57 protein-coding genes (1 of these 57 running past the window's edge) are annotated in these 55,852 nt (G+C 67.7%); 44 read left to right on the forward strand and 13 right to left on the reverse strand.

All coding sequences use genetic code 11. The features are described 5' to 3' along the window. The first annotated feature begins 86 nt into the window (after window positions 1-86). From DKM19_RS00565 to DKM19_RS00575, 3 genes are read left to right on the forward strand one after another with little or no spacing between them, the layout of a single operon-like run. Window positions 87-185 carry a 30S ribosomal protein bS22 gene (locus DKM19_RS00565; protein ID WP_018654693.1) on the forward strand — a complete coding sequence of 33 codons (99 nt, stop codon included), beginning with the start codon at window positions 87-89 and terminating at the stop codon, window positions 183-185. Window positions 186-208: 23 nt separating this feature from the next. After that, a complete protein-coding gene (locus DKM19_RS00570) occupies window positions 209-1,237 on the forward strand; it encodes an NAD-dependent epimerase/dehydratase family protein (RefSeq protein ID WP_110694004.1) in 1,029 nt (342 codons plus the stop codon). 5 nt (window positions 1,238-1,242) lie between these two features. Further along, window positions 1,243-2,193, forward strand: coding sequence for a lysophospholipid acyltransferase family protein (locus DKM19_RS00575; protein WP_110705396.1), 951 nt, complete (start codon window positions 1,243-1,245; stop codon window positions 2,191-2,193). A gap of 45 nt (window positions 2,194-2,238) precedes the next feature. Here DKM19_RS00575 and DKM19_RS00580 read toward each other — a convergent pair whose 3' ends face one another. The 3 genes from DKM19_RS00580 to DKM19_RS00590 form a co-directional block, all read right to left on the reverse strand. Then, window positions 2,239-3,102 (reverse strand): HAD family phosphatase, encoded by an 864-nt coding sequence (locus DKM19_RS00580; protein WP_110694005.1) that lies wholly within the window; start codon window positions 3,100-3,102, stop codon window positions 2,239-2,241. 105 nt (window positions 3,103-3,207) lie between these two features. Beyond that, the gene (locus tag DKM19_RS00585; RefSeq protein WP_162641168.1) at window positions 3,208-3,789 is read right to left on the reverse strand and encodes a DUF5667 domain-containing protein; all 582 of its coding nucleotides are present in this window, start codon (window positions 3,787-3,789) and stop codon (window positions 3,208-3,210) included. Between the two features lie 208 nt (window positions 3,790-3,997). Next, window positions 3,998-4,642, reverse strand: a complete 645-nt coding sequence (locus tag DKM19_RS00590) for a sigma-70 family RNA polymerase sigma factor (RefSeq protein WP_089208923.1) — start codon at window positions 4,640-4,642, stop codon at window positions 3,998-4,000. 434 nt (window positions 4,643-5,076) lie between these two features. On the opposite strand from DKM19_RS00590, the gene DKM19_RS00595 reads away from it, so the two are divergent. Then, window positions 5,077-6,723: an antibiotic biosynthesis monooxygenase gene (locus tag DKM19_RS00595; protein ID WP_162641169.1), complete on the forward strand. Its 1,647-nt coding sequence runs from the start codon at window positions 5,077-5,079 to the stop codon at window positions 6,721-6,723. Here the strand turns inward: DKM19_RS00595 and DKM19_RS00600 are convergent. After that, window positions 6,713-6,961 (reverse strand): glutaredoxin family protein, encoded by a 249-nt coding sequence (locus tag DKM19_RS00600; RefSeq protein WP_089209008.1) that lies wholly within the window; start codon window positions 6,959-6,961, stop codon window positions 6,713-6,715. The genes DKM19_RS00595 and DKM19_RS00600 overlap by 11 nt on opposite strands. Before the next feature lie 319 nt (window positions 6,962-7,280). Here DKM19_RS00600 and DKM19_RS00605 point away from each other — a divergent pair, with 319 nt between their 5' ends. From DKM19_RS00605 to hemL, 7 genes are all read left to right on the forward strand, one after another. After that, window positions 7,281-7,988: a redox-sensing transcriptional repressor Rex gene (locus DKM19_RS00605; RefSeq protein WP_110694008.1), complete on the forward strand. Its 708-nt coding sequence runs from the start codon at window positions 7,281-7,283 to the stop codon at window positions 7,986-7,988. Between the two features lie 115 nt (window positions 7,989-8,103). After that, window positions 8,104-9,426 carry a glutamyl-tRNA reductase gene (locus DKM19_RS00610; protein WP_110694009.1) on the forward strand — a complete coding sequence of 441 codons (1,323 nt, stop codon included), beginning with the start codon at window positions 8,104-8,106 and terminating at the stop codon, window positions 9,424-9,426. 44 nt (window positions 9,427-9,470) lie between these two features. Beyond that, complete coding sequence (hemC, locus tag DKM19_RS00615; RefSeq protein WP_239514017.1) at window positions 9,471-10,343, forward strand: hydroxymethylbilane synthase; 873 nt, start codon at window positions 9,471-9,473, stop codon at window positions 10,341-10,343. Next, entirely contained in the window at window positions 10,340-11,920 is a 1,581-nt protein-coding gene (locus DKM19_RS00620) for a uroporphyrinogen-III synthase (RefSeq protein WP_110694011.1), read from the forward strand. Before hemC ends, DKM19_RS00620 begins: the two co-directional genes overlap by 4 nt. Before the next feature lie 329 nt (window positions 11,921-12,249). Continuing rightward, window positions 12,250-13,236, forward strand: coding sequence for a porphobilinogen synthase (gene hemB, locus DKM19_RS00625; RefSeq protein WP_110694012.1), 987 nt, complete (start codon window positions 12,250-12,252; stop codon window positions 13,234-13,236). Between the two features lie 191 nt (window positions 13,237-13,427). Then, window positions 13,428-14,069 (forward strand): bifunctional DNA primase/polymerase, encoded by a 642-nt coding sequence (locus DKM19_RS00630; protein ID WP_089208916.1) that lies wholly within the window; start codon window positions 13,428-13,430, stop codon window positions 14,067-14,069. Between the two features lie 292 nt (window positions 14,070-14,361). After that, entirely contained in the window at window positions 14,362-15,657 is a 1,296-nt protein-coding gene (gene hemL, locus DKM19_RS00635) for a glutamate-1-semialdehyde 2,1-aminomutase (protein WP_110694013.1), read from the forward strand. Window positions 15,658-15,705: 48 nt separating this feature from the next. Here hemL and DKM19_RS00640 read toward each other — a convergent pair whose 3' ends face one another. Together DKM19_RS00640 and DKM19_RS00645 are read right to left on the reverse strand one after the other, a co-directional pair. Next, a complete protein-coding gene (locus DKM19_RS00640) occupies window positions 15,706-16,302 on the reverse strand; it encodes a Uma2 family endonuclease (RefSeq protein ID WP_239514018.1) in 597 nt (198 codons plus the stop codon). 42 nt (window positions 16,303-16,344) lie between these two features. Continuing rightward, a complete protein-coding gene (locus tag DKM19_RS00645; RefSeq protein ID WP_110694015.1) occupies window positions 16,345-17,265 on the reverse strand; it encodes an EamA family transporter in 921 nt (306 codons plus the stop codon). Between the two features lie 73 nt (window positions 17,266-17,338). Between DKM19_RS00645 and DKM19_RS00650 the strand changes: the two genes are divergently transcribed. The 6 genes from DKM19_RS00650 (at window position 17,339) to ccsA (ending at window position 23,244) form a co-directional block, all read left to right on the forward strand. Further along, window positions 17,339-18,238, forward strand: coding sequence for a LysR family transcriptional regulator (locus tag DKM19_RS00650; protein WP_110694016.1), 900 nt, complete (start codon window positions 17,339-17,341; stop codon window positions 18,236-18,238). 261 nt (window positions 18,239-18,499) lie between these two features. Beyond that, window positions 18,500-19,138, forward strand: coding sequence for a histidine phosphatase family protein (locus DKM19_RS00655; protein ID WP_110705397.1), 639 nt, complete (start codon window positions 18,500-18,502; stop codon window positions 19,136-19,138). Between the two features lie 57 nt (window positions 19,139-19,195). After that, the gene (locus DKM19_RS00660; protein WP_110694017.1) at window positions 19,196-19,774 is read left to right on the forward strand and encodes a TlpA disulfide reductase family protein; all 579 of its coding nucleotides are present in this window, start codon (window positions 19,196-19,198) and stop codon (window positions 19,772-19,774) included. Between the two features lie 23 nt (window positions 19,775-19,797). Further along, the gene (locus tag DKM19_RS00665; protein WP_089208911.1) at window positions 19,798-20,532 is read left to right on the forward strand and encodes a cytochrome c biogenesis CcdA family protein; all 735 of its coding nucleotides are present in this window, start codon (window positions 19,798-19,800) and stop codon (window positions 20,530-20,532) included. Between the two features lie 35 nt (window positions 20,533-20,567). Continuing rightward, window positions 20,568-22,268 carry a cytochrome c biogenesis protein ResB gene (locus DKM19_RS00670; RefSeq protein ID WP_239514019.1) on the forward strand — a complete coding sequence of 567 codons (1,701 nt, stop codon included), beginning with the start codon at window positions 20,568-20,570 and terminating at the stop codon, window positions 22,266-22,268. Further along, window positions 22,258-23,244, forward strand: coding sequence for a cytochrome c biogenesis protein CcsA (ccsA, locus tag DKM19_RS00675; protein ID WP_110694019.1), 987 nt, complete (start codon window positions 22,258-22,260; stop codon window positions 23,242-23,244). Before DKM19_RS00670 ends, ccsA begins: the two co-directional genes overlap by 11 nt. A gap of 258 nt (window positions 23,245-23,502) precedes the next feature. Here the strand turns inward: ccsA and DKM19_RS00680 are convergent, their stop codons facing one another. Beyond that, entirely contained in the window at window positions 23,503-23,805 is a 303-nt protein-coding gene (locus DKM19_RS00680; protein WP_239514020.1) for a PLD nuclease N-terminal domain-containing protein, read from the reverse strand. Between the two features lie 197 nt (window positions 23,806-24,002). Between DKM19_RS00680 and DKM19_RS00685 the strand changes: the two genes are divergently transcribed. Both DKM19_RS00685 and DKM19_RS00690 read left to right on the forward strand, forming a co-directional pair. Next, on the forward strand, window positions 24,003-24,761 hold the full coding sequence (locus tag DKM19_RS00685) for a hypothetical protein (RefSeq protein ID WP_239514021.1): 759 nt from the start codon (window positions 24,003-24,005) through the stop codon (window positions 24,759-24,761). Window positions 24,762-24,771: 10 nt separating this feature from the next. After that, window positions 24,772-25,011: a hypothetical protein gene (locus DKM19_RS00690; RefSeq protein ID WP_089208906.1), complete on the forward strand. Its 240-nt coding sequence runs from the start codon at window positions 24,772-24,774 to the stop codon at window positions 25,009-25,011. 386 nt (window positions 25,012-25,397) lie between these two features. Here DKM19_RS00690 and DKM19_RS00695 read toward each other — a convergent pair whose 3' ends face one another. Beyond that, window positions 25,398-25,637 carry a BldC family transcriptional regulator gene (locus DKM19_RS00695; protein ID WP_012887349.1) on the reverse strand — a complete coding sequence of 80 codons (240 nt, stop codon included), beginning with the start codon at window positions 25,635-25,637 and terminating at the stop codon, window positions 25,398-25,400. Window positions 25,638-25,958: 321 nt separating this feature from the next. Between DKM19_RS00695 and DKM19_RS00700 the strand changes: the two genes are divergently transcribed. Then, complete coding sequence (locus DKM19_RS00700) at window positions 25,959-26,096, forward strand: DUF4229 domain-containing protein (RefSeq protein ID WP_239514562.1); 138 nt, start codon at window positions 25,959-25,961, stop codon at window positions 26,094-26,096. Here DKM19_RS00700 and DKM19_RS00705 read toward each other — a convergent pair. After that, window positions 26,080-27,345, reverse strand: a complete 1,266-nt coding sequence (locus tag DKM19_RS00705; protein WP_110694021.1) for a delta-60 repeat domain-containing protein — start codon at window positions 27,343-27,345, stop codon at window positions 26,080-26,082. The two genes, DKM19_RS00700 and DKM19_RS00705, sit on opposite strands and share 17 nt — an antisense overlap. Before the next feature lie 78 nt (window positions 27,346-27,423). On the opposite strand from DKM19_RS00705, the gene DKM19_RS00710 reads away from it, so the two are divergent. The 17 genes from DKM19_RS00710 (at window position 27,424) to DKM19_RS00790 (ending at window position 46,407) form a co-directional block, all read left to right on the forward strand. Next, on the forward strand, window positions 27,424-28,149 hold the full coding sequence (locus tag DKM19_RS00710) for a demethylmenaquinone methyltransferase (protein WP_110694022.1): 726 nt from the start codon (window positions 27,424-27,426) through the stop codon (window positions 28,147-28,149). A 148-nt stretch (window positions 28,150-28,297) separates the two neighbouring features. Beyond that, entirely contained in the window at window positions 28,298-29,572 is a 1,275-nt protein-coding gene (locus DKM19_RS00715) for a geranylgeranyl reductase family protein (protein WP_089208902.1), read from the forward strand. A gap of 121 nt (window positions 29,573-29,693) precedes the next feature. Beyond that, on the forward strand, window positions 29,694-30,053 hold the full coding sequence (locus DKM19_RS00720; protein WP_089208901.1) for an NADH-quinone oxidoreductase subunit A: 360 nt from the start codon (window positions 29,694-29,696) through the stop codon (window positions 30,051-30,053). Window positions 30,054-30,055: 2 nt separating this feature from the next. Further along, on the forward strand, window positions 30,056-30,607 hold the full coding sequence (locus tag DKM19_RS00725) for an NADH-quinone oxidoreductase subunit B family protein (protein WP_089208900.1): 552 nt from the start codon (window positions 30,056-30,058) through the stop codon (window positions 30,605-30,607). Window positions 30,608-30,708: 101 nt separating this feature from the next. Beyond that, window positions 30,709-31,386, forward strand: coding sequence for an NADH-quinone oxidoreductase subunit C (locus DKM19_RS00730; protein ID WP_110694023.1), 678 nt, complete (start codon window positions 30,709-30,711; stop codon window positions 31,384-31,386). Then, on the forward strand, window positions 31,383-32,708 hold the full coding sequence (locus tag DKM19_RS00735) for an NADH-quinone oxidoreductase subunit D (RefSeq protein WP_110694024.1): 1,326 nt from the start codon (window positions 31,383-31,385) through the stop codon (window positions 32,706-32,708). Before DKM19_RS00730 ends, DKM19_RS00735 begins: the two co-directional genes overlap by 4 nt. Before the next feature lie 98 nt (window positions 32,709-32,806). After that, the gene (nuoE, locus tag DKM19_RS00740; protein WP_110705398.1) at window positions 32,807-33,469 is read left to right on the forward strand and encodes an NADH-quinone oxidoreductase subunit NuoE; all 663 of its coding nucleotides are present in this window, start codon (window positions 32,807-32,809) and stop codon (window positions 33,467-33,469) included. A gap of 76 nt (window positions 33,470-33,545) precedes the next feature. Next, window positions 33,546-34,832: an NADH-quinone oxidoreductase subunit NuoF gene (gene nuoF / locus DKM19_RS00745; RefSeq protein ID WP_110694025.1), complete on the forward strand. Its 1,287-nt coding sequence runs from the start codon at window positions 33,546-33,548 to the stop codon at window positions 34,830-34,832. 133 nt (window positions 34,833-34,965) lie between these two features. Continuing rightward, window positions 34,966-37,473, forward strand: a complete 2,508-nt coding sequence (locus tag DKM19_RS00750) for an NADH-quinone oxidoreductase subunit G (protein ID WP_110694026.1) — start codon at window positions 34,966-34,968, stop codon at window positions 37,471-37,473. Then, the gene (gene nuoH / locus DKM19_RS00755) at window positions 37,473-38,822 is read left to right on the forward strand and encodes an NADH-quinone oxidoreductase subunit NuoH (RefSeq protein ID WP_110694027.1); all 1,350 of its coding nucleotides are present in this window, start codon (window positions 37,473-37,475) and stop codon (window positions 38,820-38,822) included. The genes DKM19_RS00750 and nuoH overlap by 1 nt, the downstream gene beginning before the upstream one ends. Further along, window positions 38,809-39,324 carry an NADH-quinone oxidoreductase subunit NuoI gene (nuoI, locus tag DKM19_RS00760; RefSeq protein WP_089208893.1) on the forward strand — a complete coding sequence of 172 codons (516 nt, stop codon included), beginning with the start codon at window positions 38,809-38,811 and terminating at the stop codon, window positions 39,322-39,324. Before nuoH ends, nuoI begins: the two co-directional genes overlap by 14 nt. Beyond that, window positions 39,317-40,111: an NADH-quinone oxidoreductase subunit J gene (locus tag DKM19_RS00765; protein WP_110694028.1), complete on the forward strand. Its 795-nt coding sequence runs from the start codon at window positions 39,317-39,319 to the stop codon at window positions 40,109-40,111. The genes nuoI and DKM19_RS00765 overlap by 8 nt, the downstream gene beginning before the upstream one ends. Next, complete coding sequence (gene nuoK, locus DKM19_RS00770; protein WP_089208891.1) at window positions 40,108-40,404, forward strand: NADH-quinone oxidoreductase subunit NuoK; 297 nt, start codon at window positions 40,108-40,110, stop codon at window positions 40,402-40,404. The genes DKM19_RS00765 and nuoK overlap by 4 nt, the downstream gene beginning before the upstream one ends. Before the next feature lie 70 nt (window positions 40,405-40,474). After that, window positions 40,475-42,316, forward strand: coding sequence for an NADH-quinone oxidoreductase subunit L (nuoL, locus tag DKM19_RS00775; RefSeq protein WP_204359008.1), 1,842 nt, complete (start codon window positions 40,475-40,477; stop codon window positions 42,314-42,316). After that, complete coding sequence (locus DKM19_RS00780) at window positions 42,316-43,845, forward strand: NADH-quinone oxidoreductase subunit M (RefSeq protein WP_110694030.1); 1,530 nt, start codon at window positions 42,316-42,318, stop codon at window positions 43,843-43,845. The genes nuoL and DKM19_RS00780 overlap by 1 nt, the downstream gene beginning before the upstream one ends. Beyond that, window positions 43,842-45,395, forward strand: a complete 1,554-nt coding sequence (gene nuoN / locus DKM19_RS00785; protein ID WP_089208888.1) for an NADH-quinone oxidoreductase subunit NuoN — start codon at window positions 43,842-43,844, stop codon at window positions 45,393-45,395. Before DKM19_RS00780 ends, nuoN begins: the two co-directional genes overlap by 4 nt. A 16-nt stretch (window positions 45,396-45,411) precedes the next feature. After that, a complete protein-coding gene (locus DKM19_RS00790; protein ID WP_110694031.1) occupies window positions 45,412-46,407 on the forward strand; it encodes a polyprenyl synthetase family protein in 996 nt (331 codons plus the stop codon). Here DKM19_RS00790 and DKM19_RS00795 read toward each other — a convergent pair. Next, window positions 46,383-46,886, reverse strand: coding sequence for a RidA family protein (locus DKM19_RS00795; RefSeq protein WP_239514022.1), 504 nt, complete (start codon window positions 46,884-46,886; stop codon window positions 46,383-46,385). The two genes, DKM19_RS00790 and DKM19_RS00795, sit on opposite strands and share 25 nt — an antisense overlap. A gap of 91 nt (window positions 46,887-46,977) precedes the next feature. Between DKM19_RS00795 and DKM19_RS00800 the strand changes: the two genes are divergently transcribed. Continuing rightward, window positions 46,978-47,376, forward strand: a complete 399-nt coding sequence (locus DKM19_RS00800; RefSeq protein WP_110694032.1) for a MarR family winged helix-turn-helix transcriptional regulator — start codon at window positions 46,978-46,980, stop codon at window positions 47,374-47,376. 35 nt (window positions 47,377-47,411) lie between these two features. Next, window positions 47,412-47,780, forward strand: coding sequence for a nuclear transport factor 2 family protein (locus DKM19_RS00805; RefSeq protein ID WP_110694033.1), 369 nt, complete (start codon window positions 47,412-47,414; stop codon window positions 47,778-47,780). 152 nt (window positions 47,781-47,932) lie between these two features. Here the strand turns inward: DKM19_RS00805 and rarD are convergent, their stop codons facing one another. Then, complete coding sequence (gene rarD, locus DKM19_RS00810) at window positions 47,933-48,841, reverse strand: EamA family transporter RarD (RefSeq protein WP_110694034.1); 909 nt, start codon at window positions 48,839-48,841, stop codon at window positions 47,933-47,935. A gap of 134 nt (window positions 48,842-48,975) precedes the next feature. Between rarD and msrA the strand changes: the two genes are divergently transcribed. Beyond that, window positions 48,976-49,638 (forward strand): peptide-methionine (S)-S-oxide reductase MsrA, encoded by a 663-nt coding sequence (msrA, locus tag DKM19_RS00815; protein WP_110694035.1) that lies wholly within the window; start codon window positions 48,976-48,978, stop codon window positions 49,636-49,638. 353 nt (window positions 49,639-49,991) lie between these two features. After that, entirely contained in the window at window positions 49,992-50,399 is a 408-nt protein-coding gene (locus DKM19_RS00820; RefSeq protein WP_110705400.1) for a DUF3224 domain-containing protein, read from the forward strand. A 160-nt stretch (window positions 50,400-50,559) separates the two neighbouring features. Here DKM19_RS00820 and DKM19_RS00825 read toward each other — a convergent pair whose 3' ends face one another. Then, window positions 50,560-51,978 (reverse strand): WD40 repeat domain-containing protein, encoded by a 1,419-nt coding sequence (locus tag DKM19_RS00825; protein WP_162641170.1) that lies wholly within the window; start codon window positions 51,976-51,978, stop codon window positions 50,560-50,562. Between the two features lie 28 nt (window positions 51,979-52,006). Between DKM19_RS00825 and DKM19_RS00830 the strand changes: the two genes are divergently transcribed. Beyond that, entirely contained in the window at window positions 52,007-52,588 is a 582-nt protein-coding gene (locus DKM19_RS00830) for a hypothetical protein (RefSeq protein ID WP_162641172.1), read from the forward strand. A 47-nt stretch (window positions 52,589-52,635) separates the two neighbouring features. After that, the gene (locus tag DKM19_RS00835) at window positions 52,636-53,190 is read left to right on the forward strand and encodes a hypothetical protein (RefSeq protein WP_110694038.1); all 555 of its coding nucleotides are present in this window, start codon (window positions 52,636-52,638) and stop codon (window positions 53,188-53,190) included. A 186-nt stretch (window positions 53,191-53,376) separates the two neighbouring features. Here DKM19_RS00835 and DKM19_RS00840 read toward each other — a convergent pair whose 3' ends face one another. Next, on the reverse strand, window positions 53,377-55,278 hold the full coding sequence (locus DKM19_RS00840; protein ID WP_162641173.1) for a S8 family serine peptidase: 1,902 nt from the start codon (window positions 55,276-55,278) through the stop codon (window positions 53,377-53,379). A 479-nt stretch (window positions 55,279-55,757) separates the two neighbouring features. Here DKM19_RS00840 and DKM19_RS50470 point away from each other — a divergent pair, with 479 nt between their 5' ends. Next, window positions 55,758-55,852, forward strand: partial view of a hypothetical protein gene (locus DKM19_RS50470; protein ID WP_204358602.1) — the start only. The gene runs 313 nt beyond the window's last position; the window shows 95 of its 408 coding nt (coding positions 1-95); the start codon lies at window positions 55,758-55,760; its stop codon lies off the right edge, out of view.

Raw genomic sequence — 55,852 nt, forward strand, 5'->3', positions numbered from 1 at the left:
TACCGTGGATCGCCGGTAGGCTGTTGACCCGGTGTGTGTTCGCGCACCGGTTTAACAATCTCGGCTACCAGCTACCTGGGGGTCCCGTGGGCTCTGTGATCAAGAAGCGCCGTAAGCGCATGGCGAAGAAGAAGCACCGCAAGCTTCTGAAGAAGACCCGTATTCAGCGGCGTAACAAGAAGTAGTAACGCGGACTTGCGAGGCGCCGATGACCCACACCGTGCTTGTCACCGGGGTCTCGCGCCACATCGGCGCCCGAGTGGCGAGCGTTCTCGCGGCTGACCCGGACATCGACCGGGTCATCGGAGTAGATACGGTGCCGCCGCCCTCGCTCTCACGTGATGGCGGCGTACCTCTCGGCCGGACGGAGTTCGTCCGCGTCGATCTACGCAGCCCCGACATCGCTCAGGTGATCGCGGCCGCCGACATCGACACCGTCGTTCACATGAGTCTGGTGAGCGCTCCTCCCCGGAGCGGCGGCCGGGCGCTCATGAAAGAGCACAACGTCATAGGCACCATGCAGTTGCTCGGTGCCTGTCAGCGGTCCGCGACGGTCCGCCGTGTCGTCGTGCGTTCGACCACCGCGGTGTACGGCTCGTCCTCGCACGACCCGGCTGTCTTCACCGAGGACGCCGAGCCGGGCGAGCCGCCGACTCACGGCTATGCCAAGGACGCCTCCGAGGTGGAGGGCTACGTCCGCGGCTTCGCCAGGCGTCGGCGTGACGTGGCAGTGTCGACGCTCAGGTTCGCCAACTTCATGGGACCCGGCGTCGACTCCCCACTGACCCGTTACTTCACCCAGCCCCTCCTGCCGACCGTCTTCGGCTTCGACCCCCGGCTGCAGTTCGTCCACGAGGACGACGCGGTCGAGGTGCTCCGGCGGATGGCGACGGAGGATCATCCCGGCACGTTCAACGTGTCCGGGGACGGCGTGCTGCTCCTGTCGCAGTGCGCCCGCAGGGCCGGTCTGCTCTCGCTGCCCGTGCCCTCTTCGGCGTTCCGTCTCATGGGCGAGCTCGCCCGCAGCGCCGGACTCGTCGACTTCTCTCCCGAGCAGCTCCGCCTGATGTGTCACGGCCGCGTGGTGGACACCACCCTGCTGGCCACGGCACTCGGCTGGAAGCCCAAGTTCTCCACCGCCGCCGCCTTCGAGGATTTCGTCCGCGCGCGCGACCTGGCCGGCGGGCTCCCCGCGGCCGTGACGGATCTGTTGTTCCAGGCGGTGGCGACGAGGTGACCGAGATGGCAGGCGAACCCGAGCATCTGGAGGACGCCGAGGTGATTCCCATCACCCGGGCCCGTTCCTCCCGGGAGCCTTCCCACGAGCCCTTCCCCGAGCCCCTGCCGGACGATGACGACCGTCTCGCCGAGTTTCTGGCCTTCCTGCGGCGTCGCCTCTCGGGCGAGTACGAGGTCGACGAGTTCGGATTCGACCGGGAGCTCACCGACAAGGTGCTGCTGGAGCTGATCCGCCCGCTGTACCGGCGCTGGTTCCGCGTCGAGACCGTCGGCATGCGGAACGTGCCGGACGACTCGGGCGCCCTCATCGTGGCCAACCACTCGGGCACCGTCCCGCTCGACGGGCTCATGCTCCAGGTCGCCCTGCACGACGACCACCCCGAGCGCCGCGCGATCCGTCTCCTCGGCGCCGACCTGGTCTACAAGCTTCCGGTGCTCGGTCACCTGTCACGCAAGACCGGGCACACCCTGGCCTGTCGCGAGGACGCCGACCGCCTGCTCCGCAAGGGCGAGCTCGTCGGGGTCTTCCCCGAGGGCTTCAAGGGTGTCGGCAAGCCGTTCACCGAGCGCTACAAGCTGCAGCGTTTCGGCCGCGGCGGCTTTGTCGCCTCGGCCATCCGGGCCGGGGTCCCGATCGTCCCCTGCTCCATCGTGGGAGCCGAGGAGATCTACCCCAAGATCGGCGAACTGCGCTTCCTGGCCAGAACCCTCGGCCTGCCGTACCTGCCGATCACTCCGCTGTTCCCCTGGTTCGGGCTTCTGGGGTTGGTCCCGCTCCCGTCGAAATGGATGATCGGCTTCGGTGAGCCCATCCGCACCGACCAGTTCGACCCCTCAGAGGCGGACGATCCCATGCTGGTCTTCAACCTCACCGACCAGGTCCGCGAGGTCATCCAGCAACAGCTGGACGAGCTCCGTCTCCAGCGTGGTCACGCCTTCCCACCCTTCTTCTGAGCGCCGTACGGGAGGCTCAGCCTTTCGAGCGCGCCGTACGGGGGCTCAGCCGCGGTAGTGGCGGCGCAGGGCGATGGCGGCGGCGACGCCACCGGCGATGGCCCCGGCGCTCGCGGCGATGGGCAGAGCGATCATCGTGGCCCTACGGCCGGTACGGAAGTCCCTGATATCCCAATTGCGCTCTTTCGCGTAGTAGCGCAGCTCGGCATCGGGGTTGATCGCGGTGGCGTGGCCGACCAGCGAGAGCAGCGGCAGGTCGTTGGCCGAGTCGCTGTAGGCGTGGCAGCGGGACAGGTCGAGGCCCTCCATGCGGGCCAGGGCCCGGACCGCCTCCGCCTTGGCGGGGCCGTGGAGCAGGTCGCCCACCAGGCGGCCGGTGTAGACGCCGTCCTTGGTCTCGGACACGGTGCCGAGGGCGCCGGTCAGGCCGAGGCGCTGGGCGATCACACGGGCGAGTTCCACGGGGGTCGCGGTGACCAGCCAGACGCGCTGCCCGGCGTCCAGGTGGCTCTGGGCGAGGGCGCGGGTGCCGGGCCAGATCCGGTCGGCCATGGCCTCGTCGAAGATCTCCTCGCCGAGCCGGACGATCTCCTCCACCCTGCTGCCCGCCACGAACGCCAGGGCGGTCTCCCTGGCCTGGGCGATGTGATCGGGATTCTCGTTGCCCCGGACCCGGAAAACAGCCTGGCCGAGCGCGAACTTGAGCAGGTCCCTGCTGGTGAACAGTCCGCGTGAGGCGAGGCCCCGGGCGAAATGGTAGATGGAGGCGCCGCGCATCATGGTGTTGTCGACGTCGAAAAAGGCGGCGGTCGTCGGGTCGGGCTCGGCCATCGGCATCGCGACAGCTGCCGCGGCCGCCACCTCTCCAGCTATTTCCGCTTCGCCACGCCGTCGTAGTAGCCGCCTCATAGCACCTCAGCTTAACTGGCATGTGCGGGTGAAATCGGTATACGTCGTGTTAGCGGAGCGTGACGTCTTGGCGGAGCGAGAGATCACCGGAGCCATCGGAACAGGTTAATTGGGCGCGGCCAGGCCGTCGATGTAGGTGAGGTAGCCGTTGGCCTTTTTTTGATCCTCCGCGTCCATTCTGGGAAGCATTCCCTCGATCTGGTGGCGCTGCTTCTGGACGAAACGCTTGAGCTCTCCGGCGCTCTTCGCATCGCGGCGCCGTACCTGCGTGAGGGAGGTGACCGCGGAGCGGGTGGTCTCCTCCATCGCCTGGAGGGTCTCCCCGATCAGATCGTTCTTGCCCTGGTTGGAGCCCAGGAGCTCCTCGACCTCCTGGGCGCGGGTCTCCGCGTAGTCGAAGGAGCGGTCGGCCCGCTCGGCGTCGTCGCTGCTCAGGTGGAACAGGGTGTTCTCGGCGGCGCGTTTGAGCGGATAGAAGGTGTCTCCGGGCATCGACTCGTAGGTCAGGATCCCCGCCATGACCATCGAAACCGCCAACGTCGCGCACAGCAGCCGGGAGAACAGGCCCACACGAGGCCTCGGCCGCGAGGGGAAGACCTGCCGCTCCTGGAGGTCCTCCTCCATGGGCATCTCCATGAGCTGCTCCCGGAGCCGGGCGCGAAACTCCAGGCGGGGACCGCCTGCCATGCGGGCACCAAGCCGCGACACGCGATTTTGGATGCGTGTCTGCGACCTCCGTGAGATTCCGGGCAGCCACTTACCCATGAACTCTCCCTGCCGCCCCCAGCGCATGATCTATCGATACCACTTGCCTAACGACGACTTGGCACGCCAGGTTACGCGATACCTCACCATCGGCATGGTGATCCGCCTCGGGCACGGTCCAAGGGAGTCATCAGCTGAGATCGGGGGGAAGCGCACGAGCGAGCGCCCGGATCGCACGGAACTGCAGCGCCTTGATCGCTCCACTCTTCTTGCCCATGATGAGCGCGGTCTCCGCCAGGGACATGCCGTGAAGGAAACGCAGGACGACACACTCCTGCTGCTCGGGACCGAGGTCCCGGACGGCACTGAGCACCCGGTCGCTGACCATCGCGGTGACGACGGCGTTCTCCGGGATGTGGGGGCCGTCGAGCGGGGTGTCGATCACCTCGGCCGTCGAAACCTCAAGGCGGTACCTGCCGGACTTGAAGTGATCGGTGATCAAGTTCCTGGCGATGGTCACGAGCCATGCCCCGAAATCACGTCCTTGCCAGGTGAAGTCGGCGATTCGGCGAAGCGCGCGGAGGAAGGTCTCGCTCGTGAGATCCTCGGCCAGCGGGTGTGAGCCGACCCGGAAGTAGACGTAGCGGTAGACCAGGTTCAGATATCGGTCATAGAGCGTGCCAAATGCCTCCGTGTCTCCGGTTTTGGCACGCAGAACAAGCCTCCGGAGGTCATCCGAGGCATCCTCGCGTACGGCGAGCTCATTACTGCGGACGGGCTGGGCCACCCCGGCAGTCGCGGGGAGGGGTCCGGCAAGCGGCCACGTGTCTGGCATCCGGTATCCCTGAGGGGAAGGGGGTACGGCGTGCTCGATCACTCTAGAAATGAACCGGTAATTCCACAATCCACTTGGGTCCGTCGTGACTGGGGGTAATCGACGGATACGGTGTGGGGCCGGTTGTTTCGGGCCGGTCCGGGGAGCCGACTATGAGTTCGGCTACCGGTTAGGGGGTAATGTCCGGCAGCATTGGAGACACCATGGAAGTCCTCGTCGCTGTCATCGCCCTCGCCGGTGCACTGCTCGCAGCCATCGCCACCGTCGCTCTCATCGCCCGGCTCCGTAGCGAGCCCAAGGGTTGGCTGATCGCCTGGAGTGTCACAACGGCGTCGCTCTCCGTGTCACTCGGGGTAATCGCCGCTGGTTATCTGCTTACATTCGGACCGGCAACATTCCGCATTTACCAGCTGACCGGATCTCTGCTGGCCCCCATGTGGCTGGCCGTCGGGGTCGTTCAGCTGCTGGCACGGAAGTCCGCGGCCAGGTTCGCCTCCTGGCTTCTGGGGGTCGCCTTCACCCTCATCGCCGCAGTGATCATGATGGTCGATCCGCTGCTGGCGGAGAAATCCTTCACCAAGGAGCTCCCGGCCGGAAGCGTTCACTGGGGCCTGCCGCCGTCCTACCTGCTCTTCGCGGTCCATGCGGTGGTCGCGATCGGCCTGCTGGCCGGCCTCGTGCTCGCGGTCGTGCGCTGGCGCGGTGGTGACGACTACGACGCCGACAACATGCACGCCCTGCTGGTGCTCGCTCCCACGGGCCTCGCCCTCGTCGGATCCGTAAGTTTTAAGGTGCCCGGAATGTTCGGCGCGCTTTTACTCTGCGTGACCGCCGCCGCCGTCTGGTACGCCGTTCTCCGCCCCCTCGCGCCCTACGAGGACGAAGACGAGGATGAGGACGAGGACGACTGGGAGAGCCGGCCGCCGGTCTCCCGCCGCCAGACCCCCGATCAGCCGGCCCGGGATGTGCAGGTCGCGGGCCGCCGTCTCCTGCCCGAGGAGTCCTCCAGCCGCTCGGGTCTCGGCGATCTGGTCGCCGAGTATCGCGCGGGCGAGCAGGACGTCGACTACGCGGCGCGGATGCAGCAGCAGCCCCCGCCCGGCGACAGGTTCGGCGGGCCCGCCACCGGGATGTTCATGGCGGGCGAGTACGGCATGCCGCTCGCCGACCCGCCCACCGGTCCCTCCGCCGGCAACGACTTCACCCAGCGTCCCCCCACGACCGGCCAGTTCGGCATGCCGTCCGCCGATCCCGCGACCGGTGAGTACAACGTCCCGCTCAACGAGTTCGGCATGCCGGCGAACCCCTCCGCGGGCAGGCCCGCCGGACCGGGCACCGGCGAGTACGGCAGGCCCGTGGGGCCGGGCACCGGCGAGTACGGCAGACCGGTCGGGCCGGGCACCGGCGAGTTCGGCAGGCCCGTGGGGCCCGCCACCGGCGAGTTCGCCATGCCCGACCCGTCCGGCGGGCGATCCGGCAGTCTCCAGCCCATGCCCGCCGACCAGGCCTTCGGCGGCGCACCCGTCTACGATCCCGCCGCGGAGCAGGGGCTCGGCGGCCCGCCCGGTTACGGCCAGGGCCTCGCCGGCTCCCGAGGATACGGCCAGGGCGCCGAGCAGGGACAGGGACGCGGCTCTCGCGGTTACGGCCAGGTCGCCGAGCAGGGGTACGGCGGCGTGCCCTCCACCGGTGCGATGTATCCGGGCCCGGGAGGAATGATCGAGCAGCCGGGTGGATCCGGCCGGATCTCACCCAGTATCTTCGGCATGCTGACGGTGTTCACCCTGATCGACGGCACCGGCGAGATGTTCAACCGGCTGGCCGAGGAGACGGTCGAGGCCGTCCGGGGCGCCGAGCCCGACACGCTGATCTACGCCTGCCACTCGGTGAAGTCGGCGCCGCTCCAGCGCATCGTCTACGAGCTCTATCGCGACGAGGTCGCCTACACCGAGCACCAGCGCCAGCCCCACGTGGAGCGTTTTGTCAGGGAGCGGCAGGCCATGGTGCTCGCCACCAACGTGATCGAGCTCGATGTGAACGCCGCCAAGGTGGTGCCGCTCCCGACGGTCTTCAGGCGTTGAGCGCGGCGCGCAGGCGATTTTCGTCCACGCGCCAGAAGTCGTGCTGGACGCCGTCGATCAGGGTGACCGGGATCATCTCCCCGTAGGCGGCCTGGTCGTCCTCGGAGGCGGTGATGTCGCGTTCGTCCCAGGGGACGCCAAGCTCCATGGCGACCCGCTCGACCACCGCCCGGGCGTCGTCGCACAGGTGGCAGCCGGGTTTGCCGAGCAATGTGATGCGATGGTCTCGCGGTGACATGACCGCCACGGTAGCCGAATCCCGGGACCGGACCGGCGATCCGGGGCCGTGACCCGAACCGGGGAGGACGGGGAGGCCACCGGTGGCCGGTGGCGCGCCGGCCCATCGGCCGACGTCCTGACCAGCGAAGGGATGGAGACTCTGACCGGCATCTCCATCAAGATCCGGTCTGCGTCTCGACGGGCGTCGCCCTCGATGTTGTGCACACTCACTTTGTGCATCGGTTCACAAAGGGACTAACCTGGATGTCAGTGGCCTCACCTCGTCATCCGTCGCGTCCGGGTCGCGCCGGACGCCTGTCCCCCTGGAGCTTCGGCACGTGATTCGCCGTCTGTCCCAAGCTCGCGAACGTGGCATACCCGAGGCGACCGTCGCCCGGCTGCCGCTCTATCTGCGAGCCCTGAACGGCATGGCTGAACGGGGGCTGGCGACAGTGAGCTCCGAAGACCTCGCCACCGCCGCGGGCGTCAACTCGGCGAAACTCCGCAAAGACCTCTCCCACCTGGGTTCCTACGGCACCCGCGGGGTCGGCTACGACGTCGAATACCTCGTCTACCAGATCTCCCGCGAGCTGGGCCTGACCCAGGACTGGGCCGTGGCCATCGTCGGAGTGGGTAACCTCGGGCGTGCGCTCGCCAACTACGGCGGGTTCGTCTCCCGCGGATTCCGGGTCGCGGCGCTTCTCGACGCCGACCCCGAAGTGGTGGGCGACCACATAGCGGGATTGAATGTGGAGCACATCGACGAGCTGGAAGCCGTGATCAGGCGGCGGGGAGTGTCGATCGTGGTGCTCGCGACACCGGCGGCGGCGGCACAGCAGGTGGCCGAGCGGGTCATCGCCGTAGGGGTCACCAGCATCCTGAACTTCGCTCCTGTCGTACTTGCCGTGCCTGAAGGCGTCGATATCCGTAAAGTCGACCTATCAATTGAATTGCAGATCCTTGCGTTCCATGAGCAGCGCAAAACGGATCGAATGACTGGGGGGCCCGCGATGGCCGAGGAGTGGCCCGAGGCGGTGGACTTGTGAACGAGTACGGCGAGCGAGCCGGTGGACGTGAACACAGCATCTCCCACATCGTCAGAGTCTCCGGCACGGCAGGCATGAGAGACCACATTCGTTCACGGAGAGCGGGGGAGGGCCGATGAGCGTTCTCGTCGTCGGTCTGAGCCACCGGACGGCTCCGGTGGCCCTGCTGGAGCGGGTGTCCGTCTCCGGTGACGCGCTGGTGAAGTTGCTCCACGACGTTCAGCAGGACGACCACGTCGCCGAGGCCATGATCGTCTCGTCCTGCAACAGGGTCGAGATCTACGCCGAGGTGGATCGGTTCCACGCCGCGGTGACCGGCGTGTCACAGCTGCTCAGCACCCATTCGGGTGTCCCCATGGAGCAGCTCGCGAATCATCTCTACGTGCACTACGAGGACCGGGCCGTCGAGCACCTGTTCTCGGTCGGTTCCGGCCTGGACTCGATGGTCGTGGGCGAGGGGCAGATCCTCGGCCAGGTGCGTTCGGCGCTCAGGCTCGCCCAGGAAGAGGGCACGGTCGGCTCGACGCTCAACGAGCTCGTCCAGCAGTCACTGCGGGTGGGCAAGCGCTCCCACACCGAGACCGGCATCGACCGGGCGGGCGCCTCGCTGGTCGGCGTGGGGCTCACCCTCGCCGAGCGCGCCCTCGGCCCGATCCAGGGCAAGCGGGCCCTGGTGGTCGGCGCGGGCTCGATGAGCGCCCTGACGGCCGCGACCCTGCAGCGGACCGGCGTCACCGACATCGTGGTGGTCAACCGGACCCACGACCGCGCCGTACGGCTGGCGCAGACGGTCGGCGGCCGGGCCGCCGAGTTCGGCGATCTGACGGCGGAGCTGGCCGAGGCCGACCTGGTCATCTCCTGCACCGGCGCCACCGACGTGGTCATCACCCCCGACATGCTGACGCCCAGGGCGATATTCCTGCTGGACCTCGCCCTGCCGCATGACGTGGATCCCGCCGTACGGCGGCTCCCAGGCGTGACCCTCGTCAACCTGGAGTCGATGCAGGACGGCGCGATCATCGCCGCCACCGACGACGGCGGGCTCGCCGAGGCGGTCACCGCAGTGCGCGGGATCGTCGCCGACGAGGTCTCCGCCTACCTGTCGGCCGAGCGCGCGGCCCGCGTGACCCCGACCGTGGTCGCGCTGCGGAGCAAGGCGGCGCAGGTGGTCGAGGCGGAGCTGGGGCGGCTCGTCTCACGCGTTCCCGAGATCGACGGGCGCGTCCGGGACGAGGTCACCCAGACCGTCAGGCGCGTGGTGGACAAACTGCTCCATGAGCCCACTGTGCGTGTCAAGCAGCTCGCGGAGTCCCCAGCAGGCGATCATTATGCGGAAGCACTGCGTGAGCTGTTCAACCTGGATCCGAAGGTGCCAGACGCGGTGAGACGCGTCGAGACGGTCGACACCAAGCCGAGGAAGAGAGAGGCGGGCCTGTGAACAGCGTTTCTCCTCCGCTCAGGCTGGGCACGAGGCGGAGCCTGATGGCGAGGACCCAGTCGGGTCTGGTCGCCGCCCGCCTCACCGAGCTGACCGGCCGGGCCGTCGAGCTCGTCGGCGTCACCACCTTCGGCGATGTGACCAAGGCGGACCTCACGCAACTCGGCGGGACGGGCGTCTTCGTCAGCGCGCTGCGCGACAAGCTGATCGAGGGCGAGATCGACTTCGCGGTCCACTCGCTGAAGGACCTGCCCACCACGCAGGACCCGCGCGTGGTCATCGCGGCGATCCCGCCGCGCGACGACCCCAGGGACGCCCTGATCAGTACGGCGAAGCTGGCCGATCTGCCGTCCGGCGCGAAGGTCGGCACGGGCTCCCCGCGCAGGGTCGCCCAGCTCCGCGTGCTCCGCCCCGACCTGGAATACGTCCCCATCCGCGGTAACGCCGACACCCGGATCGGCAAGGTCACCTCCGGTGAGCTGCAGGGTGTCGTGCTGGCGGCCGCCGGGCTCGGACGGCTGGGCCGCGAGGCCGAGATCTCCCAGATTTTCGAGGTGGAGGAGATGCTCCCCGCCCCCGGGCAGGGCGCGCTGGCCGTGGAGTGCAGGTCCGACAGGGCCGACCTCATCGACATTCTGAGCGTGCTCGACGACGCCAGGACCCGCGCCGCGGTGACCGCCGAGCGCGCGGTGCTCAACGCCCTGGAAGCGGGGTGCGCGGCTCCGGTGGGTGCGTACTCGGCCGATCACGGGCAAGAATTGATTCTGACCGCCGCTGTCGTCGCCGTCGACGGCAAGCGTGCGGTGCGCAAGTCCACCGCCGGGACCTGTTCGGCGCCCATGGATCTGGGCCGCGACCTCGCGGCCGAGATGATCGCCGAAGGGGCTGGCACGTTGATAGGGGAGCGAGCACATTGAGCTCCGGAAGTACCACTTTCGAGCGCCCGGCCGGGTTTGTCGCCTTCGTGGGCGCGGGTCCCGGTGACGAGGGTCTGCTCACTTTACGTGGCGCAGACCTGCTCTCCAGGGCGGACGTCGTCATCCTCGACCAGGAGGCGTACGGCTCGCTGCTGCGTCACTGCCGTGAGAACGTCGAGATCATCGATGCCGCGGAGGAGGGTACGGTCTCGCCGAAGATCGTCGCGGCGGCCAAGGCCGGCAGCGGCGTCGTACGGCTGTGCCCGGGTGACCCGATGTTCTTCTCCTCGATCACCGAGGAGGTCGCGGCCTGCGCCAAGGCGGAGGTGGACTTCGAGGTCGTGCCCGGAGTGACCCCGGCGACGGCGGTGCTCACCTACGCCGGTATTCCCGCGGCGGTGTCGGTGCCGGAGTTCCGGGTCGTGGACGCGACCCAGATCGACGACTGGTCCGCCTACGCCGCCGGTGAGGGCACCCTGGTCATCTACAACGGCATCTCCGAGGCCGTCGTGATCGGCAAGGCGCTGATCGCCGCGGGCCGTCCCGACTCGACGCCCGTCGCGATCAGCAGCGCGGGCACCACCACCGAGCAGTACACCGTGGTGACGACCCTCGGCAGGGTGGGGCCCGACCTCAAACACGCAGGGATGACGGAGCCGGCACTGATCGTCGTCGGCGAGGCCGTCGCCATGCGCGACAGGCTCTCGTGGTTCGAGACCAAGCCGCTGTTCGGCTGGCGGGTGCTCGTGCCCAGGACCAAGGAGCAGTCGGCCAGCCTGGTCGAGCAGTTGCGGTCCTACGGCGCGGTGCCCGAGGAGGTCCCCACGATCTCCGTCGAGCCGCCGCGCACCCCGCAGCAGATGGACAGGGCGATCAAAGGCCTGGTCACGGGACGCTACGAGTGGGTGGCGTTCACCAGCGCGAACGCGGTGAAGGCCGTGCGCGAGAAGTTCGAGGAGTACGGCCTGGACGCCCGCGCGTTCGCCGGGCTCAAGGTCGCCGCCGTGGGCGAGAGCACCGCGCAGGCGCTGGTGCAGTTCGGTGTGAAGCCCGACCTGACGCCGTCGGGCGAGCAGTCGTCGGAGGGCCTGCTGGCCGAGTGGCCCCCGTACGACTCGATGCTCGACCCGATCAACCGGGTGCTGCTGCCGCGCGCAGACATCGCGACCGAGACGCTGGTCGCCGGGCTGACCGAGCTCGGCTGGGAGTGCGACGACGTGACCGCCTACCGGACCGTCCGCGCCGCGCCGCCGCCCGCCCCGACCCGTGAGGCCATCAAGGGCGGCGGATTCGACGCGGTGCTGTTCACCTCGTCGAGCACCGTCCGCAACCTGGTGGGCATCGCGGGCAAGCCGCACAACGTCACGGTCATCGCCGTGATCGGCCCGCAGACCGCCAAGACGGCCGAGGAGTTCGGGCTCCGCGTCGACGTGATGTCCGACAAACCATCGGCTTCCGCTCTCGCCGCCGCGCTGGCCGAGTATGGTGCGAAGCAGCGCCAGGCCGCGGTCACGGCCGGGGATCTTCCCCGCAGGCCCTCGCAGACCCGGCGGGGAGCCCGGCGCCGCGCCAAGTAACCTTGGTGTGATGGTCGGCCGAGAGCGGTGACGGCGGACGAGGCGTCCACGACGTCGCGAGCCGCCGTGGGCGGCGAGTCACGTTCGACGGCTCGTCGCGCCGGACGGTGCACCACGATGGACGGTTCGAACTGAACGGTTAGGCACATTGGAGGGCTCGCCGCGTCGAGCGGTGGAGCACGTTGGACGGCTCGCCGCGTCGAGCGGTGGAGCAACGTTGGACGACGCGTCGCGTCGAACGGTGGCCGCCTCGGAAGCGGCGCACCGGAACAGACACCGAGGTCCTCCGGCCCGCAGTCCCCTACCGGCCGGGGGAAGGGGGAGACACCATGACCGCACAGTTCCCTGTCGTAAGGCCCCGCAGGCTTCGCCGTACGGCATCGATGCGCCGGATGGTCGCCGGCACCCGGCTGCACCCGGCGGATCTGGTGCTGCCCATGTTCGTGAAGGAGGGCATCAGCGAGCCGAACCCGATCGGCTCGATGCCCGGGGTGTTCCAGCACACCCGCGACTCGCTGCGCAAGGCCGCCCACGAGGCGGCCGAGGCGGGGGTCGGCGGGCTGATCCTGTTCGGCATCCCCGCGGTGAAGGACGGTCGCGGGTCGGCGGCCGACGATCCGAACGGGATCGTCCAGCAGGCCGTCGCCGACCTCGTCGCCGACGTGGGTGACACGCTGGTCGTGATGACCGACACCTGCCTGGACGAGTTCACCGACCACGGGCACTGCGGCATCCTGACGCCCGGCGGCGAGGTCGACAACGACGCCACCCTGGAGCGCTACGCGGCCGCCGCGGTGGCTCAGGCCCGAGCGGGATCGCAGGTCATCGCGCCCAGCGGCATGATGGACGGCCAGGTCGCCGCGATCCGTGCGGCCTTGGACGGCGACGGCTTCGAGCAGATCCCGATCCTCGCCTACTCCGTCAAATACGCCTCGGCGTTCTACGGCCCCTTCCGCGAGGCCGCCGAGTGCGCGCCCCAGTTCGGCGACCGCAACGCCTACCAGCAGGACGGGGCGGGGCCGGTCGGAGAGGCGCTGCGCGAGGTCCGGCTGGACCTCGACGAGGGCGCCGACGCCGTGATGGTCAAGCCCGCGCTGGCCTATCTCGACATCCTGCGCCAGGTGCGCGACCTCGTGGACGTGCCGGTGGCCGCCTACCAGGTCAGCGGGGAGTACGCGATGGTCGAGGCCGCGGCGGCGAACGGCTGGGTCGACCGGGATCGAGTGATCATGGAGTCACTGATTGCCATCCGACGTGCCGGGGCGGACATGATCCTCACCTACTGGGCGACGGAGGTGGCGCGAAAACTGAGGTGAGATGTGCGGCACATGCTGAGAACAGGGGGTTTACCGTCTGCTTATGTGGTCCGTGCGTTAGAGTGCGAGAACCGGTGCGGATGTGTCCCAGGTGACGTGAACCCTGGGCGTTTGACGTCCCTTATTAACCAGCATGTGGATATGTCTTCGCACCCGGGTGCACGCGGGATGCGCGGATGACGGAGGACACAATGGTGGGGGTACCGCTGGTTCGTCGAAGTAGACGGCATGCTCATCCAAAGCAGATGATCAATTCTGTTCTGGAGTATGCCGCGCTGGGCTGGGCGAGCTGTCCCGGCGCACGGCCGCTGCGGGGCGGTTCCCGCTCCTGCTCGTGCGACCGCATCGGCTGTCCCGACCCGGGCGCGCACCCGCTCTCGCGGGCCTGGCAGATGCAGGCCACCACCGACCCCACCCAGCTCACCCACTGGTGGCAGCGCGAGCCCGAGGCGAATGTGATTCTCCCCACGGGCCGGGTCTTCGATGTCTTCGACGTACCGCTCGCCGCGGGACGCACCGCCCTCGCGAACATGGACTCCGCCGGAGCCGTATCAGGTCCGGTCGCCGACGGCGGCGACCGGATCCTTTTCTACGTGGCCACCCGCAACGCCTCCGAGGACGAGGACGAGTGGTGGTCCTGCGCCCTCGACTTCGGCCCCTCGACCATCGAGGAGATGCCCGGCCTGCGCTGGCACTGCCGCGACAGTTACGTCCTCGCGCCGCCCTCGATCCTGCCGACCGGCCGGCCCGGCTCATGGCTGCGCCCCCCGGACGGCCGCCCGCTGCCGGATCCGCTCCGCGTCCTCGACTGGCTCGCCGACACCTGCGAGTAGGCGCCGTCCGATCGCGTGGCATTGAGCTTCCCCGTAGAGCGGGCCTGCCATGTGGCGGTGAGCGTTCCGTAGAGCGGGCCTGTTACGTGGCGGTGAGCGTCCTCGCGGTGGTGAGCGTCCCGGCCTGTACGAAGGTGAACATACGTGGCGGTGAGCGCTCTTGCGGCGGTGAGCGTCCCGGCCGGTACGAAGGTGAACGGACGAAGGACTGGGTCTTTCCTCCGGGTGACGGCTGCCTTGCCGCACTCGCCCGTGGAATGGGTGGGCCGCCCTCGTGACTACGCTGGGGGGCGTGAGCCGTACTAAGAACTCCGAGGACCTGTTCGCCCGCGCGCGTGAGATCGTTCCGGGAGGTGTCAACTCTCCGGTCCGGGCCTTCGGCGCCGTCGGCGGCACGCCTCGCTTCATGGTCTCGGGACAGGGGCCCTACATCACCGATGTGGACGGCAACCGTTACGTGGACCTGGTCTGCTCCTGGGGCCCCATGATCCTCGGGCACCGGCACCCTGCCGTGATCGAGGCGCTGGAGGAGGCGTTGAGAGACGGCACCTCGTTCGGTACGGCGACGCCCGGCGAGGTCGAGCTCGCGGAGGAGATCGTCGCCCTGGTGGACCCGGTGGAGAAGGTGCGCCTGGTCAGCTCGGGCACCGAGGCCACCATGTCCGCGGTACGGCTGGCACGCGGCTTCACCGGCCGATCCAAGATCGTTAAGTTCGCGGGCTGCTACCACGGCCACGTGGACGCCCTGCTCGCCGCGGCCGGATCCGGGGTGGTCACCTTCGGCCTGCCCGACACCCCCGGTGTGACCGGCGCCTCCGCCGCCGACACCCTGGTGCTGCCCTACAACTCGATCGAGGCGGTGACCGAGGCGTTCCAGACCTTCGGTTCCGAGATCGCATGCGTGATCACCGAGGCGTGCCCCGCCAACATGGGCGTCGTCCCGCCGCTGGACGGTTTCAACGCCAAGCTGCGCGAGCTCTGCACCGCGCACGGAGCCCTGCTGATCGTCGACGAGGTGCTCACCGGTTTCCGGGTGTCGGAGTCCGGCTGGTACGGGCTGGACCCGGTCGACGCCGACCTGATGACCTTCGGCAAGGTCATGGGCGGTGGCCTGCCCGCCGCCGCGTTCGGCGGGCGCGCCGACGTCATGGCCCATCTCGCCCCCGAGGGGCCGGTCTACCAGGCGGGAACCCTCTCCGGTAACCCGCTGGCCTGCGCCGCCGGCCTCGCCACCCTGCGCGCCTGCGACGAGGGGGTCTACGACCGGGTCGACGCCGCCGCCCTGATCATCGGCCGCGCCGTCGCCGACTCCCTGGCCGCCGCGGGTGTGCCGCACCGCCTGCAGCGCGCGGGCAGCCTGTTCTCCATCTTCTTCACCGAGGACCAGGTCACCGACTTCGCCGGAGCCCAGAGGCAGAACGTCTCCGCCCACAGGGCGTTCTTCCACTCGATGCTCGACCAGGGCGTCTACCTGCCGCCGTCGGCCTACGAGGCCTGGTTCCTGTCCGCCGCCCACGACGACGACGCCCTGTCCCGCATCGCCGACGCCCTCCCCCTCGCCGCCAAGGCCGCCGCCCAGGCCTCCTGACGGGGCAGCCGGTCCCACGACGCCGACGATCTCGGTGATCTGTCCTCGCTAATGGGGCAGGTTGCCGAGCTCGATGTCGATGGGAAAGGGGACCGGGACGGTCAGCCGCTCGTGGTGGATGCCGGTGAGGCCGTACACGTGGGTGGCGGGGTCGAGTTCGTAGACGTAGACGACGGGAGAGCCGTCGTTGTTCTCCACCCGCCAGAAGTGGGTGATGCCGGCCTCGGCGTAGCGCGACGGCTTGGTCTTGCGATCGCGGTCCTCGGACCCGGGTGAGACCACTTCCACGACGAGGTGCACTTCGTCCGGAGCGTAGAAGGTGCGGTCGTCGTCATCGGCGGCCACCCTGTCGACGACGAGCACGTCGGGGCAGGGGCGCATCCTGTGTCCGAGCTTGACGTCCATCCGGTTCACGGCGGCGACGTGCTCGGGAGCACAGGTTTTCAGGCCGACCGCGAGACCGGCGAGAACCCGCTGGTGGAAACGGGTCTGGGAAGCGGCGAAGACAAGTGCCCCGTCGATCAGTTCGACGTGTTTGAAGAAGTCGGGCTCGCCGTTCGGTCCCTCTGCCGGAAGGTGGTCGAGGTCATCGGCGGTCCATCCCCCCGGGGGTGGAGCGGGCCGGTGGTCGAGTGCGTCACTCACAGCGATCACCGTAGCGACACCCCTGTCACTCGGCGTCTTCATTCAGATCATCTCTGTCGCCCTTGATTCGTTCTTCCCTGCTTGGTCGCTGGTGTGCAGAGGAGAAGCCTGGACGGCGAGAATCGCGCGACGGGGGCGGGTGCCGGCGTACAGGACGCCGGAGAGGATCAACGCCCCGGCGGCGAGCTGGGCGGGGGAGATCGGCTCGCCGAGGACGAGGGCGGCCGAGGACATGCCGAAGATGGGGACGAGCAGGGCGTAGGGGGCGACGATCGAGGCGTCGTAGCGCTGGAGGAGGAAGCCCCAGATACCGAAGCCGCCGAGGGTGGAGATCAGTGCGACATAGAGGACCGACAGGGTGCCCTCCACCGAGAACTCCAGCCGGGGGACCCCCTCGACCAGCAGGGACAGGCCCATCATGGGTACGGCGGCCACCGCGCTCATCCAGACCATGAAGCGGAGCGAGCTTGGAGGCGCGGCCTTCCTGACCGCGATGTTGCCCGCGCCCCAGCAGAGCGCCGAGCCGACGACCAGCAGGAAGGCTCCGATCGGGCCGCCGCCCAGCTCCGCGGCGATCAGTGCCAGCCCGGCGAACGCCACCCCCATGCCGGTGATCCGCCGGACGGTGATCCGCTCCTTGAGCAGGGCGACCGCGAGGATCACGGTGAAGACCGCCTGGACCTGGACGACGAGCGAGCTCAGTCCGGCGGGCATGCCCGCCCGCATGCCCAGGAGCAGCAGGCTGTACTGCCCGACGCCGAGGGTGGCCCCGGCGACGAACACCCGCTTCCAGGGCACGCCCGGACCTCCGACGAACAGCAGCGCGGGGAACGCGGCCAAGGCGAACCGGAGCGCCACGTAGAACAGGGGCGGGAAGTGCCGGAGCCCCACTTCCATGACCACGAAGTTGAAACCCCAGATGGCGGCGAGGCCGATGGCGAGGAAAAGATGCCGGATTCGCATCCTTCATCATCATTTGTGCCGATAATTCAGCACAAGCAAGACTTTCTTGCTCTCTCCGTTTAGAATCGCTTACATGTTGGATCTCAACCGCCTCAAGGCGCTTCACGCGGTGTCCGTCTACGGATCGGTGGGCGCGGCGGCCGACGCGCTCATGGTGACGCCGTCCGCGGTCTCACAGCAGCTCGCCAAGCTGGAGCGGGAGATCGGCGCGACGCTGCTGGAACGCAACGGGCGCGGCGTGCGGCTGACCGACGCGGCCGGGTTGCTCGCCGACCACGCCGAGCGCATCCTCGCGCTGGTGGAGACCGCGGAGGCCGACTTCGAGGCGTTGCGCGGGGAGGTCGTCGGGCGGCTGAGCATCGGAGCATTCCCCACCGCGGCCAGGGGGCTGATGCCCGGCGCACTGGTGCACCTCGGCGAGCGCCACCCCGACCTCCACCTCCAGCTCTACGAACGGGAGCCCGAGCGGCTGATCCGCGAGGTGGCCAGGGGCGAGCTCGACCTCGCGGTGATCCAGGACTGGATGAACCGTCCGATGGCGATTCCCGAGGGATTGTCCCGGGCGACGCTTTTCGACGACATCGCCGACGTGGTCCTGCCCGCCTCCCATCCGCTGGCGGGCCGGTCCGAGATCGGGCTGGCCGAGCTGTCCACGGAGCGGTGGGTCAGCTCCACACCTGGCACGGTCTGCAGGGACTGGCTGGTCCACACGCTGCGCTCGGTCGAGCTGGAACCGGTCATCACCTGCATGGCGGACGAATACGCGACCCAGATGGCCCTCGTCGCGGCCGGGCAGGGATGCGCGATCATCCCCCGGCTGGGCCGTGACTTCGTCCCCGCGGGAGCGAGGGTCGTCCCGATCCTGCCGCGCCCGAGTCGTAGGATCTACGCGCTCTGGCGGAGTGACGCGGCCCGACGCCCGGCGATCCGCGCGGCCGTCGACGCGCTGAGGATCGCCTCCGTCGACCGCTGAGATCGACCGCCGGCATCAACCACTGAGGCCGACTGCCGAGACGGACCGCCGAGGTCGACCGCTGAGATCGTCACCCGGCGGCTCCAGATGTCGTCGGTGATCTTCCCTGGTGACCCCGCGTGCCGCCGGTGGCCAAAGGGGGTGGAGCGGCGGGAGCGATCGCCCGCGAGCCCGGTCCGTCCGCGCGAAGTGGCTGGAGGGGCCGGAGTGGCACACCTGCACGAGCCATCGCTTCTACCTGTGGGTAGGCTGACGGACACCATGGCTGAGACCACCGTCGTCCACCTCCTGCGTCACGGTGAGGTGCACAACCCCGCTAACGTCCTGTACGGCAGACTGCCCGGATACCACCTGTCAGAGAACGGCAGACAGATGGCCGAAACGGTGGCCAAGTCGGTCGCCGGACACGACGTCACCGCCCTGTTCTGCTCCCCGCTTGAGCGGGCGCAGGAGACAGCGGCCCCGTTCGCCTCGACCTTCCAGCTGGACGTCACGATCGACGACAGGCTCATCGAGGCGTTGAACATCTTCGAGGGCGTCCCGGTCGGCAAGGGTGAGGCGCTCTTTCGCAGCCCGCGCCACTACCGCCACATGTGGAACCCGCTCCGCCCCTCCTGGGGAGAGCCGTACGCGGACATCGTCAAGCGGATGAGGGGTGCGATCGACACCGCGCGTGAAGCGGCGCGCGGGCACGAGGCGATCCTGGTCAGCCACCAGCTCCCGATCTGGGTCATCCGGCTCGCGGCCGAGGGCAGGCGGCTCCCTCACGACCCCCGCCGGAGGCAGTGCGGCCTCGCCAGCCTCACCAGTTTCTCCTTCGAAGGAGACCGGCTGATCAGCGTGGGATACAGCGAACCCGCAGCCGCGCTCGTCAAGCGCCCCACTGTCCCGGGCGCGTGACCCCGCCGATAGAGTGAATGCTCTACCGGTTGTAGTACAGGGAGATTCTGGCCTCTGATGCGCGCAAACTCCGCTGCCGCCGCCGCTGCGGCTGCGCTGCTCCTCGCCGTGACCGGATGTGCCGGCAACCAGGGATCACAGCCGCAGACCGGGGACACTCGTTTCGTCGCCGGTGACGGCAAGATCACCCTGTTCGAGGCAGCCGACCGCAAGGTCGCCCCTGCCGTCGAGGGGCAGACCCTGACGGGAGACGCCGCGACACTCGCCGCCCACAAGGGCAAGGTCGTGGTGCTGAACTTCTGGGCGTCGTGGTGCGCGCCCTGCCGGGCCGAGGCTCCGGTGCTCAAGGACATCGCGGCCAAGACCAAGGCCGACGGCGTTGAGTTTCTCGGCGTCGACTTCAAGGACCGCAAGGCCGAGGCACTCGCCTTCGAGCGCAGCCAGGGGACCGGCTACCCGAGCATCTTCGACCAGCCGGGCAAGGTCGCGCTCTCCTTCCAGGGCACGGTTCCTCCCGCGGCCATCCCCTCCACGCTGATCATCGACCGCCAGGGGCGGATCGCGGCGAGGGCTCTCGGCGCGGTCAAATACAACGACCTCTTCGACGCGGTCGCCAAGGTCGGCGATGAGAAGTAGCCCGAGGCGGCGGTGGGCCTCCGATGAGCGTTGATCTGGCCGGCCTGGTGGCGGGCGGATCGCTCGCGCTGGCACTGCCGATCGCGGTCGCGGCGGGTCTGGTGTCGTTCCTGTCCCCGTGCGTGCTGCCGCTGGTCCCCGGCTACCTGTCGTACGTGACCGGAATGAGCGCCGACCCCAAGCGGGGGCGCATGGTCGCGGGCATCGTGCTGTTCGTCCTGGGCTTCGCCGCGGTGTTCGTGGTGGGCGGAGCACTCTTCGGCGGGCTCGGCGCGGCGCTGTTCGACAACGCCGACATCATCAAGCGGGTGCTCGGCGCGCTCACGATCGTGCTGGGTCTGGCCTTCATGGGGGTCATTCCCGGCCTGCAGCGCGACTTCCGCATCCACCGGCTTCCGGCCGCGGGTCTCGCCGGGGCGCCGCTGCTCGGCCTGGTCTTCGGCCTCGGCTGGACCCCCTGCATCGGCCCCACTCTCGGGGTCGTGCTCACCCTCGGAATGACCGAGGGCAGCGCCGGGCGCGGCGCGCTGCTCGCCTTCGCCTACGCGCTCGGCCTCGGCCTGCCGTTCGTGGCGGCCGGACTGGCCTACCGCAAGGCGCTGGAGACGTTCAAAGCGGTGCGCAAGCACTCGCAGCTGATCACACGGGCAGGCGGCCTCATGCTGGTCGCCGTCGGCCTGCTGCTCGTCACCGGGCTCTGGGAGGAGCTCGTCGCGACGATGCAGGTGTGGATCGGCGGATTTGAGCCGGTGATCTGATGGAGCACGTCGAGCCGACGGCGAAAGAGCGAGCGGTGAGCGAAGCCAATCCCGAGCAGGCGACCGGTCCGGCCACCGCGACCGGCACGGCGGTGGAGGACACTCCCGCCGAGAAGAAGCGCGAGGTACGGCCCGCGGGGCTGGGCGTCGTGGGCTGGGCCCGCTGGTTCTGGCGGACGCTCACCTCGATGAGGACCGCGCTGATCCTGCTGTTCCTGTTCGCCCTGGCCTCGATTCCCGGGTCGCTCTGGCCGCAGCGCGGCATCTCCGACGCGAAGGTCGCGCAGTATTTCACCGACAGCCCCCGGCTCGCCGAATGGCTGGACAGGTTCTGGCTGTTCGACGCGGTCAGGGCGCCGTGGTTCGCCGCGATCTACCTGCTGCTGTTCCTGTCGCTGATCGGCTGCCTGGTCCCGCGCACCATGGTCCACCTGCGCGAGGTGCGCAAGAAGCCGCCGGCGGCGCCGCGCAACCTGACCCGGCTGCCGCACCACGCCTCGTTCGAAGGCGCCCTGACCATCGAGGAGGCGGCGGCGCGGTTGCGCGCGAAGCGGTTCCGGGTGACCACGGGGCCCGACTGGGTCGCGGCGGAGAAGGGCTTCCTGCGCGAGACCGGCAACCTGGTGTTCCACATCGCCCTGCTCGGCCTGCTGCTCGCGGTCGGGGTGGGATCGCTGTACGGCTACCGGGGCAACGTGCTGATCGTGGAGGGCGAGGGATTCGCCAACACGGTCGCGGCCTACGACCGCTACATGCCCGGCCAGCGGGTGAACGCCGAGTCGCTGGAACCGTTCTCCTTCACCCTTCAGGACTTCCAGGCCACCTACGTCGCGACGGGCGAGCGGAGCGGGCAACCCCTGGACTTCGCGGCCAAGCTCAAGGTCACCGACGCCCCGGGAGCGCCCGAGCACGACTACTCCCTCAAGGTCAACGAGCCGCTGAACGTCAACGGCACGCTGAGCTACCTGATCGACCACGGCTACGCGCCCACCTTCAAGGTCACCGACGGCAAGGGCCAGGTCGCCTTCGACGGGCCGGTGCCCTGCCTGGTCGCCCAGCCGTCCACCTTCGCCTCCGAATGCGTGATCAAGGTCCCGGACGCCCAGCCGGAACAGCTCGGCTTCCTGGTCGCCTTCCTGCCGACCGCCGTCCCGATGGGCAAGGAATGGGTGTCGGTCTTCCCCGGCGCCGCCAATCCGCTCGCCCAGGTGTACGGCTCGTTCGCCGGTGACCTGGGCCTGAAGAACGGCCGGCCGCAGTCGGTCTACGAGATCGAACCGGCGATTCTCAAGAAGATGAAGCCGCTGGTCATGAAGGCCGATCCACTGGCCGTGGGCAAAAGTCTCGTCCTGCCGAACGGCATGGGCTCGATCGAGTTCACCGGGGTCAAGGAGTGGATCGCCCTGCAGATCACCCACGACCCGGGACGCACGCCCGCGTTCCTGGCCGCGATCCTGATCGTCGGCGGCCTCGTGCTGACCCTGACCGTCCGCCGCCGCAGGATATGGGTGCGGATCCAGGACGTCACCCGGGCGACCGGACGGGGACCGGGAGCGCAAGAACAGGAAGAGGCGGAGGGACGGAGCGAGTCCGGGCCGTCCGCGAAGAATCATCACGAAGACGGCCTCCGTCACGTCGAGGTGGGCGGTCTCACGCGTACCGAAGGTGGCGATTTCAGCGACGAGTTCGCCGAGATCGTCTCCGCTTTGAACCCAGGAGTGAAGGATGCCCGCTGAGGTCGATGCCGGCCTCGCCACGCTGAGCGATCAGCTCATCTTGGCGACGGTGCTGCTCTACATCTTCGCAATGATTGGTTATGCCCTGAATCTGGCCTTCGGCCAGACCCAGACGCAGGCCGAATCCCCATCCACGTCCGAACCCGTGCTCGCCACGGTCGGCGGCGCGGTCTCGTCCGGATCGTCTGCCTCGTCCGTCCCGGCCTCCGCCTCCGGCGAGGGCGGGGACCGTGCGGAGAAGACGCCTCCCGCCTGGACGGTGTGGGCGGGTCCGATCGCGGTCGGGCTGACCTGGCTCGGCTGGGCCGGGAACCTCGCGTCCATCCTGACCCGCGGCCTGGCCGTGGACCGGTGGCCGTGGGGCAACATGTACGAGTTCGTGGTCGCGATGTGCTTCACGGCGGTGAGCGCGTTCCTGTTCATGCACCTCCGCTACCGGGTCCGCTTCCTGGGCGCGTTCGTCACGGTCGCCGCCGCTCTCGGGCTCGGCTTCGCCGTCCTGTACCTGCATGTGCAGGCGGGGCCCGTGGTGCCCGCCCTGAACTCGTACTGGGTCGCGATCCACGTGACGGCGGCGATCATCGCCAGCGGCCTGTTCATCGTGGCGGGCGTCTCCGGCATCCTCTTCATGGTCAGGAAGGACACCGCGGTCCGTCTGCCGTCCCGGCAGGACCTGGAGCGGGTCGCACATCGGGCCATCGTGATCGGCTTCCCGATCTGGACCTTCGCCGTCATCGCCGGCGCGCTCTGGGCGGACAAGGCGTGGGGCCGCTACTGGGGCTGGGACCCCAAGGAGATCTGGGCGTTCATCACCTGGATCGCCTACGCCGCCTACCTGCACGCCCGGGCCACCGCGGGCTGGAAGGGCAAGGCTGCCATGATCGTGCAGCTCATCGCCTTCGGCTGCCTGCTGTTCAACCTCGTCGGCGTGAACATCTTCCTCGGAGGGCTGCACTCCTACGCCGAGGTTCCCTGACGGACCTCTCCACGGGTTTTCCGTACGGAACGGGCCTCCGGGTAGGTGACTTCCGTACGGAACGGACCTTCGGGAACGAGGGGAACGGGCCTCTGGGAACGGGGCTCCGTACGGAAGCGGTTTCTGCACGGAGGTTTCCCGGCGGCTGCCTTCATGGGGGTTTCCCGGCGGTCTTCTTCGAACATCGGCCGGACGGCGTCGCCGGCTGACCGGTTCCCGCCGGGACCGGTTCGCCCGGCGGGGTCGCGTGCCGGGTCGCTAGTCCTCGTCGCGCAGCCGTCGTTCGAGGTCCTTGAGGAAGTCGGGGTCGTCGTCGGGGCCCTTCGGGGCCTCGGGACGCTGGGGTTGCTGGTCGTCGGAGAAGAGCGAGCGAGGCGCCTGGGGTCCGGTCGGACGGCCGAGCAGCAGCCAGAACAGGCCACCGACCGGTATCAACAGCACCACGATGATTACCCAGAGGAGTTTGGGAAGGTTCCTTGACTCCTCGTCCGGCGTGGTGATGACGTCGAACAAGCAGTAAAGCCAGAAGGCGATTAGCGCCAGGCCGACAAGCAGGGGCATGCCCGAACTGTAAGCCATTGTGAGCCAGGGTGCGGTCCAGCCTTCCGTTCCTGATGACTGACGAAGATCCAGGTCGTACCGTAGAACTCATTACCGCTTCCGCGGGAGGTGTGATGGCACATTCGGGTTCGGGCGACAAGGGCCGCCATCGACGACGGTGGTGGCAGCGAGGGCCGTCCCAGCGTGCGGAGAGCGCCGTGAGAGAGGCGCCGCGTGAGGTTCCCCGCGAGCCCGAGCGGCGCATGGGGACGGTCACGGCGCCGGTGGTCGACCGCCCGCAATACACCTGGCAGGACTTCGAGCTGGAGGACGAGCGGCCCAGGGCCCAGCCCAACGCCCCGGACACCCCCTACCTCGGCGACGGCCTGCGCCATTGCGGCCCCCTCGAGCACATCCTGCACCGCCAGTGGGACTCCAGGCAGGAGTTGCCGCCCCCCGAGGTCGTGCGGGCCGTGGAGAGCCTCGCCAGGCTGCCGGACGGGCTGAAGGCCAAGCTGGCCGACGGTCTCAAGGGCATCTACGTCGGCATCGGAGGGGTGCCCGACCTGGACGACATGGGGTATCTGCGCGGCGCGCCTCTGCCCTCGGGGCGGGCGACCTGGGACATCTGCGCCGGAGCGTACGGCGACCGCAAGATCGTGGTGGGAGACCGGCCCTCACCCACTCCCGACGTCATGATGCACGAGGTCGGACATGCCCTCGACGACGTGGACGCGCCCCACGGAGACTGGGTCTCGGACTCCCCGGAGTTCGCCGCGCTCTATGCCCAGTGCGTCCCCGTGCTGGCCTCGGGATTCCATCTGCAACCGGGTGACCTGGGCCGCAAGGAGTTCTTCGCCGACGCCTTCGCCGCCATCGTCTCCCGGCAACGCCCGGCCCTGGTGGACATGCTGGGCGGCGACACGCGGATGGCGCTCAACGTCATGTTGTTCTTCAACCGGCGCTACGGAATCTAGGTGATCTGGGATGTACGTCATCCGGCTCGCTGACGGGACTCTGCGGGTGCCACAGAGCCTGTCCAGCGATGACGGGCGTCTGATCGGCAACGCGTACGTGGAGATCTCCCCGGGGGATCCCGACTACGACCGCTGGCTACCCGAGTCGCTCACGGAGGAGGAATCGGCCGAGCGCCGCCGGCGCTGGCTGGAGGAGAACGACGAGTTGGAGCGGGAGTTCCTGGCCTTCAAGGCGGAGCAGGACAGCTAGAGCCGACGTGGAGCCGTGAGGGTGCTCAGATGCTCTCAGACCGGCGCGGGCGCGGACCTTGGGGATCCGTCCGGATTTCCGTCTGGTCCAGGTCTCAGGCCGATGGGGGGCGCGGACCTCGGGTCGGCGGGGGACGCACGCGGACCTCAGGCCGGATGGCCGGATGGGGGGTGCCTCGCGGACTCTCGGGTCGGCGGAGGGAGCGTGCTCGTGGACTCTCAGGTCCGGGTGGGGCGGTGATCCGGGATGCTCCGGTGGGAGACATGCGGATGGGTGACGGGGGAGGTCACCATCGCGACGCGGAGCGTGGCGATCACGACTCCACGGTGACCCTGCGGCTTCCGGGTAAGGCGCGCAGGATCACCGAGGTGTGACGGCATAAGTCGTCAAACGCGCGGGGACTCGCCTGCCGGCCGTTCGGCCGTCAAGACGTCCTCTCCGCGCAGAAGGGCGTGCACTTCCGACTCACGGAAACGCCGATGCCCTCCGGGGGTACGGATGCTGCTGATGCGGCCTGCCGCGGCCCAGCGTGTAACCGTTTTTGGGTCGACCCGAAAGAGGGCGGCAACCTCTCCGGGCGTCAGCAGACGCTCGCTGCTACTCTCCACAATCTCTCCCCCTCGCATCCCGCTTCCTGCCAGCGGGCGGACAGGTAACCAGTGTGCCGAGCGAAGCCTGATTTATCCGTGGTTTTCAACAAAGATCACGGGTTGTTATCGACTGACTGCCCGATTGTTATATGATAGAGCCTCTTTGAGACTCTCGTGGGTGTTTCTTTACAAAACTGGTCTCTTGGGCACAGTAGCAGCGCTCGCGCCGGATGCGAAGAGTGCCCGCCGCACCCTCGTAACTGTGCTTGAGCGAGCAGGGTGACGTAGCCTTGACGTGTGCATCCCGTCTTCGTATACACCGCGTCCCGGGTCGGTCTACTGGCCGTGAGCCTGGGGGTGCTCTATATCCTCGGCCTGCACCAGCCCCTAATCTTGTTGGTCGCCGCGTTCCTGGTCAGCGGAGTGGCCAGTTACGTCCTGCTCTCCAAGCAGAGGGACGCTGTGAGCGAGCGAATCACTAAGAATCGGGAGTGATCGGCAACGGAAACATGCCGACTCGGGCATGGTACTCGTGACCAAGCTGGGTTGTGTCGCTACCAACGAGTAATCCGCCCCGATGCGCCAGAAATGCCTTGACACCGATTCCGCGCTCCCTTGTCGGATTCCACGCGAGGGCCTTGCCGGTGCGAGGGTTGATCGCTCCGATTCCCGGCCGTTCCACGGCCCCGGGCCCCGCCGAATCTCTGCCGCGAGGATTGTTCAGCCAGCGTTGGTGACCGCCCACATAGACGGCCGCCCCGGTCGCGGCCACCGCGTAGAGGGAATCCCCTCCGGTGTGGTTCACCCACGTCGGGTCCACCTCGCCGCCTGAGCGGGTCTCGAAGCGCGCGGTGGTGTCGCACATCTTCGGGGCGGCCAGGGGGCCACCGGTCGTGACGACCACGAAGTAGCTGCCGTCGGGGGCGAAGTCCAGGCCCCGCACGTAGCTGGGGAAGTCGTCCTTGCATTTGCCCGCGTAGGCGTCGGTCCGCCAGCCGTCGACCTTCGCGGGGGAGACGGTCACGTCGATCAGCCCGAGCTGTGGCCGGGACAGTCCGTCGAGGGTGGTGAAGTCGCCGTCGACCGCCAGCCGGTCCGTGGTGAGGGACATCGCGTGGACCTTGGTACGGCTGCCCCGGGGAGAGCCGGGCCTGATCGCGAAACTCGGGTCCACGGCGCCGGTGACGGCGTCCAGCCGGGCGAGAGCCGTACGGGAGAGGCGGCCGGCCCGGGTGAAGTCGCCGCCCACGTAGAGGTGGCTGCCGCGCCCGGCCAGGCTGGTGACCGTACCTCCGTAGATCTGCGGGCCGAAGCCGGGCACCCGCGAACCGTCGGACAGCCGGAGCCGGGCCAGACCCGGGGCCTGCGCGTCGTCGATCGCCGTGAAAGAGCCGCCCACGTAAACGGTGCCGCCCGCGCCCGCGGCCAGCGCCTGCACCGGACGGTCGAGGTAGGGCGTGAAACCGGGCAGGATCCGGCCGGTGGTCAGGTCGTAGGCGAAGATGTTGTCGCGTTCGAGGATCGTCGTGCTCCCGGCGTCGCGCACCTCGCCGAACGAGCCGCCGATGATCACCGTGTTCCCTGCCAGCGCGATGGCGTTGACGATCCCGTCGAGCACGTGGGGGGTGGTGTTCACCGGATCGGCCGAGACGACGCTGCTGTGCTTGATGGTGCCGGCGGCGGCGATCCCGGGAGGGATCAGAAGTATGGCCGCGGCCAGCACGGAAGCGGTTCTGGCAAACATTCGACAAGTCCTAGCAGACTCTCGGTAATCGAATGACTACTTTCCGTGGACTGTGTGGTCAGGCCTAGGCTTGTCGGCATGACGCGCGCTTCTTTGGACAAGCAACCGCATGAGGTCGCCGCGATGTTCGATCGCACGGCCCGGCGATATGACCTGGTCAACGACGTTATCTCCTTGGGCCAGGTCCGCCTGTGGCGCAAGGCGACCGCGGCGGCCGTCGACGCGGGTCCCGGTGAGCTGGTCCTCGACCTGGGCGCGGGCACCGGCACCTCCACCGACACGTTCACCGCGCTCGGCGCCCGCGCGATCGCCTCGGACTTCTCCCTCGGCATGCTGCGCACCGGGGTGAAGCGGCGAGGCGGCTCGGGCATCTCGGGCGGCGGGGTGCGGGGCGTCAGCTTCATCGCGGGCGACGCGCTCAGGCTGCCCTTCGCCGACGAGGTCTTCGACGCGGTGACCATCTCCACGGCGCTGCGGAACGTCCAGGACACCGAGCACGCGCTGCGCGAGATGCTCCGCGTGGCCAAGCCGGGGGCGCGGCTGGTGATCCTTGAGTTCTCCCACCCGGTGATCAAGTCCTTCGACCTGGTCTACACGGAGTATCTTATGAAGTTGATGCCGCAAGTCGCGAAGCTGGTCGGTTCCAACGATGACTCCTACGAGTATCTGGCGGAGTCGATCAGGGCGTGGCCGGATCAGGCAGGCCTGGCGAAGATCATTCAAAGGGCCGGCTGGGAGCGGGTCGCCTGGCGCAACCTCGCCCTGGGGATCGTGGCGCTTCACCGCGCATATAAGCCCGCATAGAAGATTCGCAGGCGATAGCAGTACCCGCCTGACACTTTGCCCTGCAAAGGCGTTAGACTTCGGCCCGACAAGTTTGTGAAGACCTTCACAAAGGACGAAAGGCCCCTTACTCCGAGGCCCTCAAAGCATGTAGGACAGGACAAGTCCCGTGACCGTGCCAGCCGCCACACAGCGGAACGTCGCTGAGGCTGACGCCGACGTAATCGTCGTCGGCGCCGGGCCCGCCGGTTCGACAACCGCTTTTCACCTCGCACAGGCCGGACTCAACGTCCTGTTGCTCGAGAAGACCACATTTCCCCGTGAGAAGGTCTGCGGTGACGGGCTGACGCCCCGAGCGGTCAAGCAGCTCATCGGCATGGGGATCGACATCGACGCTCCCGGCTGGGTCAGGAACAAGGGCCTGCGGGTCGTCGGCGGTGGGATGCGCTTCGAGCTTGACTGGCCCGAGCTCTCCAGCTACCCGGACTTCGGACTGGTCCGCACCCGTCAGGACTTCGACGAAATTCTGGCGAACAACGCGGTGCGCGCGGGTGTCCGCATGCTCCAGGGCGTCAACGTCACGGCCCCGATCCTCGACCGCAGCGGTCACATCGTCGGCGTCACCGCCAAGAAGGACGGCGAAGAGGTCTCCTACAGATCTCGCCTGGTGGTCGCCGCGGACGGCAACTCCACCCGGATCTCCCTGGCGATGGGGCTGCACAAGCGCGAGGACCGCCCGATGGGCGTCGCCGTACGGACGTATTTCACGAGTCCGCGCCACGACGACGACTATCTGGAGACCTGGCTGGAGCTGTGGGACGAAGACACCCTGCTGCCCGGCTACGGCTGGATCTTCGGCGTCGGCGACGGCACGTCCAACGTGGGCCTGGGGCTGCTGAACACCAACGAGGCGTTCAAGGGCATGGACTACCGCGACCTGCTCAAGCGCTGGGTGAAGGGCATGCCCCCCGAGTGGGGGTACGTCGAGGAGAACATGACCTCCCCCATCAGGGGCGCGGCGCTGCCGATGGCCTTCAACCGCCAGCCGCACTACACGCGGGGCCTGGTGCTGGTGGGCGACGCGGGGGGAATGATCAACCCGTTCAACGGGGAGGGCATCGCCTACGCGATGGAGACCGGCCACATCGCAGCCGAGGCCATCGTCCAGGCGCTGGCCAGACCGACCCCCGCCCAGCGGGAGCGAGTGCTGCGGGCTTATCCGGCGATGCTGAAGGACGCCTACGGCGGCTACTTCACCCTCGGCAGGGGCTTTGTGGAGCTGATCGGGCACCCTGGCGTGATGAACTTCGCAACACGTCACGCACTGCCCCATCCCCACCTGATGCGGTTCGCACTCAAGCTCCTTGCTAACCTCACCGATCGGCGGGGCGATGCGTCGGACCGCATCATCAACGCGCTGTCGAAGGTTGCGCCGTCGGCATGACCTCAGCAAACGCTCCGAGCCTGGAATCAAGGGCGATGATCGCCGTGCCTAGACTTGCGAAATACACCAACATGCAGAGCTGCGCGCCGGCGCGCGTGGAGATGGGAGAGGAGGCGTAGCGATGGAGTTGTATGCACCCATCCTCGTACTCGCCGTGCTCGCGGCGGGATTTGCGATCTTCTCAGTGACGATCGCGCCCTTCACCGGTCCCAAGCGCTGGAACCGCGCGAAGCTCGATGCCTACGAATGCGGTATCGAGCCGACGCCCCAGCCTGTGGGCGGTGGCCGATTCCCCCTGAAATACATGATCACCGCGATGCTCTTCATCGTGTTCGACATCGAGATCATCTTTCTCTACCCGTGGGCGGTCGCTTTCGACCAGCTCGGAATCTTCGGGTTGATCGAGATGGTGCTGTTCATCGTCACCGTGCTCGTGGCCTACGCGTACGTGTGGCGCCGCAAGGGTCTGGACTGGGACTAGATATGGGTCTTGAAGAGAAACTTCCGAGCGGGTTCATGCTCAGCACGGTCGAGCAGCTTGCCGGCTGGGCGCGTAAGAACTCCGTATGGCCGGCGACGTTCGGTCTCGCCTGTTGCGCCATCGAGCTGATGTCCACGGGCGGTCCCAAGCATGACCTGGCGCGCTTCGGCATGGAGCGCGCTTCGGCGTCTCCGCGCCAGGCCGACCTGATGATCGTGGCGGGCCGGCTGTCGCAGAAGATGGCCCCGGTGCTGCGCCAGATCTACGACCAGATGGCCGAGCCCAAGTGGGTCATCGCGATGGGCGTCTGCGCGTCCAGCGGCGGCATGTTCAACAACTACGCCATCGTGCAGGGCGTGGACCACGTCGTCCCCGTCGACATCTACCTGCCCGGCTGCCCGCCGCGGCCCGAGATGCTCATCGACGCGATCGTGAAGCTACACGACAAGATCCAGAACACGAAGTTCGGTGCGCACCGCGTCAAGCAGATCGACGAGCTCGAGCTGCAGGCGCTGCGGACGCTGCCGCTGATCGACCAGGGGACCGCCAAATGAACAGCGAACCCGGCGTGGTGAAGACCGCGTCCCCTGGGCGTGCCTCCGGTATGGCGGCCCGCGAGGCCCGCGCAGCGAACGAGGAGCGGTAAGCGAGCGATATGAGTACTGACAACCTCCCAGAGATCCCGGAGGAGCCGATCGCCCACCTGGGCATGTTCGGCACCTCGGGCACCGGTGACACCTCCGGTTACGGCGGTCTGGTCGTACGGCGAAGGCCCGAGCTGTCGAGCCCCCGCCCCTACGGCGGCTACTTCGACACCATCGCCGACGAGCTGGAACGCGCACTCGGCGGAGACCTCTTCGACGCCGTCGAGCGCGTGGTCGTGGACCGGGACGAGCTGACCTTCCACGTGAAGCGTGAGCGCCTGCTGGACGTCGCCCAGATCCTGCGCGACGATCCCGCCCTCCGCTTCGAGCTCTCGCTCGGCGTCTCCGGCGTGCACTACCCCCACCTCGTCGGTGAGGAGCTGCACGCGGTGATCCACCTGTGCTCGATCACGCACAACCGGCGTCTGCGCGTCGAGGTGTCCTGCCCCGACGACGACAGGCACATCCCCTCCACGGTCTCGGTCTATCCGACCCACGACTGGCACGAGCGGGAGACCTGGGACTTCTTCGGGATCATCTTCGACGGCCACCCGGCGCTGACCCGCATCATGATGCCCGACGACTGGGACGGCCATCCCCAGCGCAAGGACTATCCGCTCGGCGGCATCCCGGTCGAATACCGGGGCGCGGAGATCCCGGCGCCGGACCAGAGGAGGTCTTACAAATGAGTGCTCCCTATGAGGAGGCCACCGAGGGCAAGGTCTACACCGTCTCCGGCAATGACTGGGCGGAGCTTCTCGAGACCCTGACCGGCCAGCAGGACGAGCAGCTCGTCATCAACATGGGCCCGCAGCACCCGTCCACGCACGGAGTGCTCCGCCTGATCCTGAACCTGGACGGCGAGACGGTCACCGAGGCCCGCACGGTCATCGGCTACCTGCACACCGGCATCGAGAAGAACACCGAGTTCCGTACGTGGACCCAGGGGACCACGTTCGTCACCCGGATGGACTACCTCGCGCCGATCTTCAACGAGACCGTCTACTGCATGGGCGTCGAGAAGCTGCTCGGCATCACCGACCGGATCCCCGACCGGGCCCAGGCCATCCGCGTGATGATGATGGAGCTCACCCGCATCTCCTCGCACATGGTGGCCATCGGCACCTTCGGCATGGAGCTGGGCGCGACCACGCCGTTCCTCTTCGGCACCCGCGAGCGCGAGATGGTGCTCGACGTGATGGAGTACATCACCGGCCTGCGCATGAACATGGCCTACATCCGGCCGGGCGGCGTGGCCGTCGACCTGCCGGCCGGTGCCGTGGACAAGGTCGGCGAGCTGCTCAAGGTCATGCCGAAGCGCATCAGGGACATGCGCAAGATGCTCGACGCGAACCCGGTCTACCTGGCCCGCACCAAGGACGTCGCCTACCTCGACCTCACCGGCTGCATGTCGCTGGGTGTCACCGGGCCGATGCTGCGGGCCGCGGGCCTGCCGTGGGACCTGCGCAAGTCGCAGCCCTACTGCGGCTACGAGACCTACGAGTTCGACGTCCCGACCCAGAAGAGCGCCGACGTCTACGGCCGGTATCTCGTCCGGATGGACGAGATGGAGGAGTCGCTCAAGCTCATCGAGCAGGCCCTCGACCGTCTGTCGGGTCCGCTCAAGAACGGCCGCGTGATGGTGGACGACAAGAAGATCGGCTGGCCCGCGCAGCTCGCGCTCGGCCCCGACGGCCTGGGCAACTCGCCCGACCACATCGCGCACATCATGAGCGGTTCGATGGAAGCGCTGATCCACCACTTCAAGCTCGTGACCGAGGGCTTCCGGGTCCCGGCGGGACAGGCCTTCGCCTCTGTCGAGTCGCCCCGCGGCGAGCTCGGCGCCCACGTGGTCAGCGATGGCGGCACCCGCCCCTACCGCGTACACTTCCGCGACCCTTCCTTCACGAACCTGCAGGCCATGCCCGCTACGTGCGAAGGCGGCATGATCGCCGACGTCATCTCGGCCGTGGCCTCGATCGACCCGGTCATGGGAGGTGTCGACCGATGAGTGCGACCACAGGCACGGGCGGTCAGCCGGTGAACGATCCGACGTTCCCGCAGAGGGACGTAGCCGCCGGTGTGGCGAACGACGAGGGGAGCGCGACCATGAACAGGGGCTACGCGCCGGAGGTGCGCGAGCGTCTCGAACGCGACGCCAAGGAGATCATCGGCCGCTATCCCAAGCCGCGGTCGGCCCTGCTGCCCCTGCTGCACCTGGTGCAGTCCGAGGACGGCTACGTCTCCGACGACGGTCACGAGTTCTGCGCCGAGATGCTCGGGCTGAGCAAGGCCGAGGTCGTGGGCGTCTCCACCTTCTACACGATGTACAAGCGAAAGCCGGCGGGCCAGTATCACGTCGGCGTGTGCATCAACACCCTGTGCGCGGTCATGGGCGGCGACCAGATCTGGGACGAACTCAGCGAGCACACCGGCCTCGAGCACAACGAGACGAGCCCGGACGGGAAGATCTCGCTGGAGCGGCTGGAGTGCAACGCCGCCTGCGACTTCGCGCCGGTGATGATGGTCAACTGGGAGTTCTTCGACAACCAGACCCCCGCCTCGGCCAAGCAGCTCGTCGACGACCTCAAGGACGGCAAGGAGATCTCGCCGACCCGGGGCCCCAAGAAGCTCTGCTCGTTCAAGGAGGCCTCGCGGGTGCTGTCCGGCCTGCCCGACGGCCTGGCCGGCGACGGCCCCTCGGCGAACGGTCCCTCCCTCGAGGGACTGAAGATCGCCAAGGCCAACGGGTGGAAGGCTCCGGAAGCGTGAGCGAGCGTAGCGAGCGAGCCAACAGGCACGGCAGGGGCTCGTCATGGAGCGACGAGCTGCCAGGCGAGGAGACGAAGTGACCACTCTTACCCCGGTTCTCACCGCGAACTGGGATCAGCCCAACTCCTTCACCCTTGAGGGGTACGGCGACTACTCGGCGGCCAAGAAAGCGCTGGGCATGGACCCCGACGCCGTCATCCAGGCGGTCAAGGACTCCGGACTGCGCGGCCGAGGCGGCGCGGGCTTCCCCACCGGCATGAAGTGGGGTTTCATCCCCCAGGGTGACGGCAAGCCGCACTACCTGGTGGTCAACGCGGACGAGTCCGAGCCGGGAACCTGCAAGGACATCCCGCTGATGATGGCCAACCCGCACTCGCTGGTCGAGGGCATCATCATCACCTCCTACGCGATCCGCGCCAACCACGCCTTCATCTACGTGCGCGGCGAGGTCCTTCACGTCGTGCGCCGCCTGCAGGCGGCCGTGGCCGAGGCCTACGCCAAGGGACTGCTCGGCAAGGACCTCTTCGGCTCCGGTTACGACCTGGAGCTCGTGGTCCACAGCGGAGCGGGCGCCTACATCTGCGGCGAGGAGACGGCGCTGCTGGACTCGCTGGAGGGCTATCGCGGCCAACCTCGGCTCAAGCCCCCCTTCCCGGCCGTGGCGGGGCTCTACGCCTCGCCCACTGTCGTGAACAACGTGGAGTCCGTGGCGAGTGTTCCCTCGATCATCTCCAACGGGGCCGACTGGTTCGCGGGGATGGGCACCGAGAAGTCCAAGGGCTTCGGCATCTTCTCGCTGAGCGGGCACGTGACCAGGCCCGGCCAGTACGAGGCGCCGCTCGGCATCACGCTGCGCGAGCTGCTGGAGATGTCGGGCGGGATCCGGGAGGGCCACCGGCTCAAGTTCTGGACCCCCGGCGGATCGAGCACCCCGATCTTCACCGACGAGCACCTGGACGTTCCGCTCGACTTCGAGTCGGTCGGCGCCAAGGGCTCCATGCTCGGCACCCGGGCACTGCAGATCTTCGACGAGACCACCTGCGTGGTCCGCGCCGTACTGCGGTGGACCGAGTTCTACGCGCACGAGTCCTGCGGCAAGTGCACCCCCTGCCGGGAGGGCACCTTCTGGCTCAAGCAGGTGCTCAAGCGGCTGGAGAAGGGTCAGGGCACCGAAGAGGACCTGACCACGATCACCGACATCGCCGACAACATCCTGGGCCGCTCCTTCTGCGCCCTGGGCGACGGTGCCACCAGCCCGATCCACTCGTCGGTGAAGTACTTCCGCGACGAGTACCTCAAGCACTTCGAGCTCGGCGCCTGCCCGTTCGACCACGCTCCGTCCACGGTGTGGGGGGACAAGTGACTGGCTGCGGCGAGGGAACCATGAAGCACAGCACCGTTTCGGTCATGGGGCCGATGGAGGGGGCCATGACCGAGCGCAGCGAGGGAATCAAGCAGCACAGCACCTCGGTCATGGGGCCGACGAAGGAGGCACCATGACCATTCAAGCGACCAGCCCGGCCCAGACGCCGGTAGACCTGGTCACCCTCACCATCGACGGCTTCCAGGTGAGCGTCCCCAAGGGCACGCTCATCATCCGGGCCGCCGAACTGCTGGGTATCCAGATTCCCCGGTTCTGCGACCATCCGCTGCTGGAGCCGGCGGCCAACTGCCGTCAGTGCCTGGTGGACATCCCGGACGCCGGAAACGGCCGCGGGTTCCCCAAGCCACAGCCCTCCTGCGCGATCGAGGTCGCCCCGGGCATGGTGGTGCAGACCCAGCTCACCTCCCCGGTCGCCGAGAAGGCGCAGCGCGGTGTGATGGAGATGCTGCTCCTGAACCACCCGCTGGACTGCCCCGTCTGCGACAAGGGCGGCGAATGCCCGCTGCAGAACCAGGCCATGTCCAACGGCCAGGGCGAGAGCCGGTTCGAGGAGACGAAGCGCACCTTCGACAAGCCGGTCCCGCTCTCCTCCGAGGTGCTGCTGGACCGCGAGCGCTGCGTCCAGTGCGCCCGCTGCATCCGCTTCTCCGACGAGATCGCCGGAGACCCGCTCATCGACTTCTTCGAGCGCGGGGCCAAGGAACAGGTCGCCACGGCCAACGGCGAGCCGTTCGAGTCCTACTTCTCGGGCAACACCATCCAGATCTGCCCGGTGGGCGCGCTGACCGGTGCCGCCTACCGGTTCCAGGCCCGCCCGTTCGACCTGGTCTCCACGCCCAGCGCGTGCGAGCACTGCGCCAGCGGCTGCTCGCTCCGCACCGACCACCGCCGGGGCAAGGTCACCCGCCGTCTGGCCGGGGACGACCCGGAGGTCAACGAGGAGTGGAACTGCGACAAGGGCCGCTGGGCCTTCGCCTACACGACGCAGCCCGACCGGCTGCGGACCCCCCTCGTCCGTGACGAGGAGGGCCGTCTGGTCCCGGCCTCCTGGCCCGAGGCGTTCGCCGCCGCGGCCAAGGGTCTCGCCGCGGCGCGCGGCCGCGCGGGCGTGCTCGTCGGCGGTCGCCTGACCGTCGAGGAGGCGTACGGCTACGCCAAGTTCGCCCGCATCGCACTCGGCACCAACGACGTCGACTTCCGGTCCCGGCCCCACTCCGCGGAGGAGGCGCAGTTCCTTGCGCACTCCGTCGCGGGCAAGGGCATCGAGGTCCGCTACGCAGACCTTGAGAAGGCTCCGGCCGTGCTCCTGGTGGGCTTCGAGCCCGACGAGGAGTCGCCGATCGTCTTCCTGCGCCTGCGCAAGGCGTGGCGGAAGAAGGGCCTGAAGGTCTTCTCGGTCGCGCCGTTCGCCGCCGCGGGACTGGGCAAGATGAACGGCACGCTGATCCCGGCGGTGCCGGGCTCCGAGACCGCCGTCCTGGACGACCTGGGCGCCGTGGACCCGGTGGCCGCCGAGGCGATCAGGCAGCCGGGCGCGGTCATCCTGGCCGGTGAGCGGCTCGCCACCGTGCCGGGCGCGCTCTCCGCGCTGGTGAAGCTCGCCTCCACGACCGGAGCCCGCCTGGCCTGGATCCCGCGTCGCGCCGGTGAGCGCGGCGCCATCGAGGCCGGAGCGCTGCCGAACCTGCTGCCGATCGGCCGTCCGGTCGGCGACGAGACCGCCCGCGCCGAAGTGGCCAGGGCCTGGAACGTCTCCTCGCTTCCCGAGGCCGAGGGCCGCGACACCACCGCCATGCTGGCGGCGGCGCTGGACGGGGAGCTCGACGCCCTCGTCATCGCCGGTGTCGACCCCTACGACCTGGCTGCGCCGCAGGCCGCACTGCTGGCCCTGGAGAACACCCCGTTCATCGTGAGCCTGGAGCAGCGCGCCAGCGCGGTCACCGACCGCGCCGACGTGGTGCTGCCGGTCGCCGTGGTGGCCGAGAAGTCCGGCACGTTCGTCGACTGGGAGGGGCGCGGGCGCACCTTCGAGGAGGCGCTGCCCGTCCCCGGGGTCATGAGCGACCTGCGGGTCATCGCCGCGATCGCCGACCACATGGACGTGCACCTCGGCCTTCCCGACCCCGCGGCCGCCCGCCGCGAGCTCGCCGCGATCGGCGCCTGGCGCGGTCCTCGGACCGCCGCCCCCGGCGCCGCAGGCCGGCCGGCCGCCGCACCGCAGGCAGGGGAGGCCGTTCTGGCCACCTGGCACCAGCTCCTCGACGACGGCCGCATGCAGGACGGCGAGCCGTACCTGGCGGGCACCGCCCGCCCGGCCGAGGCGCTGGTCTCCGCGGCCACCGCGGCCGAGTCGGGTGTCGCCGACGGCGACAAGATCACCGTCAGCACCGAGCGGGGCTCGCTGAGCCTGCCGGTGCGGATCGCCGACCTGCCCGACCGGGTGGTGTGGCTGCCGTCGAACTCCGCCGGCCGTTCGGTGACCCGCGACCTGCATGCCACGGCCGGTGACATCGTCAAGATCGGGACGGCTTACGGGAGCGAGCCCGGCGTGGCGAGCACCGTGTCTCCCGAGCGCGCCGCCGGCACGGCTGCCGCCGGCGAAGCGAACGAGGAGCGGTAATGAATGCCCGGACTCTCCTAGCGGTCGATCCGACCCTTGCCGACTTCGGCAAGGATCCGATCTGGATCAGCATCATCAAGGCCGTCGTCATCTTCATCGTCCTGATGCTGGGCGTGCTGTTCGGCGTGTGGTTCGAGCGCAAGCTCATCTCCCGCATGCAGAACCGGTACGGCCCCAACCGGGCGGGCAAGTTCGGCCTGCTCCAGTCGGTGGCCGACGGCATCAAGATGGGTCTGAAGGAAGACCTGATGCCGCGGACCGTGGACAAGGTGATCTACTTCATCGCCCCGGTCGTCCTCGCGGTCCCCGCCTTCCTCGCCTTCTCCGTCATCCCGATGGGCCCGATGGTCTCGATGTTCGGGGTCAGGACGCCGCTGCAGCTCACCGACCTTCCGGTCGCGGTGCTGCTGGTGCTGGCGATGGCCTCGATCAGCGTGTACGGCATCGTGCTCGCCGGCTGGGGATCGCGATCCCCGTACTCGATGCTCGGCGGTCTGCGGGCCAGCGCCCAGGTGGTCTCCTACGAGATCGCGATGGGCCTGTCGTTCGTGGGCGTGTTCCTGTTCGCGGGGACGCTCTCCACCTCGGAGATCGTCAACGCGCAGGCGTCGGGCGGGGTGTTCACGCTGTTCGGCCTCAACATCCCGATGCCCTCCTGGTACATGATCCTGCTGATCCCGTCCTTCCTGATCTACATCATCACGATGCTGGGCGAGACCAACCGGGTCCCCTTCGACCTGCCCGAGGGCGAGGGCGAGCTGGTCGGCGGCTTCCAGACCGAATACTCCAACTCGCTGAAGTTCGCGGTCATCATGCTCGCCGAGTACGTCAACGTCTTTGTGGTCTCGGCGGTGTCGATCACCCTGTTCATGGGTGGATGGCGGGCCCCGTGGCCGATCTCCATGTGGGACGGGGCGAACGCCGGCTGGTGGCCGCTGCTCTGGTTCTTCATCAAAATGGTGCTGGTCTTCTCCTTCTTCGTCTGGTGCCGCGCCTCGCTGCCGCGAGTGCGCTACGACCAGTTGATGGCGCTCGGCTGGAAGATCCTCATCCCGATCAACCTTGCGTGGATCCTGCTGGTCGCCACCGTCAGGGCCCTGCAGCTCCCGAACGTCGACAGATCGATCGTGCTGATCCTGGCCGCGATCGTCCTGCTGGCATGCCTCGGAATCTGGTGGCGCTTCGACAGCGTCCTGCAGAAGCGCAAGGAGACCAAGGCCGAACTGGTCGAGGCCGAGTTCGAGCGGCTCGACGCCGAGCCATCCGCAGGTGGCTTCCCTGTGCCGCCGCTCGACCTGCCGCACTACCACGGGGTAGAGCGCAAGGAGGTTCCCAGTGGGACTAACTGATTGGCTGAATCCCGTAAAGGGGTTCGGCGTGACCTTCCACACCATGTTCAAGAAGGTCGAAACGGTCAACTTCCCCGAGGAGAAGCGGCCCACGGCTCCGCGTTTCCACGGCCGGCACCAGCTCAACCGCTGGCCCGACGGCCTGGAGAAGTGCATCGGCTGTGAGCTCTGCGCCTGGGCCTGTCCGGCCGACGCGATCTTCGTGGAGGGTGCGGACAACACGGACGAGGAGCGGTTCTCGCCGGGCGAGCGGTACGGGCGCACCTACCAGATCAACTATCTGCGGTGCATCCTGTGCGGTCTCTGCATCGAGGCATGCCCGACTCGTGCGCTGACCATGACGAACGAGTTCGAGCTCGCCGACACGAGCCGTGAGAGCCTCATCTACACCAAGGAGATGCTGCTGTCGCCGCTCGGCCCGGGGATGGAGATCCCGCCGCACCCCATGCGTCTCGGCGAGACCGAAGAGGACTACTACCGGCTGGGACGGAACAATGGGTGAGACCATCACGTTCTGGGTGCTCGCGGTCCTCTCGGTGGCCGCAGCCTTCGGACTCGTGTTCAGCCGCAAGGCCGTCTACTCGGCGCTGATGCTGGGCATGGTCATGCTGTCCCTCGCCGTGCTCTACGCGATCCAGGACGCTCCCTTCCTCGCCGCGGTGCAGATCATCGTCTACACCGGCGCGGTCATGATGCTCTTCCTGTTCGTGCTGATGCTCGTCGGCGTGGACTCGGCGGACTCCCTGGTCGAGACGATCAGGGGCCAGCGCTTCTGGGCGGCCGTCGCGGGCCTGGGCTTCGCGGTCCTGCTCGCCCTGGGGGTCGGCAACGTGACCTTCGCCGCGCCCACGGGCATGGAGGCCGCAGTCCAAGCCGCGGGCGGCAACGTGCCCTCGCTGGCCCAGCAGCTCTTCACCAGATACGTCTTCGCCTTCGAGGTCACCTCCGCGCTGCTGATCACCGCCGCGCTCGGTGCGATGGTGCTGGCCCACCGTGAGCGGGTCCGTCCCAAGGCCACCCAGCGCGAGCTCGCCCGCGCCCGGTTCATCGGCCCTCAGCCGTCCCCGCTGCCGGGGCCCGGCACCTACGCCCTGCACAACGCGATCGACATGCCGGCCCTGCTGCCCGATGGCACGGTGTCGCCCAAGTCGATCAACCGAGTGCTCGCCCGGCACGACACGGAGGACGGCGTCAGGCCGACCGACCCGGAGAAGGCCGCGCTCATCAAGCAGGTCATCGAGAAGGACATCGTCGTGAAGGAAGCGCCTGAGCAGGAGGACGACAGGTGACCACTCACTACCTGGTGCTCTCCGCACTGCTGTTCGCGATCGGCGCCGTCGGCGTGCTGGTACGGCGTAACGCGATCGTGGTGTTCATGTGCGTGGAGCTCATGCTCAATGCCTGCAACCTGGCGTTCGTCACCTTCGCCAGGCAGCACGGCAATCTGGACGGTCAGATCATCGCGTTCTTCGTGATGGTGGTGGCCGCGGCCGAGGTCGTCATCGGCCTTGCCATCATCGTGATGATCTTCCGAACCCGCAGGTCCGCGTCGGTGGACGACGCCAACCTGCTGAAGTACTAAGAGGTGGCCGGTGCAATCTCCTGTTGAGATCATTCCGCACTCCAGTGGAGTGGTCGGGGTCTCCTGGCTGATGATCGTGCTTCCACTGCTGGGTGCCGCGATCCTCCTGCTGGGTGGCCGCCGTACCGATCGCTGGGGCCACTTCCTCGGCGTCGTCATGGTGCTGGCCTCCTTCGTGGTGGCCGTCGCCTCGTTCGTCGAGCTGCTGGGCCTGCCCGAGGACCAGCGCCGCATGGGGGTCGCGCTCTACCAGTTCATCCCCGGCATGGCCGACATGGGGCTGCTGATCGACCCGCTGTCGATCAGTTTCGCCCTACTGATCACGGGTGTGGGATCGCTGATCCACATCTACTCGATCGGCTACATGTCGCACGACCCCGACCGGCGCCGGTTCTTCGCCTACCTGAACCTGTTCGTCGCGGCGATGCTCCTGCTGGTGCTGGCCGACAACTACGTCGCCCTGTTCATCGGCTGGGAGGGCGTGGGTCTCGCCTCCTACCTGCTGATCGGGTTCTGGCAGCACAAGCCCTCGGCGGCGGCCGCCGCCAAGAAGGCCTTCATCGTCAACCGGGTCGGCGACTTCGGCCTGCTGATCGCCATCTTCACGATCTGGACGACGTTCGGCTCGGTCGCCTTCGCCAAGGTCTTCCCGCTCGCCGGTGAGGCCTCCAACGGCACGATGACCGCCGTCGGCCTGCTGCTGCTCCTCGGAGCCTGCGGCAAGTCGGCGCAGCTGCCCCTGCAGTCCTGGCTGCTGGACGCGATGGAGGGCCCGACCCCGGTCTCGGCCCTCATCCACGCCGCGACCATGGTCACCGCCGGCGTCTACCTGATCGTCCGGTCCGGCGCCTTCTTCGAGGTCGCGCCCACCGCGCAGCTGGTCGTCACCATCGTCGGCGTCGCGACGCTGCTCGCCGGTGCGATCATCGGTTGCGCCAAGGACGACATCAAGAAGGGCCTCGCGGGCTCCACGATGTCGCAGATCGGCTACATGATGCTCGCCGCGGGCATCGGCCCGGCGGGCTACGCCTTCGCCATCGCGCACCTGATCACGCACGGCTTCTTCAAGGCCAACATGTTCCTCGGCGCCGGGTCGGTCATGCACGGCATGAACGACGAGGTCGACATGCGCAGGTACGGTGGGCTGTTCCCGGTGATGAAGATCACCGCGGTCACCTTCATCATCGGCTATCTGGCGATCATCGGCTTCCCGCTGCTGTCCGGTTACTTCACCAAGGACGGCATCATCGAGACGGCCATCGAGCACAACCAGATCCTCGGCTGGCTGGCCGTGCTGGGAGCGGGTCTCACCGGCTTCTACATGTCGCGGATGGTCTTCATGACCTTCTTCGGCAAGAAGCGCTGGGCCGACGACGCGCACCCGCACGAGTCGCCCGCCGTCATGACCGTGCCGCTGATCCTGCTCTCCATCGGCTCGATCTTCCTGGGCGCCTTCCTGATCCTGGACAACCGGTTCATGAAGTTCATCGCCCCGGCCGTCGGCCTGCCCGAGGAACTGCCCTCGTTCCATCCCTTCAGCCCCGCCGGCCTCGCCACGCTCGCACTGGTCGCCGTCGGCGCCGTGTTCGCCTGGTTCCGGTACGGTGCGGCGGAGGTGCCCGAGGTCGCCCCGCGCGGTTCCTTCCTCACCACGTTCGCCCGTCGTGACCTGTACGGCGACGCCCTGAACGAGACGCTGCTCATGCGCCCCGGCCAGTGGCTGACCCGGTTCGCGGTCTTCTTCGACAACCGCGGCGTCGACGGGCTGGTCAACGGCCTGGCCGCGACGATCGGCGGGACGTCCGGGCGGCTGCGTCGCATCCAGACCGGCTACGTACGGTCCTACGCGTTGTCCATCCTCTTTGGTGCCGCCGTGGTCGTTGGCGCGCTGCTCTACGTAGGGAACATGTGATGCCCTGGCTCTCGACCCTGATGGCCGTGCCCGTTCTGGGCGCGGTGGGTGTCTCCCTTGTCAAGAGTGACAAGCTCGCCAAGCAACTGGCCCTCGCGATCTCGCTGGTCGTCCTCGTACTGACCGGCGTGCTCGCGGCCCAGTTCAACCCCACCTCGGGGACGCGCTTCCAGTTCGCCGAGGTCTACGACTGGATTCCCCGCTTCGGCGTGCACTACGGCGTCGGCGTGGACGGCATCGCGCTGGTGCTGATCGCGCTGTCGGTGGTGCTCGTGCCGATCGTGATCCTCGCCTCCTGGCACGACGCCGACGGCACCGGGGCCAACGCCCCGCCCAAGCGGTCGGTGAAGACCTACTTCGCGCTGCTGCTGGTGCTGGAAGCGATGATGATCGGCGTCTTCGCGTCGACCGACGTCTTCCTGTTCTACGTGTTCTTCGAAGCCATGCTGATCCCGATGTACTTCATGATCGGGTCGTACGGCGGCGCCCAGCGGTCCTACGCGGCCGTGAAGTTCCTCCTGTACTCGCTCTTCGGCGGGCTGCTCATGCTGGTCGCGGTGATCGCGCTCTACGTGATCGCCGACAAGGGCACCTTCATGTTCCCCGAGCTCATCGGGGCCATCCAGGACCCGACCACGCAGAAGTGGCTGTTCGCCGGCTTCTTCATCGCGTTCGCGGTCAAGGCGCCGCTCTGGCCGTTCCACACCTGGCTGCCCGACGCCGCCGCGCAGGCTCCGGCCGGCGCCGCGGTGCTGCTGGTCGGCGTGCTGGACAAGGTCGGCACCTACGGCATGCTCCGCTTCTGCCTGGAGCTGTTCCCGGACGCGTCGAAGTTCTTCACCCCGCTGGTGATCGTGCTCTCCGTCGTCGGCATCATCTACGGCGCGATCGTGGCCATCGGCCAGACCGACATCAAACGCCTCATCGCCTACACCTCGATCTCGCACTTCGGCTTCATCGCGATGGGTGTCTTCGCGATGACCGCGAACGCGGGTGCGGGCGCCACCCTCTACATGGTCAACCACGGCTTCTCGACCGGCGCGCTGTTCCTGATCGCCGGATTCCTGATCTACCGCCGAGGTTCCAGCCAGATCGCCGACTACGGGGGCGTCCAGAAGGTCGCCCCGGTGCTCGCCGGCACCTTCCTGATCGCCGGCCTGTCCAGCCTGTCCCTGCCGGGCCTGTCCTCGTTCGTCAGCGAGTTCATGGTCCTGATCGGCACCTACGAGATCCACCCGGTTCCGGCGATCATCGCCACCACCGGTGTGATCCTGGCGGCGGTCTACGTCCTGTGGATGTACCAGCGCATGATGACCGGCCCCACGGCCGAGTCCGTCAAGCTCTTTCCCGACCTGGACATCCGGGAAAAATGGGTCGTGGCTCCGCTGATCGCGGTCATCATCGCCGTCGGCTTCTTCCCCAAGCCACTGCTCGACGTGATCAACCCGGCCGTGGACAAGACCCTGTCCACCGTCCAGGTTGACCAGTTCACACCCGCCGTCGCTGACAAGAAGGGGGCCGGGCAGTGAACGGCACCACCATTCAGGCTCCGACGATCGAATACGCGCTGCTCTCTCCGATGCTGCTCGTGTTCGGCGCGGCGATCATAGGCGTGCTGGTCGAGGCGTTCGCGCCCCGCTACCTGCGCAAGTCGATCCACGTACCGCTCACGCTGCTCGCCCTGGTCGGCGCGTTCGTCACGACCATCCTGACGGCCCTGAATGGCCTGCCGACCGTCGCCGCCGCCATGGGCGCGGTCGCGGTGGACGGCCCCTCGCTGTTCATCTGGGGCGTCATCCTCATCCTGGCCTTCATCTGCACGCTGCTGATCAACGACGACGACCAGTTCGTCGCGCAGGCGGCAGCCGTACCGGGAAGCGTGGACGAGGAGGAGGCGGTCCGTCACGGATACGCCCAGACCGAGGTCTACCCGCTGATGCTCTTCTCGGTCGGGGGCATGCTGCTCTTCGCCGCGTCGAACGACCTGCTGGTCATGTTCGTGGCCCTTGAGGTCATGTCCCTGCCGCTGTACCTGCTCTGCGGCCTGGCCCGCCGTCGCCGCCTGCTCTCGCAGGAGGCTTCGGTCAAATACTTCCTGCTCGGCGCGTTCTCCTCGGCCTTCTTCCTGTACGGCATGGCCCTGGTGTACGGCTACGCCGGGTCGGTGGACCTGAAGACCATCAGCACGGCGATCAGCTCGGTCAGCGGCCAGGAGCCGCTGCTGCTGATCGGCACCGCGATGCTCGGCGTCGGTCTGCTGTTCAAGATCGGTGCCGCGCCCTTCCAGGCGTGGAAGCCCGACGTCTACCAGGGCGCGCCCACCGCGGTCACCGCCCTGATGGCCTCCACCGTGCTGGTGGCGGCCTTCGGCGCCGTTCTCCGCGTCTTCTGGGTCGCTCTGGGCGGCTATGAGTGGAACTGGCAGCCGCTCATGTGGGGCGTCGCGATCCTGACGATGATCGTCGGTGCGATCCTGGCCATCACCCAGACCGACATCAAGCGGATGCTCGCCTACTCCTCGATCGCGCACGGGGGCTTCCTGCTCACCGGTGTGATCGCGATCGGCACCATCAAGCAGGACCAGCAGGCCCTGTCGGCCATCCTGTTCTACCTGGCCGCGTACGGCTTCACCACGGTCGGCGCCTTCGCGGTGGTCACCATGGTCCGCGACGCGGGCGGCGAGGCCGGGCACCTGTCGCGGTGGGCCGGCCTCGGCAAGCGCTCCCCGGTCCTGGCCGGTATCTTCGCCTTCTTCCTGCTGGCCTTCGCGGGTATCCCGCTGACCAGCGGTTTCTTCGCGAAGTACGCCGTGTTCGCGGCGGCGATCTCCGGTGGCGCGCTGCCGCTGGTCATCGTGGGCGCGGTGAGCTCGGCGATCGCGGCGTTCTTCTACGTCCGCGTGATCGTGCTGATGTTCTTCAGCGAGCCGGCCGCCGACGGGCCGACCATCGCCGCACCCACCGTGGGGACCTCGGCTGTGGTCGCCCTCGCGGCAGCGGCTACGGTAGTCCTCGGAGTTTTCCCGCAGCCGGTGCTGGATCTGGCGGACCAGGCTGCGTCCGCGTTGTTCATCCGTTAGAGGAGTGCTAGGACCCATGGCTGCGCCACCCGTTATTGATCTGCCGTTCGTCGACGAGCGGTTGGCGCAGGACGTGGCCTCCGGATTGGCCGAGGTCGAAAGGCTGCTCCGGTCGTCGGTGGAGAACGAGGACGCCTTCGTCACGGAGGCGTCCAGGCACCTCATCGAGGCGGGCGGCAAGCGGTTCCGGGCCATGCTCGTGCTGCTCGCCGCCCAGTTCGGTGTCCCGGGCGCCCCGGGCGTCGTGCCGGGGGCCGTGGTGATCGAGCTGACCCATCTGGCGACGCTCTACCACGACGACGTGATGGACGAGGCCCCGGTGCGCCGGGGCTCTCCGTCGGCGAACGCCCGCTGGGACAACACCGTGGCCATCCTGACCGGTGACTACCTCTTCGCCCAGGCCTCGGAGATCCTCGCGGACCTCGGCGCCGACGTCGTCAGGATCCAGGCCCAGACGTTCTCCCGACTGGTCCGCGGTCAGATCCGCGAGACCATGGGTCCCCGCCCCGGCGAGGACCACGTGGCCCACTACATCGAGGTTCTGGCCGACAAGACCGGTTCCCTGATCGCCACCTCCGGCCGGTTCGGCGGCATGCTCAGCGGCGCCTCGTCCGAGGTGGTCGAGCGTCTGACCGAGGCCTGCGAGGCCATCGGGGTCGCCTGGCAGCTCGGCGACGACCTGCTGGACGTCGCCTCGGATTCGGTCGAGTCCGGCAAGACGCCCGGCACCGACCTGCGCGAGGGTATCCGCACCCTGCCCGTGCTCTACGTTCTCGCCTCCGACGCGCCCGAGGGCGCACGCCTGCGCGAGCTGCTGGCCGGTCCGGTGGCGGAGAAGGACATCGAGGAGACGCTCGGCCTGCTGCGCGCCGACTCCGCGATGGAACGCGCCCGTGCCGAGCTGGTCTCCTGGACCGACCGTGCCCGTGAGGCCCTCGTGGGACTTCCCGACATTCCGGCCCGCGCCGCCTACCTGGCTCTCTGCGACTACGTCATCGAGCGCTCCGGCTGACCTGTCGGCCATCGGCTCGCTGCTCGCGGGAGATCTGCCGACGCATCGGCGCGATCGCGGTTTCCCCCTCGGCGGTCCGGGCGGGAGTTTCGCCGGCGCACCACTGCGGTGGCGTCGATCTCGATCTCCCAGTCGGCCTGGGCCAGGCGGGAGATCTGGGTGAGGGTGTAGGCGGGGTAAGGCTCCGCGAAGAACTCCCCGCGCAACTTGACGATCGTCTCCAGGTTGGCCTCCAGGTCGGTAACCATGATCGTTACCTTGACCGAGTCGGCGAGGCTGGATCCGGCTTCGGTGAGCACGCGGTCCAGGTTGGCGAACGCCTGGCGTGCCTGCGGCTCGAAGCCGCCGCTCACGGTGACGCCGTTCTCGTCGAACCCGGCCTGTCCCGAGGCGAACACGAGGTCGCCGACCCTGATGGCCGGGGAGATGGCATCGGGCTCGTACCGGTCAGAGGCGATGCTCACTCGTCGGCGGATCATCTCTGACTCCTCAGATTTGCTTGTAAGTGCATGCAAATGTTGCATGCACATGTAGACTCCTGTCAAGCTGAAGATCGCAAGGAGAATCACGATGACCTGGGACCGTTTCGCCCTCTTGTACGCACGGGTGGAGGCCGATCTGGCCAAGGCGCTGCAGCGCGGGCACGGGCTCGGATTGTCCGAATACCGGGCGCTGGTCCAGCTTGCCGACGCCTCCGGCGGTGAGATGCGAATGCAGGAGCTGGCCGAGGCCGTCGGACTGAACCAGAGCTCGGTGACCCGCCTGGTCGCCCGCCTCGAGGAGGCCGGAATGACCAGGCGCGACCTGTGCCCGGCCGACCGCCGGGGCGTCTACTCGGTGATCACCGACGAGGGACGGGCACGCCTGGCCGAGGCCACGCCCACCTATGAGCGTTCCCTGGCCGCGGCACTGGAGCAGGCCGACGGCGACCCGGCGCTGTCGCGACTGGTCCTGGCGGTGCGGGGCTGAACGATTCCGTCGCCCCACCGGGGTAAAACGGGATCATGACAGATCTCAGCGGCGTCACCACGTGGATAGACGGCTACGTCCAGGCGTGGAACTCCAACGATCCGGCCCAGGTCGGCGCTCTGTTCACCGAGGACGCCGACTACTACACCGCGCCGTTCCGCCCGCCGTGGCACGGCCGCGAACAGATCGTCACGAACTGGCTGAAGAACAGGGACGAGCCCGGCGAGACCACGTTCGACTGGAGCCCCGTGACCGTCACCGACGAGGTGGCGATCATCGGGGGCACCACCTCGTACCCGGACCGCACCTTCAGCAACCTGTGGGTGATCCGGCTCGACTCCGGCGGGCGCTGCCGGGAGTTCACCGAATGGTGGATGGAGCACCCAGCCTCGGCGGCCGGATGAACGGCGGCGGAGCTTTTCCGGGGCGGAGCCCTTTCCTGCGACCGGGAGCTCCAGCTGCCCTGTGACGGATGCGAACGGGTGGCGTGGGGTTTTCCGGACGGTCAAGGGCTCCAACGCCTCACCGTTGGTCTGACGCGCGGGGCGGAGGTGTCTCAGACGGTCACGGGCTCCAGCGCCGTACGGCGGGCCTGATGGGCGGCGCGGAGGCTGTCCCAGGTGAAGAGCGACAGGGCGATCCAGACGATGGCGAACCCGATCCAGCGGCTGGGCGGCATGACCTCGTGCGCGACGAACACGCCGACGAGGAACTGCAGGACCGGGGCGATGTACTGGAGCAGGCCCATCAGGGTGAGCGGCACCCGGATCGCGGCCGAGGTGAAGCAGAGCAGCGGAACAGCGGTGATCACACCCGCCCCGACCAGGAGCATCGCGTGGCCCGGACCCGTGCTCCCGAAGGTGGCCGTTCCCTGCTGCTCCAGATAGAGCAGGTAGCCAAGCGCCGGCAGCAGCAGCACCAGGGTCTCGATGGTCATGCTCTCCGCGGCGCCGACCTTCGCGATCTTCTTGACGAGCCCGTAGGTGCCGAAGCTGGCCGCGAGCACCAGCGCGATCCACGGCAGCCGGCCGTAGTCAAGGGTCAGGACGACGACGGCCACGACGCCCAGCCCGACCGCGCCCCACTGCCACGGCCGCAGACGCTCCTTGAGGAGAAGAACGCCGAACAGGACACTGACCAGGGGATTGATGAAGTATCCGAGCGCGCTCTCGACCACGTGACCGGTGTTGACGGCGTAGATGTAGACGCCCCAGTTGACCGTTATGAGGGCTGCGGCGAGGGTCAGGAGGCCAAGCTTCCTGGGAGAGCGCAGGAGTTCGCCGATCCAGGACCAGTGGCGCCGTACCGCCAGGATGACCACGACGGCGACGAGGGACCACACCATGCGGTGGGCGAGGATCTCCAGGGCGCCTGAGGGCTTCAGGAGCGGCCAGTACAGCGGGAAGAGACCCCACATGCTGTAGGCGGCGATGCCGTACAGGACTCCACGGCGCGTTTCAGGCATGTAGCAATCTTTGCCCCTTACGTTCTTTAAGACAAGTTAGTCTTCCTTGCCGGATTGTTAAGGGCCGCTTACGGGAACATGGAGGTGTCCCAGACGGTTCTCTCCGGTGCAACGTGTTCCAGAGGAGGTTCGCAATGGGCTGGTTGTTCGGTAAGAACAAGACTTCCATGGTGTCCCCGGAGGACGCGATCCCGGGCCGCGCCGCAAGGATGACGGTGCCCGCGCGCCACATGGTCCTCGATGTCCCGCCGGCTCCGCCGTACCCCGAGGGAAGCGAGATCGCGGACTTCGGCCTCGGCTGTTTCTGGGGCGCCGAGCGCGTGTTCTGGCAGACCCCCGGCGTGGTGACGACCTCGGTCGGCTACGCGGGCGGATACACCCAGAACCCGACGTACGAAGAGGTGTGCACCGGCCAGACCGGTCACACCGAGCTCGTCCGCGTCGTCTTCGACCCGTCACGGGTGTCCTACGAGGAGCTGCTGCGCGTCTTCTGGGAGGGTCACAACCCCACCCAGGGCATGCGCCAGGGCAACGACGTCGGCACCCAGTATCGATCGGCGCTCTACTTCCACTCACCCGAGCAGGAGAAGTCGGCCCTGACCTCGCGTGACGCCTACCAGAAGGTGCTCACCGAGTCCGGCTACGACAAGATCACCACCGAGATCGCCCCCGCCGGCGACTACTACTTTGCGGAGCAGTATCACCAGCAGTATCTCTACAAGAACCCCGGCGGCTACTGCGGAATCGGCGGCACCGGCGTCTCGTGCCCGGTTGGCCTGACCTCCGGCGAGGCGTAGACCTGCGGAATCAGCTAGATCCTGGCCCTTGATCACCCGGAACATCCGGTGCCGATCTTGGGCCAGAGCCGTTTTCGGCGACAGGTATCACTACAGGGTTAAAGGCGATCCGCCTGCGGCGGCCCGCCGCGCGTCGGGCGGTTGCCGGCCGCGCTACAGGATTCCTCGGTCCATGGTCGTCCAGACCCGTTGCTGGCATCCGCGTTAGCAAGATCATCGCTCACGCTGTCCAGAGGCCTGTACCGACTACCGCTCCGCTTGCAGGATCTCCATCGCCTGGAGCACGTCGGTAATGACATGATCCGTGGCTGCGCCATGCCGAATTGTCGGACACTCTCAATACCATCAGCGCCATGAGAGCTTCCGGAACGTTTACCGTCAAAGCCTTCGCTCCGGCCGAGCTGGCGCCATCCCCGCCCGTGTCCACCGGAGTCGCGGTGGGGGTCGCGACGATGGAGAAACACTTTGAGGGAGATATCGTCGGCCACTCGGCGACCCTCTTCACTTCTGCGTTCGACCAGACAAGCGGCGTTGGCACTTATGTGGCAATGGAGTCCTTCGAGGGTTCATTGCACGATCGCGACGGGGCCTTCAACTTCGCGCATTCGGCGACGACCTCCGGCAGCGACCGCACCGACGAGTTCTTCACCATCGTGCCTTCAAGCGGTACCGGACAGCTGACCGGGATCACTGGTTCCGGTGGGCTGGCGGTCGAAGCTGATGGCACACATCGGATGTGGTTTGACTACGAACTCAGCTGAGCCGGCTACTGGCGCACCGTGGTGCCAGGCGCCGTACACCCAGGTCCTGTCGGTGCCGCGGGAGTAGGTCGCGGCGCTTTGCGGTCAGGACCTGGCTCAGGATCATCCAGTGTGGATCTTGGGCCAGCGCCGTTTTCGGCGAGACGCCACTGCCCGCGGTTCATTTTTCGCGTCTCCAAAGATTGCCCGCCGTCAGGTCGAGGTAGTAGACGCGTTCGCTCATGGAGCCGCGCACCAGGAAGGGGCCCTGCTTCGACCAGCCGAGGCCGATGTCGAGATAGTCGTCGCCGGGAAACTTGGGGGTGACGCTGGACACACGCCTGCCGGTCTCTGGGTCGAAGGTTTCGACACTCCCTTCATGGCCTCGGATGACCACGACGCGCTTTCCGTCCGGCCGGAGGTGGTACGTGTCATCGGGAGCGTCCTTGATCTTCCTGAGGGGAAGGCTCATCCGTGTCTTTCCCCGGTGGTCGAGCACGAGCACCTGAGAGGCCGTCGTGACCACGATCCCGCTCTCGTTGAGATCGTGGACCTGTTGAGCACCGGAAATCGACACCGTGGTCCAGGTCCTGGTGTCGATGATCTGAGTGTCGTTCTTGGACAGGGCGATATATCTACTCTGGCCGGCGAATGTGGCCGTGGGTATTTCGGTGTCAGCCAGGCTGCCGGTGAGGTGGTGGATGCCCTCGGTGTTCTGATACACCATGCGGCGATCGCGCCTGCTCAGGTAGACGATGGCCTTCTTGTCGGGGCCGCGCACGAACGGCGCCCGCTGGGGTGCGCCGCCTTTCCTGATGGTGTACGGCGCGGCCTGTGGGAATGGCAGCCCGTTCACCAGCCACGACCGGCAGGGGTCGTCCATCTGATCGAACCACGGACAGGTAGGCCCCTTGTATTTTTCCACCGTCGTGAACACGGCCATGTGCTCTGGGAACGACTTGGGCATCGAGTATTCGGGCAGTTCGCGCTCTGGTGGCTGCCCGGGAGCGAGCAGTGCGCCCGACAGCACGATTGCGGTTCCCGCGAGATAGAGGGTCCGTGTCGACCACCGGCGGATGGACAGCTCGGCCTGGGCCATGTCATCCGAGGCTTCGGGCATCGGCCTGGCGGTCAGGTTCCGAGCGGCACGGGGTACGGCTGCCGCCACGATAATCACGATGACGATATGGGTCAGACGCGCCGGAGTGGCACTCTGGTCCGTCAGCAGGTAGACGCCTGCCACCGCGGCGCCGGCCAAACCGAGCAGCCATGCCTTTCGATAGATCTTCGCGTCGTCGTGAGCGGGCGGCACCCCGGCCGGCAGTCGTACGTCACGGAAGACAGAAACGGCACACCAGCCCAGGACCAGATAGAACGGGTCATTGGTGAAACACGCCAAGGGAGCGGCGACGGCGAGCGCTGTCAGCCGCCACCGGCGCAAACCGGCGAAGTGGTCGATGACCTGGCGGGCATTGGCCGTTGTGACGGAGAGGTCGGTCAGTACGGCGAACCTGGTGAGCCGCTCCCCGGTAACCGGCACGGCCGCTGCCAGCATGGTGAGTACGGCGGCTGTCCAGAAAATTATCGGGGGTATCGTCACGAGGTGACACCATATATGGTTCTACATCGTGAATTCAGGCGACATATGGCAGCAATTCGGCGTCGCCACGTGGGTTTCTCCGCGTGCGCAGTTGCTGTTAAAGGTCGTGGTATCAAGCTGTTTGTCGCTGGTGGTTGTTGCGGCTGTCCTGTGGTGGTCGGGGGTGATAATCCCGCATATTCGCTGGCAACCCGAAAGCCTCTTCCTTCACTCTCAGGTGGACGAGAACGGGGTCCTGTACACCCGCTTGTATATCGAGCTTGAAAACGACGGACTGGCTCCCTTCACCCTCACCGGTATGTCGACGGAGATGCCGGGCTTCCTCCTGCTGCCTGCCGACGAGGCGAAGGACGAACGTGCCGTGGTCACCGTGGCGGGCGGGGACCAGGAGACCCTGACGAGGCGCATTGTCATCACCGACTGTGCGGCGGTGCCGCACGAGCCCCAGCCGATCAGCTTCACCTACAGAACCTGGATGGGCTCGGGGTCGGCGAAGGTGACGTGGAACTCATGGCATATGACGGGAGCCGCAGGTAGTCTCCCGGTCGCCTGGCAACGAGGTTTCGCCATCAAGGCCTGCAACGACGCGGTGAGCCCGGAGTTTCCCTGATGGTCAGCTCATGGGTGGACAACAACAAGCCTGGAAGGTTGTGCCGCATGCGACCCGTCGCGAAGATCGCCACCGGTTTTGTCTTCGCCTTCGGCGCTCTCCGTTTTAATGGCCTTGACCTGCTGTTCGACCCCGTCGGATGGGGCTTGTGCGCGTCCGGGCTGTTTCAGCTGCAGCGATCCGCCGACGACCTCTTCGGCCGGGCCGGGTTTTTTGCCGTCGCCATGGTCTGCATCTCGCTTGTCGCCATGCTCCGGCTCGACATGAACCCGAGCTATCCCCTGATGGTTTCCTCCGTCAAGCACGTGATCGGCATCGCCGGCACGGCCGGTGCCCTGATCGCCGTCTGGCTGTCTGTCGAGGCCGTCATCAGGCGGATCCGTCCCTGCGGAGACATCTCCGGGGCCGCCCTCCTCGACGTGCTGCGCTGGGCAGTGGCCGGTCTGGGGGTGCTGGGCATACTGGCCGAGTACGGCTACGCCGACCTGGGCTTTGTCCCGGCCATCGCCTGGTTCGCGGCCATCGTGGTCCTGATCGTCGTGCTCTACCGCTCGGCCCATCTGCCGTACCTCTCCCCGACATGGGAACCCGTGACGAGTTAGGCACGCGTGATCCCACCCGTAACCAGATCACGGGTGGGATCATCGGATACGGCCCCGGCCCGTCCGAGTGGGCCGTCTGTCAGGCGGGCCCGGTCCACGCGCGGGAGCAGTTTTTCGGATCCCGCCGTACGGCTCGCGATGCCGGCCGTGCCGCGGCGCGACCGGCATCCGTCTTGCGATCAGCCGCTACTTGTTGACGTGCTCGTACAGGTAGACGGCCGCCTTCTTGAGCTGGGCGGACGTGCCATTGGCGGTGCGGTGACCCTCGGCGATGCCGACAGCCTTCTTCAGCGTCGTGCTGCCGTGGACCTTGGCGGAGCCGTTGTAGACGCCATGGGCGTAGTTGAGCCAGGCGGCCAGCAGTTCACGGTCGATCAGCGCCTTGGCGGTCCTGCTCCTGGGGGCGAGGACCTTGTACGCCTTGCCGATGGAACCGGCATCGGTGACCTCGGGGAAGACCTTGCTGCCGTTCTGGGCGAGAGACAGGTAGCAGGCGAGGATCTTGTCGTCCAGCGTGCCCTTGCCGCGGAGCAACTCGGTGGCCCAACGCTTGGCGCTCAGCGGCTTGGTGCCCTTGCCCCGCCGGCACGTGTCCGGTAGCGGCAGAGGGTCGGTGACCGTACCGGGGTCGGTCGGGACGGGCGTCTGGCTCTGCGTGGGCGTGGGTGTGGGTGTCACGGTGGGCGTCGCGCTGGGCGTGGCCGTGGGGGTCGGGGTCGGAGTCGCGGTGGGCTTGAGCGGGAGGGCGGCGACGAGGTCGATTCGCTTGGTGGTCACCATGATGCCGCCGCTGCTGTAGGTGATGCTCTTGCCGGTGGTCTGCAGCTTCTCGACCCGCCCCTCGCCAGGCAGGTTCGGGTAGGCCTGCCGGACCAGCGCCAGGGCCCCCGCGACATGGGGTGCGGCCATGGAGGTGCCGCTCAGGGACTGGAAGGCGTTGCCGGGCATGGCGGAGTTGATACCTACGCCGGGAGCGAAAAGGTCGAGCAGAGGACCCCGGTTGGAGAAGGGAGCGGGCTTGTCGCGGTCGTCGGTCGCGCCGACCGCTACCACCGCGGAGATGCAGGCGGGGCTGGCCACGCCGTCCCCGTGCAGGTCGTTGCCCGCCGCTACGACGGTGGTCACGCCGAAGTCCTTGAGCCAGAGGATCTCCGACCTGAGAGCTCCGTAAGCGGGATCCTGGTCGCAGTTGACCTTGTGCTTCGGGCCTACGCCGAGGCTCAGGTTGGCAACTACGACGTTCAGCCCCGCGTGTACCTGGTCGACGTATTGAAGCGCGAGCTTCTGGTCGGAGGTGAAACTGAGGAAGCACGGTGCGAAGGTGGCCAGCTCCCGGCAGATGGGGCCGTTGAACCGGGAGAACACCTGGATCGGCAGGATGCCCGCTTCCGGCGCGACGCCGCTGGAGGGCGCGGTTCCGGCCTTCTTCCCGGCGGCGATGCCCGCGACGTGTGTGCCGTGGTAGCACTTGCCCGCGCCGTTCACGACGCATTTCGCGGTCTTGGCGTCGGCCGCGCCCACGCCGATCTGGGACGGCTGGCCGTTGGGGCACAACGAGTCGGCCTGGTAGAGCGGGTCGGGATCGGAGGTGGAGAAGCAGGCTTCGCGCACGATCCGCCCGGCGAAGAACGGGTGATCGCGGTCGATGCCGGTGTCCAGGATCGCGATGGTGGAGCCCTTGCCGGTCCAGCCCGCCTTGTTGGCCTTGTCCGAACCGATCAGCTTGGTGCTGACGTCGAGCGTCGCTCTGCTCAGCTCGTCCTTGTAGATGGCCTTGACCATGTCGTCGGCCATGGCCGCGGTGAGGGTCGGCTTGTCGACGGTGACAACGAGGAAGTCGCTGGAACTCGTCTTGTCGATGACCGTGGTCTCGCTCGATGCCGCTTCGAGGGCCTCGGCCACACGGGCGGCATAGCCCCTGACCTCGACGATCGCGCGTACCTTCTTGCCGTTGTTCACCTCGTCCAAGAGATTTTTCGCCACAGCCGGGGCAGCGACTGTGGCCTGAGCCGGCGCTCCGACCGCTAGCGCGGCCGTCGCGGTGATGACGAGCACGGCGGTGCTCGCCAGTAGAGACCGTAGTCTCACTGATCCTCCGAGGGGGGAGTGAACCGTCCTGAACCGGACGGGCTGAGGAAGAGGGAAGCCATCGGCAGGCAGAGGGAGCTGAACCGTGGAGATGCTCAGCTACACGATCGCCTCCGCTGTCGATATATGGAAATATCCCTATGCGCGTTAAACGCGAGGCTCAGAGTACTGAGGGGGACCGACAAAAAAGACATGACGTCTGGCCGGCCCGGATCTCGATGATGTGAACCGGTTCTCGTCCGGACACCTGCCGGACCTTGCGGCCTCACGCGGGCACGAATACAGCGGAAGAGCGCTTCAAGAAGAGCCGTCTTCCTTGAGGACAGCGGCGAGATTCTCGATTTCCGGGACTTGCGCGTGCCTTCCCGGGGTGAGTCGTTCGACAGTTCGACTTGCCCGGTTTGCCGACAGGCGACGGCAGGGCATTCTCTCCCGTGGTTCACCGTCCATCAGAATGTGTTCTGACTTGCGATGGCAGGGTGAGTACCAGTAACGCCGACGCCGTCACTTTCTCGGATCTGTCGAGAAATCCCCGAGCCGTCGCCGAACGCGCCGTACGCCTCGGTCGCGTACG

Origin of the sequence: Streptosporangium sp. 'caverna', assembly GCF_003203775.1 — a bacterium.
In the GTDB taxonomy this organism is placed as follows: Bacteria; Actinomycetota; Actinomycetes; order Streptosporangiales; family Streptosporangiaceae; genus Streptosporangium; species Streptosporangium subroseum.

What these genes read in the sequence shown, in the direction of transcription:
- DKM19_RS00835 (WP_110694038.1), top strand. Translation starts at nt 52,636, where the DNA reads ATGCGACCCGTCGCGAAGATCGCCACCGGTTTTGTCTTCGCCTTCGGC.
- DKM19_RS00610 (WP_110694009.1), top strand. Translation starts at nt 8,104, where the DNA reads ATGAGCGTTCTCGTCGTCGGTCTGAGCCACCGGACGGCTCCGGTGGCC.
- DKM19_RS00600 (WP_089209008.1), bottom strand. Translation starts at nt 6,961, where the DNA reads ATGTCACCGCGAGACCATCGCATCACATTGCTCGGCAAACCCGGCTGC.
- DKM19_RS00660 (WP_110694017.1), top strand. Translation starts at nt 19,196, where the DNA reads ATGCGCGCAAACTCCGCTGCCGCCGCCGCTGCGGCTGCGCTGCTCCTC.
- nuoH (WP_110694027.1), top strand. Translation starts at nt 37,473, where the DNA reads ATGAATGCCCGGACTCTCCTAGCGGTCGATCCGACCCTTGCCGACTTC.
- DKM19_RS00650 (WP_110694016.1), top strand. Translation starts at nt 17,339, where the DNA reads ATGTTGGATCTCAACCGCCTCAAGGCGCTTCACGCGGTGTCCGTCTAC.
- hemC (WP_239514017.1), top strand. Translation starts at nt 9,471, where the DNA reads ATGGCGAGGACCCAGTCGGGTCTGGTCGCCGCCCGCCTCACCGAGCTG.
- nuoL (WP_204359008.1), top strand. Translation starts at nt 40,475, where the DNA reads ATGATCGTGCTTCCACTGCTGGGTGCCGCGATCCTCCTGCTGGGTGGC.
- DKM19_RS00645 (WP_110694015.1), bottom strand. Translation starts at nt 17,265, where the DNA reads ATGCGAATCCGGCATCTTTTCCTCGCCATCGGCCTCGCCGCCATCTGG.
- DKM19_RS00800 (WP_110694032.1), top strand. Translation starts at nt 46,978, where the DNA reads ATGACCTGGGACCGTTTCGCCCTCTTGTACGCACGGGTGGAGGCCGAT.
- DKM19_RS00750 (WP_110694026.1), top strand. Translation starts at nt 34,966, where the DNA reads ATGACCATTCAAGCGACCAGCCCGGCCCAGACGCCGGTAGACCTGGTC.
- DKM19_RS00655 (WP_110705397.1), top strand. Translation starts at nt 18,500, where the DNA reads ATGGCTGAGACCACCGTCGTCCACCTCCTGCGTCACGGTGAGGTGCAC.
- DKM19_RS00690 (WP_089208906.1), top strand. Translation starts at nt 24,772, where the DNA reads ATGTACGTCATCCGGCTCGCTGACGGGACTCTGCGGGTGCCACAGAGC.
- DKM19_RS00665 (WP_089208911.1), top strand. Translation starts at nt 19,798, where the DNA reads ATGAGCGTTGATCTGGCCGGCCTGGTGGCGGGCGGATCGCTCGCGCTG.
- DKM19_RS00730 (WP_110694023.1), top strand. Translation starts at nt 30,709, where the DNA reads ATGAGTACTGACAACCTCCCAGAGATCCCGGAGGAGCCGATCGCCCAC.
- DKM19_RS00795 (WP_239514022.1), bottom strand. Translation starts at nt 46,886, where the DNA reads ATGATCCGCCGACGAGTGAGCATCGCCTCTGACCGGTACGAGCCCGAT.
- DKM19_RS00580 (WP_110694005.1), bottom strand. Translation starts at nt 3,102, where the DNA reads ATGAGGCGGCTACTACGACGGCGTGGCGAAGCGGAAATAGCTGGAGAG.
- DKM19_RS00585 (WP_162641168.1), bottom strand. Translation starts at nt 3,789, where the DNA reads ATGGCAGGCGGTCCCCGCCTGGAGTTTCGCGCCCGGCTCCGGGAGCAG.
- DKM19_RS00790 (WP_110694031.1), top strand. Translation starts at nt 45,412, where the DNA reads ATGGCTGCGCCACCCGTTATTGATCTGCCGTTCGTCGACGAGCGGTTG.
- DKM19_RS00705 (WP_110694021.1), bottom strand. Translation starts at nt 27,345, where the DNA reads ATGTTTGCCAGAACCGCTTCCGTGCTGGCCGCGGCCATACTTCTGATC.
- DKM19_RS00575 (WP_110705396.1), top strand. Translation starts at nt 1,243, where the DNA reads ATGGCAGGCGAACCCGAGCATCTGGAGGACGCCGAGGTGATTCCCATC.
- hemB (WP_110694012.1), top strand. Translation starts at nt 12,250, where the DNA reads ATGACCGCACAGTTCCCTGTCGTAAGGCCCCGCAGGCTTCGCCGTACG.
- ccsA (WP_110694019.1), top strand. Translation starts at nt 22,258, where the DNA reads ATGCCCGCTGAGGTCGATGCCGGCCTCGCCACGCTGAGCGATCAGCTC.
- DKM19_RS00805 (WP_110694033.1), top strand. Translation starts at nt 47,412, where the DNA reads ATGACAGATCTCAGCGGCGTCACCACGTGGATAGACGGCTACGTCCAG.
- DKM19_RS00765 (WP_110694028.1), top strand. Translation starts at nt 39,317, where the DNA reads ATGGGTGAGACCATCACGTTCTGGGTGCTCGCGGTCCTCTCGGTGGCC.
- DKM19_RS00725 (WP_089208900.1), top strand. Translation starts at nt 30,056, where the DNA reads ATGGGTCTTGAAGAGAAACTTCCGAGCGGGTTCATGCTCAGCACGGTC.
- DKM19_RS00570 (WP_110694004.1), top strand. Translation starts at nt 209, where the DNA reads ATGACCCACACCGTGCTTGTCACCGGGGTCTCGCGCCACATCGGCGCC.
- DKM19_RS00595 (WP_162641169.1), top strand. Translation starts at nt 5,077, where the DNA reads ATGTGGCTGGCCGTCGGGGTCGTTCAGCTGCTGGCACGGAAGTCCGCG.
- DKM19_RS00630 (WP_089208916.1), top strand. Translation starts at nt 13,428, where the DNA reads ATGGTGGGGGTACCGCTGGTTCGTCGAAGTAGACGGCATGCTCATCCA.
- DKM19_RS00590 (WP_089208923.1), bottom strand. Translation starts at nt 4,642, where the DNA reads ATGCCAGACACGTGGCCGCTTGCCGGACCCCTCCCCGCGACTGCCGGG.
- rarD (WP_110694034.1), bottom strand. Translation starts at nt 48,841, where the DNA reads ATGCCTGAAACGCGCCGTGGAGTCCTGTACGGCATCGCCGCCTACAGC.
- DKM19_RS00720 (WP_089208901.1), top strand. Translation starts at nt 29,694, where the DNA reads ATGGAGTTGTATGCACCCATCCTCGTACTCGCCGTGCTCGCGGCGGGA.
- DKM19_RS00780 (WP_110694030.1), top strand. Translation starts at nt 42,316, where the DNA reads ATGCCCTGGCTCTCGACCCTGATGGCCGTGCCCGTTCTGGGCGCGGTG.
- DKM19_RS00735 (WP_110694024.1), top strand. Translation starts at nt 31,383, where the DNA reads ATGAGTGCTCCCTATGAGGAGGCCACCGAGGGCAAGGTCTACACCGTC.
- nuoE (WP_110705398.1), top strand. Translation starts at nt 32,807, where the DNA reads ATGAACAGGGGCTACGCGCCGGAGGTGCGCGAGCGTCTCGAACGCGAC.
- DKM19_RS00680 (WP_239514020.1), bottom strand. Translation starts at nt 23,805, where the DNA reads ATGCCCCTGCTTGTCGGCCTGGCGCTAATCGCCTTCTGGCTTTACTGC.
- DKM19_RS00820 (WP_110705400.1), top strand. Translation starts at nt 49,992, where the DNA reads ATGAGAGCTTCCGGAACGTTTACCGTCAAAGCCTTCGCTCCGGCCGAG.
- msrA (WP_110694035.1), top strand. Translation starts at nt 48,976, where the DNA reads ATGGGCTGGTTGTTCGGTAAGAACAAGACTTCCATGGTGTCCCCGGAG.
- DKM19_RS00695 (WP_012887349.1), bottom strand. Translation starts at nt 25,637, where the DNA reads ATGCGAGGGGGAGAGATTGTGGAGAGTAGCAGCGAGCGTCTGCTGACG.
- DKM19_RS00710 (WP_110694022.1), top strand. Translation starts at nt 27,424, where the DNA reads ATGACGCGCGCTTCTTTGGACAAGCAACCGCATGAGGTCGCCGCGATG.